The sequence below is a fragment of the Pseudomonas sp. FYR_2 genome, from assembly GCF_043106425.1.
Taxonomy (GTDB): Bacteria; Pseudomonadota; Gammaproteobacteria; order Pseudomonadales; family Pseudomonadaceae; genus Aquipseudomonas; species Aquipseudomonas monteilii.
Genome location: NZ_JBICMM010000037.1, coordinates 170,259 through 220,874 on the forward strand (window position 1 = coordinate 170,259; position 50,616 = coordinate 220,874).

The 50,616-nt window shown below is 61.7% G+C and carries 53 protein-coding genes, 6 tRNA genes and 1 pseudogene (1 of these 60 cut by a window edge); 26 read left to right on the forward strand and 34 right to left on the reverse strand.

Features of this window, described 5'->3' with window-relative positions; translation table 11 throughout:
* Positions 1-674, reverse strand: partial view of a homocysteine S-methyltransferase family protein gene (locus tag ACF8R4_RS15645; RefSeq protein ID WP_182408706.1) — the 5' portion only. Its footprint begins 211 nt before the window's first position; 674 of the gene's 885 nt are visible here — the first part of the coding sequence; it begins with the start codon at positions 672-674; its stop codon lies beyond the left edge, outside the window.
* A 118-nt stretch (positions 675-792) separates the two neighbouring features.
* Between ACF8R4_RS15645 and ACF8R4_RS15650 the strand changes: the two genes are divergently transcribed.
* On the forward strand, positions 793-1,614 hold the full coding sequence (locus ACF8R4_RS15650; protein WP_060500275.1) for an ABC transporter substrate-binding protein: 822 nt from the start codon (positions 793-795) through the stop codon (positions 1,612-1,614).
* Complete coding sequence (locus tag ACF8R4_RS15655) at positions 1,611-2,432, forward strand: amino acid ABC transporter permease (RefSeq protein WP_060500277.1); 822 nt, start codon at positions 1,611-1,613, stop codon at positions 2,430-2,432. Before ACF8R4_RS15650 ends, ACF8R4_RS15655 begins: the two co-directional genes overlap by 4 nt.
* Positions 2,433-2,485: 53 nt before the next feature.
* Here the strand turns inward: ACF8R4_RS15655 and ACF8R4_RS15660 are convergent, their stop codons facing one another.
* From ACF8R4_RS15660 to ACF8R4_RS15675, 4 genes are all read right to left on the reverse strand, one after another.
* Positions 2,486-2,632 carry a TonB-dependent receptor gene (locus ACF8R4_RS15660; protein ID WP_125474411.1) on the reverse strand — a complete coding sequence of 49 codons (147 nt, stop codon included), beginning with the start codon at positions 2,630-2,632 and terminating at the stop codon, positions 2,486-2,488.
* A gap of 193 nt (positions 2,633-2,825) precedes the next feature.
* Positions 2,826-5,246: a TonB-dependent receptor gene (locus tag ACF8R4_RS15665; protein WP_156342182.1), complete on the reverse strand. Its 2,421-nt coding sequence runs from the start codon at positions 5,244-5,246 to the stop codon at positions 2,826-2,828.
* Positions 5,247-5,337: 91 nt separating this feature from the next.
* Entirely contained in the window at positions 5,338-6,303 is a 966-nt protein-coding gene (locus ACF8R4_RS15670; RefSeq protein WP_392492862.1) for a FecR domain-containing protein, read from the reverse strand.
* Positions 6,300-6,836, reverse strand: a complete 537-nt coding sequence (locus tag ACF8R4_RS15675) for a sigma-70 family RNA polymerase sigma factor (protein WP_104833497.1) — start codon at positions 6,834-6,836, stop codon at positions 6,300-6,302. The genes ACF8R4_RS15670 and ACF8R4_RS15675 overlap by 4 nt, the downstream gene beginning before the upstream one ends.
* A gap of 324 nt (positions 6,837-7,160) precedes the next feature.
* On the opposite strand from ACF8R4_RS15675, the gene ACF8R4_RS15680 reads away from it, so the two are divergent.
* Entirely contained in the window at positions 7,161-7,346 is a 186-nt protein-coding gene (locus ACF8R4_RS15680) for a hypothetical protein (RefSeq protein WP_177337122.1), read from the forward strand.
* An 88-nt stretch (positions 7,347-7,434) separates the two neighbouring features.
* Here the strand turns inward: ACF8R4_RS15680 and ACF8R4_RS15685 are convergent, their stop codons facing one another.
* Entirely contained in the window at positions 7,435-8,364 is a 930-nt protein-coding gene (locus ACF8R4_RS15685; RefSeq protein ID WP_104833498.1) for a malate dehydrogenase, read from the reverse strand.
* A 388-nt stretch (positions 8,365-8,752) separates the two neighbouring features.
* Here ACF8R4_RS15685 and ACF8R4_RS15690 point away from each other — a divergent pair, with 388 nt between their 5' ends.
* Positions 8,753-10,138: a GntP family permease gene (locus ACF8R4_RS15690; RefSeq protein ID WP_060500286.1), complete on the forward strand. Its 1,386-nt coding sequence runs from the start codon at positions 8,753-8,755 to the stop codon at positions 10,136-10,138.
* Positions 10,139-10,280: 142 nt separating this feature from the next.
* Here ACF8R4_RS15690 and ACF8R4_RS15695 read toward each other — a convergent pair whose 3' ends face one another.
* Positions 10,281-10,829, reverse strand: coding sequence for a hypothetical protein (locus ACF8R4_RS15695; protein ID WP_060500288.1), 549 nt, complete (start codon positions 10,827-10,829; stop codon positions 10,281-10,283).
* 46 nt (positions 10,830-10,875) lie between these two features.
* A complete protein-coding gene (locus ACF8R4_RS15700) occupies positions 10,876-11,244 on the reverse strand; it encodes a hypothetical protein (protein ID WP_060500297.1) in 369 nt (122 codons plus the stop codon).
* 218 nt (positions 11,245-11,462) lie between these two features.
* On the opposite strand from ACF8R4_RS15700, the pseudogene ACF8R4_RS15705 reads away from it, so the two are divergent.
* Together ACF8R4_RS15705 and ACF8R4_RS15710 are read left to right on the forward strand one after the other, a co-directional pair.
* A pseudogene (locus ACF8R4_RS15705) lies at positions 11,463-11,600 on the forward strand (helix-turn-helix domain-containing protein); the annotation flags it as partial.
* Positions 11,600-11,869 (forward strand): hypothetical protein, encoded by a 270-nt coding sequence (locus ACF8R4_RS15710; RefSeq protein WP_223623680.1) that lies wholly within the window; start codon positions 11,600-11,602, stop codon positions 11,867-11,869. The pseudogene ACF8R4_RS15705 and the gene ACF8R4_RS15710, both read left to right, overlap by 1 nt.
* 49 nt (positions 11,870-11,918) lie before the next feature.
* Here the strand turns inward: ACF8R4_RS15710 and ACF8R4_RS15715 are convergent, their stop codons facing one another.
* From ACF8R4_RS15715 to ACF8R4_RS15725, 3 genes are all read right to left on the reverse strand, one after another.
* Positions 11,919-12,563 carry a hypothetical protein gene (locus tag ACF8R4_RS15715; RefSeq protein WP_104833501.1) on the reverse strand — a complete coding sequence of 215 codons (645 nt, stop codon included), beginning with the start codon at positions 12,561-12,563 and terminating at the stop codon, positions 11,919-11,921.
* A 141-nt stretch (positions 12,564-12,704) separates the two neighbouring features.
* Positions 12,705-12,780, reverse strand: a tRNA-Thr gene (locus tag ACF8R4_RS15720).
* Positions 12,781-12,851: 71 nt separating this feature from the next.
* The gene (locus ACF8R4_RS15725; protein ID WP_200929066.1) at positions 12,852-13,262 is read right to left on the reverse strand and encodes a pilin; all 411 of its coding nucleotides are present in this window, start codon (positions 13,260-13,262) and stop codon (positions 12,852-12,854) included.
* A 216-nt stretch (positions 13,263-13,478) separates the two neighbouring features.
* Here ACF8R4_RS15725 and ACF8R4_RS15730 point away from each other — a divergent pair, with 216 nt between their 5' ends.
* From ACF8R4_RS15730 to yacG, 4 genes are read left to right on the forward strand one after another with little or no spacing between them, the layout of a single operon-like run.
* Entirely contained in the window at positions 13,479-14,687 is a 1,209-nt protein-coding gene (locus ACF8R4_RS15730; protein ID WP_200929065.1) for a type II secretion system F family protein, read from the forward strand.
* Between the two features lie 2 nt (positions 14,688-14,689).
* Complete coding sequence (locus tag ACF8R4_RS15735; RefSeq protein ID WP_392492865.1) at positions 14,690-15,556, forward strand: prepilin peptidase; 867 nt, start codon at positions 14,690-14,692, stop codon at positions 15,554-15,556.
* Positions 15,556-16,179, forward strand: a complete 624-nt coding sequence (gene coaE, locus ACF8R4_RS15740) for a dephospho-CoA kinase (RefSeq protein ID WP_016713386.1) — start codon at positions 15,556-15,558, stop codon at positions 16,177-16,179. Before ACF8R4_RS15735 ends, coaE begins: the two co-directional genes overlap by 1 nt.
* Entirely contained in the window at positions 16,176-16,376 is a 201-nt protein-coding gene (gene yacG / locus ACF8R4_RS15745) for a DNA gyrase inhibitor YacG (RefSeq protein WP_016484797.1), read from the forward strand. Before coaE ends, yacG begins: the two co-directional genes overlap by 4 nt.
* A gap of 123 nt (positions 16,377-16,499) precedes the next feature.
* Here the strand turns inward: yacG and ACF8R4_RS15750 are convergent, their stop codons facing one another.
* The gene (locus ACF8R4_RS15750) at positions 16,500-17,207 is read right to left on the reverse strand and encodes an energy-coupling factor ABC transporter permease (protein ID WP_060500122.1); all 708 of its coding nucleotides are present in this window, start codon (positions 17,205-17,207) and stop codon (positions 16,500-16,502) included.
* 86 nt (positions 17,208-17,293) lie between these two features.
* Here ACF8R4_RS15750 and ACF8R4_RS15755 point away from each other — a divergent pair, with 86 nt between their 5' ends.
* The 4 genes from ACF8R4_RS15755 to ACF8R4_RS15770 all read left to right on the forward strand — a co-directional run bounded on the left by ACF8R4_RS15755 (position 17,294) and on the right by ACF8R4_RS15770 (position 20,096).
* Positions 17,294-17,725 carry a hypothetical protein gene (locus ACF8R4_RS15755; RefSeq protein ID WP_392492866.1) on the forward strand — a complete coding sequence of 144 codons (432 nt, stop codon included), beginning with the start codon at positions 17,294-17,296 and terminating at the stop codon, positions 17,723-17,725.
* A 55-nt stretch (positions 17,726-17,780) separates the two neighbouring features.
* Complete coding sequence (locus ACF8R4_RS15760) at positions 17,781-18,410, forward strand: DUF1780 domain-containing protein (RefSeq protein ID WP_013970766.1); 630 nt, start codon at positions 17,781-17,783, stop codon at positions 18,408-18,410.
* A gap of 132 nt (positions 18,411-18,542) precedes the next feature.
* Complete coding sequence (locus tag ACF8R4_RS15765; RefSeq protein ID WP_013970765.1) at positions 18,543-18,716, forward strand: DUF3094 family protein; 174 nt, start codon at positions 18,543-18,545, stop codon at positions 18,714-18,716.
* A gap of 84 nt (positions 18,717-18,800) precedes the next feature.
* Positions 18,801-20,096 carry an NAD(P)/FAD-dependent oxidoreductase gene (locus tag ACF8R4_RS15770; RefSeq protein WP_060500123.1) on the forward strand — a complete coding sequence of 432 codons (1,296 nt, stop codon included), beginning with the start codon at positions 18,801-18,803 and terminating at the stop codon, positions 20,094-20,096.
* Between the two features lie 116 nt (positions 20,097-20,212).
* Here the strand turns inward: ACF8R4_RS15770 and ACF8R4_RS15775 are convergent.
* From ACF8R4_RS15775 to rluD, 8 genes are all read right to left on the reverse strand, one after another.
* Positions 20,213-20,288 (reverse strand) — tRNA-Lys (locus ACF8R4_RS15775).
* A 5-nt stretch (positions 20,289-20,293) separates the two neighbouring features.
* Positions 20,294-20,370 (reverse strand) — tRNA-Pro (locus ACF8R4_RS15780).
* A 46-nt stretch (positions 20,371-20,416) separates the two neighbouring features.
* Positions 20,417-20,492, reverse strand: a tRNA-Lys gene (locus ACF8R4_RS15785).
* A gap of 6 nt (positions 20,493-20,498) precedes the next feature.
* Positions 20,499-20,575 (reverse strand) — tRNA-Pro (locus tag ACF8R4_RS15790).
* A gap of 4 nt (positions 20,576-20,579) precedes the next feature.
* A tRNA-Asn gene (locus ACF8R4_RS15795) sits at positions 20,580-20,655 on the reverse strand.
* A gap of 374 nt (positions 20,656-21,029) precedes the next feature.
* Positions 21,030-23,594, reverse strand: a complete 2,565-nt coding sequence (clpB, locus tag ACF8R4_RS15800; RefSeq protein ID WP_025754954.1) for an ATP-dependent chaperone ClpB — start codon at positions 23,592-23,594, stop codon at positions 21,030-21,032.
* A 188-nt stretch (positions 23,595-23,782) separates the two neighbouring features.
* A complete protein-coding gene (pgeF, locus tag ACF8R4_RS15805) occupies positions 23,783-24,523 on the reverse strand; it encodes a peptidoglycan editing factor PgeF (protein ID WP_060501399.1) in 741 nt (246 codons plus the stop codon).
* The gene (gene rluD, locus ACF8R4_RS15810) at positions 24,520-25,482 is read right to left on the reverse strand and encodes a 23S rRNA pseudouridine(1911/1915/1917) synthase RluD (RefSeq protein WP_026020366.1); all 963 of its coding nucleotides are present in this window, start codon (positions 25,480-25,482) and stop codon (positions 24,520-24,522) included. Before rluD ends, pgeF begins: the two co-directional genes overlap by 4 nt.
* Before the next feature lie 147 nt (positions 25,483-25,629).
* On the opposite strand from rluD, the gene ACF8R4_RS15815 reads away from it, so the two are divergent.
* The 10 genes from ACF8R4_RS15815 to ACF8R4_RS15860 all read left to right on the forward strand — a co-directional run bounded on the left by ACF8R4_RS15815 (position 25,630) and on the right by ACF8R4_RS15860 (position 35,302).
* Positions 25,630-26,649 (forward strand): outer membrane protein assembly factor BamD, encoded by a 1,020-nt coding sequence (locus ACF8R4_RS15815; RefSeq protein ID WP_016713393.1) that lies wholly within the window; start codon positions 25,630-25,632, stop codon positions 26,647-26,649.
* Between the two features lie 94 nt (positions 26,650-26,743).
* A complete protein-coding gene (locus ACF8R4_RS15820) occupies positions 26,744-26,974 on the forward strand; it encodes a PP0621 family protein (RefSeq protein ID WP_016713394.1) in 231 nt (76 codons plus the stop codon).
* 180 nt (positions 26,975-27,154) lie between these two features.
* A complete protein-coding gene (locus ACF8R4_RS15825; RefSeq protein ID WP_003247561.1) occupies positions 27,155-27,919 on the forward strand; it encodes a FadR/GntR family transcriptional regulator in 765 nt (254 codons plus the stop codon).
* Positions 27,920-28,009: 90 nt separating this feature from the next.
* The gene (locus tag ACF8R4_RS15830) at positions 28,010-29,212 is read left to right on the forward strand and encodes an ABC transporter substrate-binding protein (protein WP_392492868.1); all 1,203 of its coding nucleotides are present in this window, start codon (positions 28,010-28,012) and stop codon (positions 29,210-29,212) included.
* A 65-nt stretch (positions 29,213-29,277) separates the two neighbouring features.
* Complete coding sequence (locus ACF8R4_RS15835; RefSeq protein ID WP_016713397.1) at positions 29,278-30,138, forward strand: branched-chain amino acid ABC transporter permease; 861 nt, start codon at positions 29,278-29,280, stop codon at positions 30,136-30,138.
* 1 nt (position 30,139) lies between these two features.
* Entirely contained in the window at positions 30,140-31,159 is a 1,020-nt protein-coding gene (locus ACF8R4_RS15840) for a branched-chain amino acid ABC transporter permease (protein ID WP_025754951.1), read from the forward strand.
* Positions 31,159-31,911, forward strand: coding sequence for an ABC transporter ATP-binding protein (locus ACF8R4_RS15845; protein WP_060501394.1), 753 nt, complete (start codon positions 31,159-31,161; stop codon positions 31,909-31,911). Before ACF8R4_RS15840 ends, ACF8R4_RS15845 begins: the two co-directional genes overlap by 1 nt.
* Complete coding sequence (locus tag ACF8R4_RS15850) at positions 31,911-32,606, forward strand: ABC transporter ATP-binding protein (protein ID WP_016713401.1); 696 nt, start codon at positions 31,911-31,913, stop codon at positions 32,604-32,606. Before ACF8R4_RS15845 ends, ACF8R4_RS15850 begins: the two co-directional genes overlap by 1 nt.
* A gap of 13 nt (positions 32,607-32,619) precedes the next feature.
* Positions 32,620-33,897 (forward strand): Zn-dependent hydrolase, encoded by a 1,278-nt coding sequence (locus ACF8R4_RS15855; protein WP_263298226.1) that lies wholly within the window; start codon positions 32,620-32,622, stop codon positions 33,895-33,897.
* A gap of 1 nt (position 33,898) precedes the next feature.
* Positions 33,899-35,302: an amidase gene (locus ACF8R4_RS15860; protein WP_156868211.1), complete on the forward strand. Its 1,404-nt coding sequence runs from the start codon at positions 33,899-33,901 to the stop codon at positions 35,300-35,302.
* 32 nt (positions 35,303-35,334) lie between these two features.
* Here ACF8R4_RS15860 and thiO read toward each other — a convergent pair whose 3' ends face one another.
* From thiO to ACF8R4_RS15885, 5 genes are read right to left on the reverse strand one after another with little or no spacing between them, the layout of a single operon-like run.
* Complete coding sequence (gene thiO, locus ACF8R4_RS15865; RefSeq protein ID WP_060501387.1) at positions 35,335-36,432, reverse strand: glycine oxidase ThiO; 1,098 nt, start codon at positions 36,430-36,432, stop codon at positions 35,335-35,337.
* Between the two features lie 54 nt (positions 36,433-36,486).
* Positions 36,487-36,876 (reverse strand): type IV pilin protein, encoded by a 390-nt coding sequence (locus ACF8R4_RS15870; RefSeq protein WP_060501385.1) that lies wholly within the window; start codon positions 36,874-36,876, stop codon positions 36,487-36,489.
* 1 nt (position 36,877) lies between these two features.
* Positions 36,878-37,342: a hypothetical protein gene (locus ACF8R4_RS15875; protein WP_060501382.1), complete on the reverse strand. Its 465-nt coding sequence runs from the start codon at positions 37,340-37,342 to the stop codon at positions 36,878-36,880.
* On the reverse strand, positions 37,339-37,980 hold the full coding sequence (locus ACF8R4_RS15880) for a PilW family protein (RefSeq protein WP_392492870.1): 642 nt from the start codon (positions 37,978-37,980) through the stop codon (positions 37,339-37,341). Before ACF8R4_RS15880 ends, ACF8R4_RS15875 begins: the two co-directional genes overlap by 4 nt.
* On the reverse strand, positions 37,977-38,159 hold the full coding sequence (locus ACF8R4_RS15885) for a prepilin-type N-terminal cleavage/methylation domain-containing protein (protein WP_060501379.1): 183 nt from the start codon (positions 38,157-38,159) through the stop codon (positions 37,977-37,979). The genes ACF8R4_RS15880 and ACF8R4_RS15885 overlap by 4 nt, the downstream gene beginning before the upstream one ends.
* Before the next feature lie 109 nt (positions 38,160-38,268).
* Here ACF8R4_RS15885 and ACF8R4_RS15890 point away from each other — a divergent pair, with 109 nt between their 5' ends.
* Entirely contained in the window at positions 38,269-38,754 is a 486-nt protein-coding gene (locus ACF8R4_RS15890; protein WP_392492871.1) for a GspH/FimT family pseudopilin, read from the forward strand.
* Here ACF8R4_RS15890 and ispH read toward each other — a convergent pair whose 3' ends face one another.
* From ispH to murJ, 6 genes are all read right to left on the reverse strand, one after another.
* Positions 38,755-39,702, reverse strand: coding sequence for a 4-hydroxy-3-methylbut-2-enyl diphosphate reductase (ispH, locus tag ACF8R4_RS15895; RefSeq protein ID WP_060501374.1), 948 nt, complete (start codon positions 39,700-39,702; stop codon positions 38,755-38,757). It abuts the gene before it with no gap.
* 14 nt (positions 39,703-39,716) lie between these two features.
* The gene (gene fkpB, locus ACF8R4_RS15900) at positions 39,717-40,154 is read right to left on the reverse strand and encodes an FKBP-type peptidyl-prolyl cis-trans isomerase (protein ID WP_003247607.1); all 438 of its coding nucleotides are present in this window, start codon (positions 40,152-40,154) and stop codon (positions 39,717-39,719) included.
* Positions 40,147-40,662, reverse strand: a complete 516-nt coding sequence (lspA, locus tag ACF8R4_RS15905) for a signal peptidase II (protein ID WP_016713412.1) — start codon at positions 40,660-40,662, stop codon at positions 40,147-40,149. The genes fkpB and lspA overlap by 8 nt, the downstream gene beginning before the upstream one ends.
* The gene (gene ileS, locus ACF8R4_RS15910) at positions 40,655-43,486 is read right to left on the reverse strand and encodes an isoleucine--tRNA ligase (protein ID WP_156868209.1); all 2,832 of its coding nucleotides are present in this window, start codon (positions 43,484-43,486) and stop codon (positions 40,655-40,657) included. Before ileS ends, lspA begins: the two co-directional genes overlap by 8 nt.
* The gene (gene ribF, locus ACF8R4_RS15915; protein ID WP_060501367.1) at positions 43,483-44,433 is read right to left on the reverse strand and encodes a bifunctional riboflavin kinase/FAD synthetase; all 951 of its coding nucleotides are present in this window, start codon (positions 44,431-44,433) and stop codon (positions 43,483-43,485) included. The genes ileS and ribF overlap by 4 nt, the downstream gene beginning before the upstream one ends.
* A gap of 118 nt (positions 44,434-44,551) precedes the next feature.
* Entirely contained in the window at positions 44,552-46,090 is a 1,539-nt protein-coding gene (gene murJ, locus ACF8R4_RS15920) for a murein biosynthesis integral membrane protein MurJ (protein ID WP_060501365.1), read from the reverse strand.
* 250 nt (positions 46,091-46,340) lie between these two features.
* Between murJ and rpsT the strand changes: the two genes are divergently transcribed.
* Positions 46,341-46,619 carry a 30S ribosomal protein S20 gene (rpsT, locus tag ACF8R4_RS15925; RefSeq protein WP_003247625.1) on the forward strand — a complete coding sequence of 93 codons (279 nt, stop codon included), beginning with the start codon at positions 46,341-46,343 and terminating at the stop codon, positions 46,617-46,619.
* A gap of 207 nt (positions 46,620-46,826) precedes the next feature.
* Here rpsT and ACF8R4_RS15930 read toward each other — a convergent pair whose 3' ends face one another.
* The 3 genes from ACF8R4_RS15930 to ACF8R4_RS15940 are packed head-to-tail and all read right to left on the reverse strand — an operon-like array spanning position 46,827 to position 50,389.
* Positions 46,827-49,127: a PqiB family protein gene (locus ACF8R4_RS15930; RefSeq protein WP_025754944.1), complete on the reverse strand. Its 2,301-nt coding sequence runs from the start codon at positions 49,125-49,127 to the stop codon at positions 46,827-46,829.
* Complete coding sequence (locus ACF8R4_RS15935) at positions 49,120-49,743, reverse strand: paraquat-inducible protein A (RefSeq protein ID WP_156868207.1); 624 nt, start codon at positions 49,741-49,743, stop codon at positions 49,120-49,122. Before ACF8R4_RS15935 ends, ACF8R4_RS15930 begins: the two co-directional genes overlap by 8 nt.
* Positions 49,730-50,389 carry a paraquat-inducible protein A gene (locus ACF8R4_RS15940; protein WP_060501360.1) on the reverse strand — a complete coding sequence of 220 codons (660 nt, stop codon included), beginning with the start codon at positions 50,387-50,389 and terminating at the stop codon, positions 49,730-49,732. The genes ACF8R4_RS15935 and ACF8R4_RS15940 overlap by 14 nt, the downstream gene beginning before the upstream one ends.
* Between the last annotated feature and the right edge of the window lie 227 nt (positions 50,390-50,616).

Consider the following 50,616-nt stretch of genomic DNA (forward strand, 5'->3'; position numbering starts at 1 on the left):
TCGGCGTTGCGTTGCTCGATCACCACGCGCGCCACATCGATCGCAGCACCAATGACCTCGGGCTGGCTGCAGTTGAACAGCACCGCGGCGGCGCCCAGATCGACCACGGCGGCAATGGCATCTGCCACCGGCTCACCGGAACGCAGACGCGGGACTTCATCAGCGTCTTCGTCCTGCAGGGTGAACGACACCCAGAACGGCTTGCCGTCTGCCGGCAAGTGGGCGTGAATGGCCTGCACCTCGGCCACCGAACTCTGGGTTTCTGCCAGCCACAGGTCGACATGTGGCGCCAGGCCCTGCAGCAGCGGCGACAGCACCTCTGCCACGCGTTCGGGCTGGAACAGGTCTGGGCGATAGGAGCCGAACAGCGGCGGCAGCGACCCCGCTACACGGACCGGGTGCGGACCGGCATCTGCCGCGTGGCGTGCGAGTTGGCCTGCGGTATTGGCCAGTTGCCGGCCTTCTTTGGCAAAGCGCTCTTCGCCGATGTGGAACGGCACCACCGCATAGCTGTTGCTGGTGATGACTTGCGCTCCGGCGGCGATGAACGCTGCGTGCACCCCAACCACCGCCTCGGGCGCCTCGCTCAGCGCCAGTGCCGACCATTCGGGCTGGCGAAACGGCGCCCCACTGCGCTGCAGCTCACGGCCCATGCCGCCGTCGAGAATCACCATCGCTCGCTGTTTCATATAACTTCTCTGAAGGTTCTTATGAATTAAATTCATTAGTTAATGGACGTTTATAACTATTAAATACCCTATCACTCCTTAGCCCAACATATCAGGTATGTACATGCGATTTTCTACCCTGCTCGGTGCAGGCCTCGTGCTGCTCGCCACTGCTTCCCAGGCCTTTGCCGGCGCCACACTCGAGCGGGTTGAATCGCGCAAGGAACTGGTCAACGTGCTGATGGAAAGCTACCCGCCGTTTTCTTTCCTCAACGACCAGAACCAGCTGGACGGTTTTGACGTGGACGTCGCCAAGGCCGTGGCAGACAAACTCGGCGTCAAGCTGCGCCTCGAAACCCCTTCCTGGGACGTGATCGCGGCGGGCCGCTGGAGCGGGCGCTACGACATCTGCATCTGCTCGATGACCCCGAGCAAGGCACGCAGCGAAGTGTTCGACTTCCCGGTGGAGTACTACGCCTCACCTGCCGTGATCGTGGTCAATGCCAAGGACGAGCGCATCCACACCGCCAAGGACCTGGATGGCCTCAAGGTGGGCCTGACCAGCGCCTCAAGCTACGAAAGTTACCTGAACAAGAACCTGGTCATCGAAGGCGACGAAGACAAGAAGATCGAATACCCCTTCGACTTCGTGCAGATTGCGCCATACGACACCGACAACGTCGCCTTCCAGGACCTGGGCCTGGGCGCCGGCGTGCGCCTGGACGCCATTCTCACCAACCTGGTGACCGCGCAACCGCGTCTGGACCAGGACAAGCGCTTCAAGCTGGCCGGCGCCCCGCTGTATGAAGAGCCGAACTCGGTGGCCATCGAAAAGGGCGACGCCGAGTGGGATGCCAAAGTGCGCCAGGTGTTTGCCGAGCTGAAGGCTGATGGCACCCTGGCCAAGCTCTCGCAGAAATGGATTGGCGCCGATATCAGCAAATGAGCACCTTCCCCCCCTCCCCCAAGCCCGTGGTCAAGCCCACGGGCGCCGGCCTGTTCGGCTTTCGCACCCGGTTACTGCTGACCTGGCTGGCACTGTTCGGTCTGTTCGTTGCGTTTTTCCTCAGCTTCGATCTGAAGTTTTCGATCATTCTGGAGAAGTTTCCGAACCTTGCCGGCTTCCGGCTGGGGCCTAACGGCTTTCTGCAAGGTGCAGCGCTGACTCTGTTTCTGTGCCTGTGCTCGATGGTGGTATCGGTACTGTTCGGCTTTGCCGCTGCACTGGCGCGGTTGTCGAACAGCGCGGTGCTGGTGGGCATCGCCAGCTTCTACACCTCGTTCTTCCGCGGCACCCCACTGCTTATCCAGATTTTGCTGATCTACCTGGGGTTGCCCCAACTTGGCCTGGTACCTGGCGCCATCAGTGCCGGCATCATTGCGCTGTCGCTGAACTATGGCGCCTACCTGAGCGAGATCTTCCGCGCCGGCATCCTGGGCGTAGCGCGGGGCCAACGTGAAGCGGCACTGGCCCTGGGCATGCGCACGCCACAGATCTTCTGGCACATCACCCTGCCCCAGGCCATGCGGGTGATCATTCCGCCTACGGCCAACCAGTTCATCTCGATGCTGAAGGATTCATCGCTGATTTCGGTCATGGGGGTGTGGGAGGTGATGTTCCTTGCGCAATCGTATGGGCGATCGAGCTATCGCTATCTGGAGATGCTGACGACGGCGGCAGTTATCTACTGGGTGCTGTCGATCCTGCTGGAGCTGGTGCAGGCGCGGCTGGAGCGGCATTTTGGCAAGGCCTATCAGCGGTAGCCGGCAGGCACACGGCCAGCGATGGGGCGTGATGCGCCCCATCGTTTCCCCTGTCAGAACCGGTATTCCATGCTGGTCATGAAATTGCGCGGTTCGCCATACACCACCCAGCTGTCGGCATAGCCGTAGTACGTCTTGTCGAACACGTTGTTGAGGTTGAGCTTCACGCTCAGGTCGCGGGTAACGTCATACCGCGTCATCAGGTTCACCCCTGCGTAACTGCCTTGGGTGAAAGCTGGCCGCCAGCACGGCACTGGCCAATGGGCGGCGGTTGAAAACAGAATCGCGTGGGTGCTGGGTTGGCTGGAGCGGCGATGCTAGCGTTGTTGAGAATTGATCTCAAGCACGAAACAGCCGACGCTCCTAGACGATAGCCATGTTCGCCAGGTTTTCTCAGAAGTCAGGGGTGTAACGCACAGTCAGCATCAGGTTACGCGGATCACCAAAGCTGTTGGCCCCCCAGCTGTTGCTGATGTTCTGATAATAACGTTTGTCAAAGGCATTGTTAAGATTGGCCTGCACCTGCCATTCCGGCGTTGCTCTGTAGGCAAGCATGAAGTCGGTGATGCTGTACCCGCCTTGCTTCACCCCGAAGCTGGTGTAAGCACTGCTCTGTGTGCGCCAGCCACCGCCTACCGTCCAGCGCTCCAGCTCACCGGGCAAGCGATAAGTTGTGAAGGCCTTGAACAGGTTGTAGGGCGTGTCGCTGTCGAAACGCTCACCCTTCTCTGCCGAGGAAGTGGACTTGGTGTATTGCGCTCCAGCGTAAGTGTAACCGGCAGACACCTGCCAACCTGGCGCCAGCTCTCCGCCCACTTCCAGCTCCACACCGCGGGTTCGCACTTCACCGCTGGCCTCATAGCAGGCGCTGACGCCGGGGGAACACTGAGCTGCCGGCAGTGACTTGGCGAGGTTTTCCTGTACCAGCTGGAATAACGCCGCACTGGCATTGAGCGCACCACCGAAGTACTCACCTTTGATACCCGCCTCGTAGTTGGTGCCAGTCACCGGGTCCAGCAAGCTTCCGCTGGCGCTTTGAGCGGCCTGTGGCTTGAAGATTCGCGTCCAGCTTGCGTATACCGAATAGGTGTCGTTCAGATCGTAGATAACGCCGGCGTAGGGGGTGAATTCCCGGGTGGCCTTGTAGTCGTCACCGAAACTGTATTCACCCGAATGAGTAAGCTGTTCGTATTCGTACCAATCCAGACGCGAGCCGAGAATCAGCCTTAGATCTTCACGCAGATTGAAGCGCACCGTGGCATAGGCACTCGATTGTTCCTCATGACCCGAGCGCGACCAGTTGTTGTCGATGGCCGGCTTGGGGTAGGCACCAGGCTCAAAGTGCTGCGGGTCGATGATCACATCCGAACCAATGCCGGGGCCGCCAGGGCCATCGTTGGTTTCATCGCGCCGCCAGCTGGCGCCAACGACCAACTCGTGGGTAGCACCAAGCAGGCTGAAAGGACCAGATGCATAGGTGTCGAAGCTCTTCTGGGTATGCTGGTAGGTATAGCGGCCAATGTTCAAATGGTAGGCGTTATGCTCGTCGGTGTAGACGCTACCGCCGAGCATGTCCATATCGCCGCGCAACCAGGTGGTGTTCAAGCGCAGCTTCCAATCATTGTCGAAGCGGTGTTCAACCTCGGCGAATGCGCTGCGGTTCTTCTTGTTCCAATAAGTCCAGTCAGGCGCCGTACGCGTCGAACGCGAAAAGTCGAAAAAGCTACCATCGGGATGAGTAGGCAGCCCGTTCCAGTCAGCCCCAGGGTTGTCTTCACGGTTGTACCAGGCGCCAAGCGTGAGCGTGGTGGCGGGGTCCAGATCATATTCGGTGATGCCATAAGACAGCTGCCGCGTATTGCCGTAGGCGTCGACGAAACTGTTGCGATCCTGGTAGGCACCGACGAAGCGGCCACGCACGCTGCCGCTGTCGTTCAACTTGCCGCTAACATCGACCTCACCCCGATAGTCGTCCCAACGCCCCGCGCTGCCGGTGAGCGACAACTGTGGCGCCAGCGTCGGGCGCTTGCGTATCAGGTTAAGGGTGCCAGAGGGGTTACCAGCACCGACCATCAAGCCCGAAGCACCACGTACCACTTCCACGTGGTCGTACATGGCCAGCGTCGAGGTGCCTAGGGTATCGCTGTCGTAGGCCACGGGCAGGCCGTCGATCATGATGTTGTCAATGGCCGAACCGCGCGAATAGAACTCCGGACGCTCTCCACCGGTCTTGCGCAAGGACAAACCCGGTGTGTAAGTGGCAATATCTTCGAGCTTCTGCAGGTTCTGGTCATCCATACGCTGGCGGGTAACCACAGTCACCGACTGCGGCGTTTCACGCAGGGACATTGCCAACTTGGTGGCAGTGGAAACTCGACCCGTTGTATAGGCCCCGGTGCCTTCTGTCACATCCCCCAAGCCCTGACCGGAGATAGTGGTGCTCCCCAGGGTCACTGCGCCTGCAGCCGCTTCGGCCTGGCGCACCAGCTGGAACTCCCGCTCGCCCGTGCGCACGGCTTCCACACCGCTGCCAGCCAGCATCTGCGCCAGCGCCAGTTCCACACTGGTCGCATGAACCGCTTGGCTCTGCTTGTTGGCCGTGAGCGTGGCATCACCGCCAATCAACAGCCCGGCCTGGCTGGCCAGCAGGTTCAGTTGCCGCGCCAGGGGCCCGGCCGGGATGTCGAACACCATGCCTTGCGCCGCTGCGCCGGTGTTGTCGGCCTGGGCAGCGGCAACATGGCCACCAAGGGCAAGGAAAATGGCAAGGGCCAGTGGATGACGGCGCAGGGAAGCAGAGTCGCGAAGCAGCATGAAAGGGGTCCTTCCGGAAGCAGGATGAAGTAGCGTCATCCCACCAAGCGCATGAGCACCTCAAAACCAGAAAAAGAATTTTGAAAATTTTTCAGCGTGCTTCGAGCGAGACCCACCAAGGCAAGGTGCGCACTACCCGAATGGGCAACCCACGTTCGAGCATGACCAGGGTGCGGTCGGTGTCCTGCAACGGGAAAGTACCCACGGCGCGCAAGCTGTTCAGCGCGGGATCAATGCCAAGGTGGCCACGGCGGTAGTCGCGCAGCACATCGACCACCTGGCACAGCGGCATGTCTTCCGCCACCAGCACGCCACGGCTCCAGTCCTGGCGCAAGGCTTGTGCAGCCGCCGACTCGCCGGCCTGCTGCGCGTCGAACACCAGCATGTGCCCGGCGCCCAGCGTGGTTTGCACACCACTGTCGGAACAGGTGGCCTGCACGGCGCCTTCGAACACACTCAAGGTGGTTGTCAGCCCTTGGTCCCGAACGCTGAACCGCGTGCCGAGCGGTTGCATGCGCCCTGCCCGCGTCACGACGGCCAGGGGACGAGGGTCTTTGCCGGTTTCTATCAGGATTTCGCCACGATACAGGCGCAGTTGCCGTACATTTTCATCGAACTGCGCATCCAGCGCCGTGCCGCCGTTCAGCCACAGCCGGCTGCCATCCGCCAACGAGAGCGGCCGCACCTCGCCCAGGCCGGTGCTGTAGGTAGCAAACCAGACGCGCGGCGAGTCCACCCAACCCCGCTGCCAGCCGCCCCACCCCAACACCCCTGCCGCACCCGCCACACACAGGCTGCCAAGCACGGCCCGGCGCGATTGCTGGCCACGGCGAACGCTGTCGAACACTTGCCGGGCCTGCTCTGCCTGGCCGTCGAGGTTGCCAAAACGCTGGTTGATGTTTTCCACAAAGGACCAGGCCAGCCGATGGCGCGCATCTTCGTTCAGCCAGGCATGCCATTGTGCGTTGGCGGCGGGGTCGTTCTGCGCTGCGTGCAACCGCGCGAACCAGCCAGCAGCCGCTTGCAGCACGGCATGGTCGAGTGACGCCCGGCTCATGTCAGCGCGTCGTCCAGGTCCACTTCCAGTAGCAGGCACTGGTACATCGCCTGGGCCAGGTAGGTGTTCACGCTGCGCTCGCTCACGCCCAGTTGCTCGGCGATCTCGCGTTGCTTCATGCCCTGTAGCTGCGCCATGAAGAACGCCTCGGCCACCCGCTTGGGCATGCGCTCGAACATCGCCTGCAATTGCTCCAGTGTTTCGAGGATCACGGCCTGGTGCTCAAGCGACGGCACCAGGTGCTCGGGCTGGGCGGCCAACACTTCCAAATAGGCCTGCTCTACCCGCCGCCGCCGCCAGAAGTCCACACAGGCATTGCGCGACATACGCCCGAGGTAGGCGCGCGCGTGCTCCTGGTCATTGAAGGCGCGGGGTTTGGTGAGCAGCCGCACGAACACATCCTGCGCCAGCTCCGCCGCATCATGGGCATTGCCAAGCTTGCGCTGCAGCCACTGGCGGATCCAGCCGTGGTGGGCACGGTAGAGGGTCTCCAGTTCGAGGCCCGGGGCAGGAGCACTGGGAGGGGCATTCATGGGGGACGCCGTTGTGCTAATAGGAATTATTAGCAATAGTAGCTTGGATGAATGGGGTGGGCAATTGGGATGCTATCCAGTTCGAGCTCGGCAAAACCAAGGCATACATACCGAAATGGGTTCGGTGGATCCCGCTACACCTACTCGAACACCCTTTGCCCAACTGAATCAAGATTGTAGGAAACGTCTGGGATTAGCTCATCAATAGAGCCAAAACTCGCACTTCGTGATATGAAAACACCTGATTGCAAGTGTTTGTCTCAATCGCTCCGAGTTACGAACTCAGCGAGATGGGCACCGCATTAGTCATTAAGGTGGAATGAAATGCACGACATCAAAATTGAACGTGTTGCCAAGGCTATTGAGCTCAACGCAGGCCAACATCTATCTGACCTACGACAAGCACTCAAAGAAGCCAAGATGGGCAACGGTAAGGTAACCACGCCAGAGCAAATTTTGAGCCGCCAGGCCGGCTCGCAAGCTAAAGAGCCAACTCCTCATTGCCCATGAGCTTTCACAGTGACTGGCCAAGATTTGATCACTGTTTCCAACGGTTCTATCGTCGACCACCTCATCGGCGATAGAACCATCCCCTCGTTCACAACGCCTTCATCTCAGCAATATCCCGCGCCACCTGATCGGCAGAATGATCAAACATCGCCTGCTCCTGCGCATCCAGCGGCAACTCGATCACCCTCTTAAGCCCCGCCTCTGCAAGTACACAGGGCACACCCATGGCAATGTCCTTGCGCCCGTACTCCCCTTCCAGAATGGCCACTGCCGGCAAAATGCGGTTTCGCCCATTGGCGATGGCATCCACCATCTGCGCAATGGCCACGCCTGGTGCATCGCAGGCGCTGCCCATTTTTTTCAAACCCAGAATCTCGCCGCCGCCCTTACGCGTGCGCTCCACAATTTGCTCGATCTGCTCATTGGACAGGAAGTGGGAAAGCGGCACCGAGCCGATCTGGCAGTAGCGCATCAGCGGCACCATGCTGTCGCCATGCCCGCCCAGCACCAACGCCGTGATATCCCGTGCCGAGAAACCGGTTTGCTCAGCGATGAAACACTTCATGCGCGCGGTATCCAGCACCCCCGCCTGCCCGAACACCTTGTCGCGCCCCAGGCCGCTGAGGCTCCAGGCACGATAGGTGAGCACATCGACCGGGTTGGACACCACCAGCACCGTTGCCGCCGGCGCATGCTGTTTGATGTCCGCCATGATGCCATCCAGTATCGGCAGGTTGATGCTCAGCACATCCTGGCGCGACTGGCCGGGCTTGCGCGGCACGCCTGCCGTAATCACCACCAGCTCGGAGCCCTCCAGCATTTCAGCCTTGGCCCCGCCGCACACACGGGTATCGGAGCCGGACTCCATTGCGGCCTGCCACACATCCAGCGCCTTGCCCTGCGCCAGCTCACCCTGCACGTCCATCAACACCAGCTCACGGCACAACTCATCCCGGGCGATGATCTGCGCCGCCGCCTCGCCGACCAGGCCGGCACCCACGATTGAAAGTTTGTTCACCAGACACCTCCCAGCGGCGCGCGCCACCAGGAACACGCCTGCGTATAGAGAGAAGTATTGCCCGCCGGGGCTAAAAGGCCACTCAAATGTGATGCCTGACAACAGAGCGCCCCTTAGGCCGCCCCCACAGGAATGGCCCTGTGCATTTCTCTAGAGACGACCACCTGCGCTTGACAGTGTCCGGTCACAACCGAAATACTTTGAAACGATTCATATAGATGACCAAATAACAAGGTGAATCGCTCCATGAATACCCCACCCAACAATGCTCATTTGCCGTGGGCGGAACCTCCATGCGTAGGCCTCAGTGCCATTCCTCTCGACGTCGAATCGTCCGCCTTCAAATCCTGAGTGCCACCAAAGCGCCTGCCCAACCGAGATTCCTTGCATGACTCCTTTAGATATACAGCTGTTGCTGACTGCCTTGGTCAGTGTCCTGGTGCTGGTGGCACTCATCGTGTCGCGCCTGAAGATGCACCCCCTCCTGGCCTTGCTGGTGGTGTCCATCGGCGTGGGTTTTGCTACCCACATGGAGCCAGGCAGCATCGTCTCCCACCTGCTCACAGGCGCCGGCAAGACCCTGGGCGCAGTCGGCGTGGTGATCGCGCTTGGTGCGATGCTTGGCAAAATCCTGGCTGATGCGGGCGTCACCGAGCAGGTCGCTGATGTGATCCTCAAACGCACACCGGACCGCTTGATCCCCTGGGCCATGATGCTGGTTGCCTTTGTTATCGGCATCCCGATGTTCTTCGAAGTGGGCCTGGTGATCATGCTGCCGCTGATTTTCAGCGTGGCGCGCAAGCTGGAAGGCAAGGCGCGCTTCAAAGGCTCGGCGTACGTGTACGTTGGCGTGCCGGTGATTTCGGCGCTGGCCGCCATGCACGGCATGGTCCCCCCGCACCCAGGCCCCTTGACCGCCATTGCCGTACTCAAGACCTCGGTGGGGCCGACCATGCTCTATGGCTTCCTGGCGGCTATTCCGGCAATGATTCTGGGCGGCCCGCTGTATGGCATGTTCATCTCAAAGCGTATGAGCACCCGGCCTGATCAGGCATTGCTGGACCAGTTCACCCTGACGGAAAAAGCCGACAACCAGCCCCGCCCCGGCGTATTCATCGGCATGCTGGCTGCGCTCCTGCCAGCAATCCTGATGCTGGTGCATGCCGTTGCCGAAATGCTGCTGCCCAAGGGCAATGCGCTGCTGGAAATGGCCAGCTTCCTGGGCAACCCGCTGATCGCCATGCTGCTGGGCGTGCTGTTCGCCGGCACCAGCCTGGTACTGGCGCGTGGCGGCAACGCCGAACAGCTGCGTGATGCGCTGGGCAAAAGCCTCAAGCCTATCGCCTCCATCATCATGATCATCGCCGGCGGCGGCGCCTTTCAGGAGATGCTGACCAGCGCCAAGGTGGGTGATGCCATTGTGCACCTGACCCAGCAATCGGCGTTCCCGCCCTTGATCCTGGGCTGGCTGATCGCGATGTTGCTCTCGGTGTCTACCGGTTCCGCCACGGTGGGTATCGTCGGGGCTGCCGGCTTGCTGGCACCGCTTGCGGGGGCAGACCCTAGCCTCAACCTGCCGTTGCTGGCCTTGTCCATCGGCTGCGGGTCGCTGTTCTTCAACTATGCCAACCATGCAGGGTTCTGGATGGTGAAGGAGTCGTTCGGCATGACCATGGGTGAGGCTACCAAGACCATCTCGGTGGTGCAGTCCATCGTGGCTTTGGTCGGGTTGATGGTGGTGTTGGTGTTGAATGCGGCGATTACGGTGAGCTGAGCCAGGTACAAAATGGCCTGACCGCGACAAGAAGACAGTTGCCTCCACAGGCTATACAGACCGCCCGCGCAAACACATACCTCAGCACTTGCGCGGGCCCTGTAGATACCGTCTTGATCCCTACCCAGCCCAGATCAACCCGTCAGCCGCGCATCTGCCAAAGAATGAAGTCAACTTTCTTCAAATCGGTCAGCTTGCCGTGTTCGGGTACCCGTTCGTTGAATTGCCCTATCCAACATGCGCATTCAGTGGACGCCAGAAAGGCCTGGTACCAATCCTCCATGTACGCATAACACTCCTTGGCGTCCTCGATCTTTTTCCTGGATTGGTAGGAAGGTGCCTTGCGGTTGATGTTGCGCAGTACATGCGTATCCCAAACCGGCTTTTGCGGGTTCAACGTAGCAACCAGCTTGCTGGAGAACGACGGTTCATAACGTCCGGTAGCCTGGTGCATATGATCGAGAACCTCGGCAAACGTGGGCTTCGATCCCTTCAACTGCTCCATGAGCTGGTAGTAGGCGCCATACCAGGAACGCTCACGCCGCTGCACACGATAGAAGCCGTTATACGCACGCTGAAACAGTGCGTCAGTCGAGACGTTTACCGTTTCCACCTGGCTCATCAAAGCCAGATACTTCTGGATACCCGGCTTGGCGTTGACAATGGCAGACGTCACATCACTGGTTACCATGGTGTTTACTTCCTCAGATGGCTGACAAATGCCCGGTAGCAGGCGCTTACTTGGTATCGGTTCGGCGAGATCTTGCTTGAGCGAGCATGTCATCAAGCATCTGGATCATGTCGTCTACATCGATTTCTACAAACTCATCGCACGAAGCGGCGAGGATGCGTTCCGCGAATTGCGGGCTGTATTCCTGGGCTGCATTTGCAGCGTCGTTGTTGTCGAAGCGGGTGTACCGCCATTGGCCTTCCACCTCTTGGCCGATCAGGCGACCCTCTTCCTGCAATGCCAACAGGATCGTCTGAACCTCAGCCTCACCTAGGCTCACATCCGCCTGCATCAACCGCCGGTGCAGCTCAACAGCGTCGATGCCGTCGGCTGCGCTTTCAATAATCAGTGCTTTGACGCTCTCGATGTCGCTCATCGCAATGCCCTCTGTTCTCCGCCACACCCTCTGCGATGGAGGTGTGAGTGGCATGATCAAGGTCTTTCCCTTGCCAACGAGAAGCATGTTGCACTCCAATAGGGACACTTCTTGTCCGAATTGAAACTAAATGATCAATCGAGCTCATCGCCGTGACTATCTGCGGCAGATCCTTCATGCAGCGGGTAAGCCACTGACCACCGCGAAAGTGCAATCTGGGGCGCCCGGTGGATGAGGAGCTGCACAAGCGGGTCAAGGAACTACTGGGCGCCGGCTTGGGTATCAGGGCAACGGCCAGGCACGCCAACTGCTCCACAACCACAGTGCTTCGCATCCGGGAAAGCATCGCCCCCTGATGCATCATATTGCTATCATTGCGGCCCTTTTCAAGGATCAAGGACAGGCGATGGCTAAGCATGAAGTTAACTTAACGCTGCACACGAAGCTGGTTCAGCGTAAAGACGTAGAGATAGAAATCAGGAAGGACGATGCGAAGCTTGGTGAGCTGTTAATCAGCCAAGGGTCGATCGACTGGAAGCCGAGAGGTGCTCAGCACAAGCTCAAGCTGTCATGGACCCAATTTGCCGAACTAATGGCGGAAAAAGGGAAGCGAGTCAACGACTGATCGAGACAAGTCTGGAGGCCGGCAGCCTCACGGAACACTATGCGGAACACTATGCGTCGTAGGTTTCTTTGAGAGCTCGGAGCTTTCTAGTCATGATAGAGCTTTCCTCTTTGAATCCAGCATGAGCCTTTTGCAACGCATCGGTTCGTGGGGCCATGGCTTTGACAAACTCTAAGCCGGAACTCGCTGGCGGACTGTCCCGATACTCAACCAGATAGTGAATCACGTGCGAGCGGAGCAGCTCGGCGTGATTGACCCACTCCCACTCATTGTCGGCCACAATTTTATCCATCCAAACGCATTGATCCTCAAGCTCCTTGAGATAGCCCCCTAACGCCCTTTCGTTCAAATAGGTCAGGACCTCGAAATCGACAGGCGTGCCTGACACCAGTAGTTCGGTAGCCACGCGCTGAAAGCTAACGTCAACCCTGTGAAGCGCCGCCATCGCAGTCCAAATCACGTTCATCCCTTTTTCGTATCTGACTTGGCGCTTCCACATTGTGAAACCCAGCATTGCGAAAATGACTAGAGCGAGCGACGTAATAGCTTGTGCAGCGGTGGACCAGGCGGCTACGGCAGCGATTATGTCCTTCATCTCGGCGGCGCTAATCGCGGCTGAGGCTAACATCGCTGTGGTGAGCAGCACGAGCGCAACTGCGAGGCACCAAAAGCCAAAGGCATAAGGGTTTCTCATGTCGGAACAGCCCTAAATTCATTAAGGATAATCATAAAAAAAGCCCCACCAGTAGAAACTGCGTGAGGCTTTTTTGCTGTCAGGCTGCTGTCATGGCGGGATTCATGACGGAAATAAATTCTCTGCAGTGACCGAATTTACTGGTGCCGGAGACAGGAATCGAACCTGCGACCTTCGCGTTACGAGTGCGCTGCTCTACCGACTGAGCTACACCGGCGTGTAGCGCAACGTACCACTGCTCACACCCGCAACGCAAACCCCTGTTTCCGCTAGTTTAATCCCCTACCCTCAAGCCCCCTTGCAACCCTTGGGCGCCAGGTCTTCCTCGATGTCAGTAGTGCACACCCACCCACTGGCCGAGCGAGTCAGGGTCAGTGCCTTACCCACCACATTGGCCGGTGCATCCACCAGCGTGCAAGCAATCTTCCCGCTGCCATCCGCCGCCTTGCCTTCGGCGGTGATCGCACAATGCGTCGTGGCAGATCGGCCACCCAGCTCGGCCACGCCCCCCACTTCTTTCCCGTCATTCAGGCGCAGGTCCATCGCTGTCTTCAGCGCGCTGATTTCCAGCAACCCGGCCGCCGCCTTGGAGCGTGCCTGGTGGTTGGTGTACATCGGTAAGGCGATGGTCGCCAGAATGCCGATGATCGCGACAACGATCATCAGTTCGATCAGGGTGATACCGCGTTGCCCTTTCATGAACGTATTTCCTTTTTCATTCGCTTACACGTTGAGGTCGGTTGCGCCCCAACCGGCAGCGGCGCAGTAGGCCTGAACAGACACCTTTTGTCACCCCTGCCCGCTTGGGCGTCATCTTCGCTGAACTACTCTAGTGAGCATCACGGACACGCGCCCTTGTATGGACGCGGCAAGCTGTTTCCAGGCTTGTCGCACGGGCAGAAAAAGGACCTTTGCATGACTTCATCTTCCCCCCTCTACCACTGGCATGGCACCGACGCCAACGGGACGCCGGTCAGCGGCCAAACACCCGGGCGCAGTCCGGCTTATGTGCGCGCCGGGCTGATTCGCCAGGGCATCACGGTGGCCAGTTTACGCCCGGCCAGCGGGCTGACGTTCAGTTTGCCGAAGCAGCGCGATAAGGCCGACCCGGCGGGTTTCAGCCGACAGTTGGCGACCTTGCTCAAGGCCGGCGTGCCGCTGCTGCAGGCGTTCGAGGTGATGGGGCGCAGTGGCTGCAATGCGGCGCAGGCGGCGTTGCTGGAGCGATTGAAACAGGATGTGGCCTCGGGCCTGGGGTTGGCGGATGCGTTGCAGCGCCACCCGGCATGGTTCGATGCGCTGTATTGCAACCTGGTGCGGGTGGGCGAGCAGTCTGGCACGCTCGATCGGCAACTGGAGCAGCTGGCGGGCATGCTGGAACAGCGGCGGGCGCTGCACAAGAAGGTGCGCAAGGCGATGATCTACCCGCTGCTGCTGTTGCTGACCGGGCTGGGGGTGTCGGCGATTTTGTTGCTTGAGGTGATTCCGAAATTCGAGAGCCTGTTTGCCGGTGTAGGGGCAGCTTTGCCGGCATTTACCCAGTGGGTGATCGACTTGTCCGCAGGGTTGAGTCGGTTTGCGCCGCTGTTGTTGGTGATGGCTGCGGTGTTAGGTTTTGCCGGGCGTCAGGTTTACCGGCAGCATGCGCCAGCGCGCCTGTGGCTATCTCGGCAGGTGCTGGGTTTACCGGTGTTCGGCAAATTGCTGGGGCAGGCGGCGCTGGCGCGGTTTGCGCGTAGCCTGGCAACGTCCTATAGCGCCGGGGTGCCGTTGCTGGATGCGTTGGGCACGGTGGCCCGGGTAACCGGTGGCGATCTGCACGAGCAGGCGGTGTTGCGGCTGCGCCAGGGCATGGCCAATGGGCAGGGGCTGAACCAGGCGATGGCGGGTGAACCGCTGTTTCCACCGTTGCTGGTGCAGCTGACGGCCATCGGTGAATCCAGCGGCACGCTGGACCAGATGCTGGAGAAGGCCGCCAGCCATTACGAGGAACAGGTCAGCCAGGCGCTGGACCAGTTGACCAGCCTGCTGGAGCCGGCCATCGTGCTGATCCTGGGCCTGCTGGTCGGTGGCCTGGTGGTTGCGATGTACCTGCCGATCTTCCAGTTGGGTAGCTTGATCTGAACATGACTTTATGGACTTTGCTGGCAGAGCAGCCGGCGTACTTCCTCACCCTGGCCACGCTGCTCGGCCTGTTGGTGGGCAGTTTTCTCAATGTGCTGGTGTATCGGCTGCCGATCATGCTGGAGCGGCAATGGCAGCGTGAGGCACAAGAAGTGTTGGGGCTGCCGGTTACGCAATACGAACGGTACGACCTGTGCCTGCCCGCCTCCCGCTGCCCACATTGCGCGCATCAGATTCGCGCGTGGGAGAACATTCCGGTCATCAGTTACCTGGCATTGCGCGGGCGTTGCTCAGCCTGCAAAACCCGTATCAGCCCGCGCTACCCGGTGGTGGAAATCGCCAGCGCGCTGCTGTCGCTGGTGGTGGCGTGGCGCTTTGGCGCTTCGGTAGAGGCGTTGCTGGCACTGCCACTGACCTGGTGCCTGCTGGCCCTGAGCCTGATCGATGCAGAACACCAATTGCTGCCGGATATGCTGGTGCTGCCGATGCTGTGGCTGGGGCTGATCGTCAATGCCTTCAACCTGTATGCCCCGCTTACCGACGCGCTGTGGGGCGCGGTGGCCGGGTACCTCAGCCTGTGGACGGTGTACTGGGTGTTCAAGCTGGTCACCGGCAAGGAAGGTATGGGCTATGGCGACTTCAAGCTGATGGCGCTGATCGGGGCCTGGGGTGGCTGGCAGGTGTTGCCGTTGACGCTGCTGCTGTCGTCGGTGGTGGGGGCGCTGGTTGGCCTGTGCCTGCTGCGTCTGCGCCGGCATGCCATGGGCACGGCGATGCCGTTCGGGCCTTATCTGGCGATTGCGGGGTGGATTGCCGTGCTCTGGGGTGATGAAATAGTCGCCTCTTACATGCAACTGCTTGGATACTGATGGCCACTGCAGCCTTTACCCCCTGGATTCTCGGCCTTACCGGCGGCATTGGTAGCGGCAAGAGCGCCGCTGCCGAGCGCTTCGTCGAGCTTGGCGTGCACCTGGTCGATGCCGATCAGGCGGCGCGCTGGGTGGTTGAACCCGGCCGCCCGGCCCTGGCCAGCATTGTCGAGCGCTTCGGCCCGGGTGTGCTGCAGGCCGACGGCCAGCTGGATCGCGCCGCCCTGCGCCAGCTGATCTTCGCAGACCCGGCGCAGCGCAAATGGCTGGAGCAACTGCTGCACCCGTTGATCGGGCAGGAGATTTTCAGCTACCTGGCCAAAGCCCAGTCGCCGTATGCGGTATATGTCTCGCCGCTGCTGATCGAGTCGGGGCAATACCATAAGACCCAGCGCGTGCTGGTGATCGATGCGCCGCAGGAACTGCAAATAGCCCGTACCCTGGCGCGGGACAACACCAGTGCCGAGCAGGTGCAGGCCATTTTGCAGGCCCAACTGGCCCGTGAGGATCGCCTGCGCCATGCCGATGACGTGGTGGTCAATGACGGCGACCTGGCCGCGCTGCATCAGCAGATTGACCGCCTGCACCACTTTTACCTGACTTTGAAAGGAGGCCAGCCATGAGCCAGCCATTGACCGTCGACTGCCCGACCTGTGGCGCACCTGTGGAATGGAACGAGAAAAGCGCGTTCCGGCCGTTTTGCTCGGACCGTTGCAAGCTGATCGACCTGGGGGCCTGGGCGGCTGAGGAACACAAGATTCCGGGGGCTGAAGAGTCTGAGGATGAGCTGTATTCGGGGGACCTGGAGCCGCGGCACTAAGCGGATTTCAAGGTGGCTGGGCTGGCCTCTTCGCGGGTAAACCCGCTCCCACAGAGAAAGTGCAACGCCAGTACCTGTGGGAGCGGGTTTACCCGCGAAAGCGCCGGCACAGCCACCACACATTTACCGATCATCTTCCTTCCACGGCGCCTGCAAGTACCGCGTGCGGTTGAACGTTTCCAGCCACTCCGGGCAAAACACCACCAGCGCACTGATCACCATGCCGTTGATGAACGCCTCGGGGAACATCATCAGCCACAGGTAGCCCACAAAGTCGCTCAGCCATTCCGGCATGGCGAAACGCCCATCCAGCCACAACACCCCTAGCGCTGCAGGCACGCAAACAAGCACGGTGAGCGCCGCAGGAAAGAACCCCGAACAAAATATATAAACAAACAGGTTTCGCGGCTGAGCGCGCTCGACCACGATCGCGCACACCTCGGTAATCAGCACCGGCAAGCCAATCAGCAACAAGCCATTCACCCCCAGCGCCGCCAAATCCTGCCGCCCCAACGCCAGCAGACCGAGCTGGGCCATGAACCCACCCAGCACCGCCAGGGGCCAGTCCAGCAACAGGGTAACTGCCGTCATGCCGATGAAGTGGTACGACACACCGGTATCGAAATCACGCCTCACCAGCCACAACGCAAACAGGCAAAACACGGTGCCAAACAACAGATGCTGCCGGCGCCGGTCGGTGAACAGTTCTACCCAGCGCACCCGGCTGACCGCCCACACCAGCAACGGTACATAACCCAGCCAGCCAAGGGTAAGGGTGGTACCGGACAACACCTGCGCGCTGATCACCTGAGCAATGCCCCTTGCGGCCATGTGGATAAACCCGAGTCTACACCCATTCTCCGTTTCCTTCGGCTGCGGTAGGCTGGCGCCCTCATTCGATGCAGGAAGCATTGGCCATGCCGGAAGGAATCAACCCCACCCTGCTGCTGGCAGCAGCACTCAACGCCATCATTGGCGTACTTCACCTGGCTGTGATCGCCGTTGGGCCACGCTGGTACCGTTTGTTCGGGGCCGGCGAACGTATGGCGGTTGCCGCCGAAAAGGGCCGCTGGTACCCGGCGCTGATCACCGCCGCGATCGCCTTCGTGTTGCTGGCCTGGTCGGCCTATGCACTGTCGGCTGCCGGGGCAATCGGGCGGCTGCCGTTGCTGCTGCCGGCCATCTGCCTCATCACCCTGGTGTACCTGCTGCGTGGCCTGCTGGGGCCCAGATTGCTGACGGGCACCGGGCGTTCGCAGCGTTTTATCGTGGTCAGTTCACTGATCTGCCTGGGCTTCGGCCTGGTGCACCTGGTCGGGCTGGTGCAGCAGTGGCCGATGTTGCGCTGATTCCCGCGCTTAAACAGCATCTTACCGTCATCGATTAGCGGCTAAGCTTGTCTGCATGGATGACTCAGACTACCTGCGCCTGCTTACCATCCAGGCCGAACAAGCCAATGCCTTTCTCTCCAACGCCCGCAAGTGGGAGCGGGAGCGTTGGGTGTGCCAGCGTCTGTTGCAGGGGTTGAACATTCCCTACCGCAGCGAGGACTTCACCCCGGCCGGCCAGGAGCCGCCAGACGTGCTGTTCCGCGATGCCGCGTTCGAGGTATTTTTCGTGCTCGACGAAGGCCGCCGGCTGAACGATGAATGGCGCGAAGAGCTGCAACGCCGGCGCAGTGCGTTTTCCCTGGCGCAGCTGGTGCGCCGCGAAGCGCGCCCCCGACGCATTAGTGCCACCGAGTTGCTGGGGCGCCTGGCGCCGACCTTGCGCAAGAAGGCGCACAACTATCGGGAACGCGGGCTGGAGCTGAACGAGCTGGACATCATCGCCTTCGCCAGCCTCAAGCGCGAAGTGCTCGACCTCAACACCCACTTCCCGCCGCCTACCGAATACCTGCGCCAGGGCTGGCGCTCGTTGTCGCTGGTGGGGCCGACCTTTGCCCGGGTGCTGTTCGCCCACCCAGACGCGCCAGACTTTTTGCGTGGCAACCTGGGCCGCAGCATCGTGTTCGACGTGGGCATCAGTCTTTGATCCAGTGCAGCGAATGTTTGCGATGGCGTACACTCGGCGCCAGGGATAGAAAGCATTATCATTTGTTTCAAGCGCTTGCGCGAACGCTGTAGCGTTTGCGCAGTCACAAACGTCTACCTGACGAGGCCCACCATGACCAGCCGCCTGAATCCGGAAGATCAGCGTCGTGTCGATGAGTATCTGCGAGCCCCCCAGCACCAAGTCGAGCGCAGGCCTTTCCGGCCGTGGCTGCTCCTTGTGCTGGTGGTGGCCGTGACCATCGGGTTGGGTCTCATCAGCCGCCTGCTCAGTGGACTGGTGCTATGAGCTGCTTCGCGCTCGCCCTCCCCTCGTGCAGTTTGCGGCCGGCCCTCTGGGCCACGAATTCCGTAAACCTTATGAGATATCCCCATGACTCATCGCATCGTGATTGTCGGCGGCGGCGCCGGCGGCCTGGAACTGGCGACCCGCCTGGGTAAAAGCCTGGGCAAGCGCAAGCAGGCCGAAATAACCTTGGTCGACGCCAACCTCACGCACATTTGGAAACCACTGCTGCACGAAGTGGCTGCCGGCTCGCTGAACTCCTCGGAAGACGAACTGAACTACGTGGCCCAGGCCAAGTGGAACCACTTCAACTTCCAACTGGGGCGCATGAGCGGCCTGGACCGTGAAGGCAAACAGATTCAACTGGCCGCCACCCTCGATGAAGAGGGCCGCGAGCTGCTGCCTGCGCGTACCCTGGGCTACGACACCCTGGTCATTGCCGTAGGTTCCAACACCAACGACTTCGGCACCCTGGGCGCGGCGCAGCACTGCCTGTTCCTGGACACCCGCAAGCAGGCCGAGCGCTTCCACCAACAGCTGCTGAACCACTACCTGCGCGCCCATGCCGGCGATGTGGCCAGTGAAAAAATCAGCGTCGCCATCGTCGGCGCGGGTGCCACCGGTGTGGAACTGGCGGCCGAGCTGCACCACGCCGCACACGAACTGGCGGCCTATGGCCTGGACCGCATCCAGCCCAAGGATATGCACATCACCATCATCGAGGCAGGCCCGCGCGTGCTGCCGGCGCTGCCAGAGCGCATCAGCGTGCCGGTGCACAAGACCCTTGAAAAACTGGGCGTGAAGGTGATGACCAACGCTGCGGTCAGTGAAGTGACCGAGGACGGGTTGAAAACCAAGGACGGCGAAGTGATCCAGGCCAGCCTGAAGGTGTGGGCGGCGGGTATCCGTGCGCCGGCCTTCCTGAAAGACATCGACGGGCTGGAAACCAATCGCATCAACCAGCTGGTCGTGCGCCCTACCCTGCAAACCACCCGCGATGACAACATTTTCGCTTTCGGTGACTGCGCCGCTTGCCCGCAACCAGGCAGCGACCGCAGTGTGCCGCCACGGGCACAGGCCGCGCACCAGCAGGCTTCGATGCTGGCGCAAAGCCTTAAGGCGCGCCTGGAGAACAAGGCGCTGCCGACCTACGAGTACAAGGACTACGGCTCGCTGGTGTCGCTGTCGCGCTTCTCGGCGGTAGGCAACCTGATGGGTAACCTGATGGGCAGCGTGAAGCTGGAAGGCTGGCTGGCGCGGATGTTCTACGTGTCGCTGTACCGCATGCACCAGATGGCGTTGTACGGGTTCTTCCGTACAGCGTTGATGATGCTGGGTAGCAAGATTGGCCGGGGTACCGAGCCGCGGCTGAAGCTGCACTGATTGAAAGCCAAGGGTCGCTGATGCGGCCCTTCTTTTTGCTCATCTACCGGCTGTGGGTTCAGCACTTTTTGCAAGGCAAAGAAAAAGGGCATCTCTTTCGAGATGCCCTTTGTTCATGGTGGGTCGTGTAGGATTCGAACCTACGACCAATTGGTTAAAAGCCAACTGCTCTACCAACTGAGCTAACGACCCAAAAATGGTCGGGGTGAGGGGATTCGAACTCCTGACATCCTGCTCCCAAAGCAGGCGCGCTACCGGACTGCGCTACACCCCGGGTCTTTCAAAAAAAAGGGCATCTCTTTGAGATGCCCTTCTTTACATGGTGGGTCGTGTAGGATTCGAACCTACGACCAATTGGTTAAAAGCCAACTGCTCTACCAACTGAGCTAACGACCCGGAAAATGGTCGGGGTGAGGGGATTCGAACTCCTGACATCCTGCTCCCAAAGCAGGCGCGCTACCGGACTGCGCTACACCCCGAGATTGGCTCCGCGACCTGGACTCGAACCAGGGACCCAATGATTAACAGTCATTTGCTCTACCGACTGAGCTATCGCGGAACTGAACTTCGGTACAACTTACCGATTTGCTACTCCGAAGACTGTGTTCGCTTCGGGCTCTTTGGCTTCTTCGCTTTCGCGTTGTCGCTGCTGAGGCCGGCTATTCTACATTCTTCGTTTTGCTTGTCAACCACTTTTTTTCAGTCAACTTACTGATTTGTAAGTTGTTTTGCGGTCACCGATGTCGCTGGTGATTCGCTTAGTGCCTGACAACGCGGCGTATATTAGGGGCACTCGGAAATTGATGCAAGCAAAAATTTCAAAAATTTCAGCAGGTTATCCAGAATATCCGCGAAACCCCGATTTTACTGGGGCCGGTATAGGTTAACGGCCAAAAAAAGCCCCGCAAATGCGGGGCTCATGGTGCAACAGAATCAGCCAAAGACGATTTCGTCGCCTTCCACCTTGGCGGTGATCGCCGTACCCGGCAAGAACTTGCCCGCCAGAATCAGCTGCGCCAGCGGGTTTTCGATCCAGCGCTGGATGGCACGTTTCAGCGGCCGTGCGCCATAAACCGGGTCGTAACCCACGGCAATCAGCTTGTCCAACGCCTCCGGGCTCAGGCTCAGCGACAGTTCGCGTTCCAGCAAGCGGCTGCGCAGGCGGCCCAGCTGGATTTCGGTAATGCCGGCAATCTGCTCGCGGCCCAGTGGTTCGAACACCACAACTTCGTCGATACGGTTGATGAACTCTGGGCGGAAGTGCGAACCCACCGCATCCATCACCGCTGCACGCTGCGCTTCGCGGTCGCCCACCAGTTCCTGGATCTGCGCCGAGCCCAGATTGGAGGTCATCACGATCACGGTGTTGCGGAAGTCCACGGTGCGCCCGTGGCTGTCGGTCAGGCGGCCGTCTTCCAGCACCTGCAACAGCACGTTGAACACATCCGGGTGGGCTTTCTCCACCTCATCCAGCAACACCACCGAGTAAGGCTTGCGCCGTACCGCTTCGGTCAGGTAACCGCCCTCTTCGTAACCGACGTAGCCTGGTGGTGCACCGATCAGGCGAGCCACGGAGTGTTTCTCCATGAACTCGGACATGTCGATACGCACCATGGCCTCTTCGGTGTCGAACAGGAACTCGGCCAGCGCCTTGCACAGCTCGGTCTTGCCCACACCGGTCGGGCCGAGGAACAGGAACGAGCCACTTGGCCGGTTAGGGTCGGACAGCCCGGCACGCGAGCGGCGCACGGCGTTGGCCACAGCAGTTACCGCCTCGCCCTGGCCAATCACGCGCTGGTGCAGCAGTTCTTCCATCTTCAGCAGCTTTTCCCGCTCGCCTTCGAGCATCTTGGCCACCGGAATACCGGTCCACTTCGATACCACTTCGGCAATTTCTTCCTCGGTCACCTTGTTACGCAGCAACTGGTTCTCGGTCTTGCCGTGCTGGTCGACCATCTGCAGGCTGCGCTCCAGGTCCGGGATTACCCCGTACTGCAGTTCGGCCATGCGGCTCAGGTCACCTTTTCGACGGGCGGTTTCCAGCTCTTGGCGGGCCTGCTCGATCTTTTGCTGGATCTGCGCCGAGCCCTGCACTTCGGCCTTTTCCGAAGCCCAGATTTCTTCCAGGTCGGAATACTCACGCTCCAGCCGCTCGATTTCCTCGGTGAGCTTCTCCAGGCGTTTTTTCGCCGCTTCGTCTTCTTCTTTCTTCAGTGCCTGCGATTCCACCTTCAACTGGATCAGGCGGCGATCAAGGCGGTCGAGCACTTCCGGCTTGGAGTCAATCTCCATGCGGATGCGGCTGGCGGCTTCGTCGATCAGGTCGATGGCCTTGTCGGGCAGCTGGCGATCAGTGATGTAGCGGTGGCTGAGCTTGGCCGCAGCGATAATGGCGCCGTCAGTGATGGCCACCTTGTGGTGCACTTCATAACGCTCTTTCAGGCCACGCAGAATGGCGATGGTGTCTTCTTCGCTGGGCTCTTCTACCAGCACCTTCTGGAAGCGGCGCTCCAGCGCAGCGTCCTTCTCGATGAACTGACGGTACTCGTTCAGCGTGGTAGCGCCAACGCAGTGCAGTTCGCCACGGGCCAAGGCTGGCTTGAGCATGTTGCCGGCGTCCATGGCGCCCTCGCCTTTGCCGGCGCCGACCATGGTGTGCAGTTCGTCGATGAACAGGATGATCTGGCCTTCCTGCTTGGACAGCTCGTTCAGCAGGCCTTTCAACCGCTCTTCGAACTCGCCACGGTACTTGGCACCGGCAATCAGCGCGCCCATGTCCAGCGCCAGCAGGCGCTTGCCTTTGAGGCCGTCGGGCACTTCACCGTTGATGATGCGCTGGGCCAGGCCTTCGGCGATGGCGGTTTTACCCACGCCAGGCTCACCGATCAGCACCGGGTTGTTCTTGGTGCGGCGTTGCAGCACCTGCACGGTACGGCGGATTTCATCGTCACGGCCAATCACCGGGTCCAGCTTGCCTTCTTCGGCACGCTTGGTCAGGTCGACGGTGTACTTGTCCAGCGCCTGACGCGACTCTTCGGCGTTGGCATCGTTCACTGCCGCGCCGCCGCGCAGGTTGTTGATGGCATTTTCCAGGGCCTTCTTGGTCACGCCCTGGCTCAGCAGCAGTTTGCCGAGTTTGCTGTTCTCGTCCATGGCGGCCAACAGCACCAGCTCGCTGGAAATGAACTGGTCGCCCTTCTGCTGGGCCAGGCGGTCGGCCTGGTTGAGCAGGCGCGCCAGGTCCTGCGACATGTTCACGTCACCGGTGGGGTTCTGGATCTTCGGCAGCTGGTCGAGCTCTTTCACAAGCCCCTGGCGCAGGCTGTTGATGTCGAAGCCAACCTGCATCAGCAGGGGCTTGATGGAGCCGCCCTGCTGTTCGAGCAGCGCCTGCAGCAGGTGCACGGGCTCGATGGCGGGGTGGTCCATGCCAACGGCCAGGGATTGGGCATCGGATATTGCAAGTTGCAGCTTGCTGGTCAAACGGTCTATTCGCATGGTGTACCTTCCTTTAAAGGGCAGGTCGGAGCGATGGACAGCGCCTGTTTATGAAGAAACCTGCCTGAGATGACCTTATAGATAAGGCTGATTCTGGAAGATTCAAGCGTAGCGGGGTTGACCGGGGTCAACCTGTTGGATTGTCGCTGGGGCATTAGCGGGTAAACCCGCGAAGAGACCGGTACAGGCTAGCGTGGGTCCAGCCAGACCAACGATGCAAACCGCCCACCCTGCGGGGTACGGCGATAAGAGAAGAACCGCGCATCGCTGACCGTGCACAATCCGCCACCATACACAGCGGTCACCCCACGGGCAGCCAGGCGAATACGCGCCAGCTCGTAGATATCCGCCATCAACTTGCCCGGCCGCTCACCCTCGACAAAAGCACGGGCCGCTTCCGGATGCACCGCCGTAAAGGCTTCACGCACTTCCAGCCCTACTTCGAAGGCCTGCGGGCCAATGGCCGGCCCCAACCACACCAGCACCTCTTCTGGCGGCAGCGCCAGGCGGTCCAGCGTGGCTTCCAGCACGCCACCGGCCAACCCGCGCCAGCCCGCATGCGCTGCTGCCACGCGCGTCCCCGCCCGGTCGCAGAACAGCGCAGGCAGGCAATCGGCGGTCATCACGGTACAGGCAACGCCTGGCCGGTCGGTCCAGCTGGCGTCGGCCTCGGCCACCACGGCCGGGTCGGCATCCGCCACTACCAGCCCATGCACCTGCTTGAGCCAGGCCGGCTGGATGGCGAATTCGCCGCTCAGGCGACGGCGGTTCTCGGCGACCGCCGCAGGCTCATCCCCTACGTGGTCGCCAAGGTTGAAGGTTTCGTAGGGCGGCAGGCTGACGCCGCCCTGACGGGTGGTGACACAGGCGCGAACCGAGGCCGGGGCCGGCCAGTCGGGAAACAACAGCGACTGCGTCAGGCCACTCATCCGATAAAGCTCTCGCGGTCTTCGTTCAGCAGCGTCAGCAACCAGAGGAAGTCATCCGGCAGTGGCGACTCCCACTTCATGACTTCACCGGTAATCGGGTGGGCCAAGGCGAGGAAACGCGCATGCAGAGCCTGACGCGGGAAGGTTTTCACCGCCTCAACCATGGTTGGGCTGGCAGCCGGCGGAATGCGGAAGCGCCCACCGTACGTCTGATCGCCCACCAGCGGGAAGCCGACATGGGCCATGTGCACGCGAATCTGGTGAGTACGGCCGGTTTCCAGCTTGACCCGCACATGGGTGTGCGAGCGGAAGCGCTTGAGCACACGGTAGTGGCTGACCGCCGGCTTGCCGCCGTCGGTGACGGCCATGCGCTGACGCATACCGCCGTGGCGGCCGATCGGGGCATCGATCTTGCCACCGGAGGTCACCACGCCAATCACGATGCACTCATAGATGCGGCTGACCTTGCGGGCTTGCATCTGCTCAACCAGCTTGGTCTGCGCTTGCAAGGTCTTGGCCACCACCATCAGGCCCGTGGTGTCCTTGTCCAGGCGATGAACGATACCGGCACGCGGCACGTTGATGATGTCTGGCACGTGGTGCAGCAGCGCATTGAGCAGGGTACCGCTGGCATGGCCGGCGGCCGGGTGCACAACCAGGCCCGCAGGCTTGTTGATCACCAGGATGTGGTCGTCTTCGTAGACGATATCCAGCTCGATGTCTTCTGCGATCCACTCGCCCTGGGCCTCTTGCTCGGCCTCCAGAGCAAGCACGGAGCCACCATAAACGGTATCGCGAGGACGCACGACGGCGCCATCGACCGTCAGGCGGCCTTCTTTGATCCACGTAGTAAGCCGCGAACGCGAGTACTCGGCGAACAATTGGGCGGCGACCTGGTCGAGGCGTTGACCGCCCAGATCGGACGGTACCTCTGCGCTAAGTTGAATGATCTCGGACATGCTCGATTCGGCGGGCGCACAGCCTTTGGTTTCGGCTGCGAGCTTGTGGTTAAATACGGCTTCTTTTGTCCCGGGGTTGGCCGGGGCGCTCATCATAACAGGACGGCACCGCCCAAGACAGCGGCCGTCAAAGGGACGCAAGCCGCCATGCAAGTGAAACACCTGCTGCTGATCGCCATCCTCGGGCTTACCGCGGCCTGTTCCTCCAATAAAGAGGTCATTGACGAGAACCTCAGCGAAGCCGAGCTGTACCAGCAGGCGCAAGCTGACTTGGACAACTCCAGCTACACCAGCGCCGTGAACAAGCTCAAGGCTCTGGAATCGCGCTACCCGTTCGGCCGCTATGCCGACCAGGCGCAGCTCGAGCTGATCTACGCCAACTACAAGAACTCCGAGCCCGAGGCTGCCAAGTCGGCCGCAGAGCGCTTCATCCGCCTGCACCCGCAGCACCCGAACGTGGACTACGCCTACTACCTCAAGGGCCTGACTTCGTTCGACCAGGACCGTGGCCTGCTGGCGCGTTTCCTGCCGCTGGACATGACCAAGCGTGACCCGGGTGCCGCCCGCGACTCGTATAACGAGTTCGCCCAGCTGACCAGCCGCTTCCCCAACAGCCGCTACGCGCCAGACGCCAAGCAGCGCATGATCTACCTGCGCAACCTGCTGGCCTCGTATGAAATCCACGTGGCCGATTACTACCTGAGCCGCCAGGCTTATGTGGCCGCCGCCAACCGTGGCCGCTACGTGGTCGAAAACTTCCAGGAAACCCCCTCGGTCGGTGACGGCCTGGCGGTGATGGTCGAGTCGTACCAGAAGATGCACCTGGACGAGCTGGCCGCCAGCAGCCTGGAAACCCTCAAGCTCAACTACCCGGACCACCCGAGCCTGGTCGATGGCGAGTTCCAGCCCAAGCAGACCGAGTCTGACGGCCGCGGCTGGCTGTCCAAGGCCACCCTGGGCCTGATCGAAACCGACACCCCGCTGCCGCCGGGCGAAACCCGCGCCAACCAGGACGTGGTCAAGCAGTTCCAGGACGCGCGCGACGAGATGCCGCAAGAGCTGCTGCCGAAGGACGAGAACGGCGACCCGATCGTGCCGGAAGGCCCGAAAGAAGCCGAGAAAGACCGCTCCTGGTTCAGCTACATGACTTTTGGTCTGTTTGACTGACACACAGCGGTAAATGAAAGGGAGGCCTTGGGCCTCCCTTTTTTATTGGCCGCGTCCTAGACTGTCGGCTTCTTCAACCGACAAGCTGGACACCATGGTTCGCCTACTTTTCTGGATCGCCCTGATCGCCGCCGCGTTCTGGCTGTGGCGCAAGTTCAAAGTCAGCCAGCAATCGCACCCCGAGGCGAAGCTGGATGCGCCGCTGAAGATGGTGCGCTGTGCCCATTGTGGCGTGCATTTGCCCAACGACCGGGCGCTGCAGCAGGGCAATGAGTGGTATTGCAGCCAGGCACACCTGCAACAAGGCCCTGGCCGCCAAGGCTGAGCCAGTATCACCTGAATCCCTTCGCGGGCATGCCCGCGAAGAGGCCTGTGAACCCAGCATCACTTATCCCTCCCCGACCCTTTCGCACCAATTACGACCCCTTCCCCGCCATCAGCATTGACCCACCCTGGCAAAACTCGCTAAATCCTATTTATCCGCATAAATATGAAAAATAGCGAAATGCTCAAACCCAAACGCAAGCGCCAGAAGCTGTCCGATGTGATCGTCGAATCGGTCAAGCGCTCGATCGTCACCGAAGCGCTGCACCCCGGTGACCGCCTGCCCACCGAGCGTGAGCTGATGGAGCATTTCGAGTGCTCCAAGGGCACCGCCCGCGAAGCGCTCAAGGCACTGGAAGTCGAAGGCCTGGTCAGTACCCGTACCGGCCCGACAGGCGGCGCCTACCTCAATGAAGTAGGTACCGAGCCGGCCAGCCGCGCGCTGCGCAATTACCTGCACTTCCAGCACCTGGACGGCGAGCAGGTTTACCAGCTGCGCAAAGTCATCGAGGTCGAGCTGGCGGTGTCGGTGATGGGCAAGCTGAGCGAAGCCGACTACGCCGCGCTGCAGGCCAACATCGACTTCTGCAGCGCACCGGAAGACAGCGAGGAAGGCCAGCGCGAGCAACGCCTGGCAGAGCTGGAATTCCACACGCTGCTGGCCGACCGTTGCCCGAACCCGTTGCTGCGGTTCATGGCGGTGTTCCTCAACGACCTGCTGCGCGACCTGGTGGTGCTGAAAAAGGCCTACCTGCCCAAGCGCCAGCAGTTCGCCGCCGCCAACATCGACTACCACAAGCAACTGCTGACCGCCCTGCGCGCCAGCGACGAACCCGCTGTACGCCGGCTGATGCATGAGCACATGTGCGACGCCGAGCACCACATGACCGCGCTGGAAGGCGAGGTTGCCCGCAACTTCCTGCTGGAGTTCGACCACCACCACTGATGCGCCTGGAAAGAGGCCTGCACACAGGCCCGGCCGTACCCGCTTTGTCATTGCCACTCCTGCCTAATAACCACAACCAAGGAGTTACTCATGCAAAGACGTACCCTGCTCAAGGCAGGCCTTGCCCTGGGTGCCTTAGGTAGCCTCCCCTTGGGAGCGCACCGGGCATTCGCCGACCAACCGCTGACCTTGTATGGGCTCAAGTCCATGTCGGGCGCCTTCGCCAGTTACGGCAAGTACGCCGACATGGGGTCGCGCCTGGCCATCGCCGAGTACCCGCAGCTGCTCGGCCACCCGCTCAAGTACAAGGTCATCGACACCGAAGGCAACGCCGGCAAGGCGGTGCGCAAGGTACAGGAAGCCATCGGCCAGGATGGCGCACGCTTCTTCCAGGGCTGCACACTGTCGTCTTCGGCACTGGCGGTGTCGAAGGAAATCCACAAGGCCGGCGGCGTGTTCATGACGCCTGTGGGCGCCGACGAAATCACCGGTAAAGACTGCAACGCCTCGACCTTTCGCTGGTCGGTGCCCACCTACGGCGCCATCCGCGAAACCCTGGTGCCCATGAGCCGCCAGCTGCCCGAGGCCAAACGCTGGTACACCATCACCCCGCAATACGTGTTCGGCGACGCCCTGCTGGACAACGCCCGCAAGGTGTTTGCCGAGCTTGGCGTGGAACACATCGGCAACAGCTACCACTCGCTGCAGGAGCAGGAGTTCTCCGGCTACCTGACCAACGCCATCGCCGCCAAACCCGATGTGCTGGTGCTGCTCAACTTCGGCAGCCAGGCCTCCAATGCCCTGCGCCAAGCCGTCAACTTCGGCATCAAGGACCGCATGAAAGTACTGATGGTGTGGTCTGCCGGCCTCGACCAGTTCCAGGAGCTGGGCAGCGACGTGCTCGAAGGCGTGTACCTGGGTGCCCAGTACTGGCACCAGGTCGATACCCCGCTGAACAAGCAACTGGTTGCCGCCACCCGCAAGGCCTATGGCATCAACCCCAACTACCCGCTGGCTGCCGACTATATCGGCACCAAGGTCATGCTTGAGGCCATCATCAAAGCTGGCAGCCTGGAGGGTGCCGCCGTGTCTGCGGCATTGCAGGGCATGCGCTTCCAGGGCCCGACCGGCGAAGAACTGATCCGCCCTGGCGACCATCAGGTACTCAAGGATTACTACCTGCTGCGCGGCAAGCCTCAGGGGCAGATGCGCGACGAAGACGACCTGGCCGAAGTCATCAGCTCGGGCCGTTCGTTCGTCGAGGTCGACCACACCGGTTGCGCTCTGGCCTGAAGCCACGGCGTTAGTCACACACACTCGTACAGGCAGCCGCACCGCGCGCTGTCGAGGGCACGCTCATGCTCGATTTGTACCTGTTCCAACTGCTCAACGGCCTGGGCCTGGGGATGATCTACTTCCTCATCGCCGTGGGCCTGACGATCATTTTCGGCCTGCTCAACTTCGTCAACTTCGCCCACGGCGCGTTCTTCTTGCTGGGCGCCTACCTGTGCTACACCGCCGTGGCCATCACCGGCAACTTCTGGCTGGCACTGCTGATTGCACCGCTCGTGGTGGCCGCCCTGGCCTGGGCGGTCGAGCGCCTGTTGATCAAGCGCATCTACCACCTGCCGCACACCTTCCAGATCCTCGTCACCCTCGGCATCGCGCTGATCATCCAGGAAGCCTCGGTGCTGATCTGGGGCCCGGTGGGCAAGAACATTGCGGTACCGCCCGAGCTGCGCGGGGTGCTGATCCTCGGTGACTTCATCTACCCCTACTACCGCCTGTTCCTGATCGGTTTCGCCGCGCTGATCGGCCTTGGCCTGTGGCTGCTGCTGGAGCGCACCCGCTTCGGCGCACTGGTGCGGGCAGGTAGCGAAAGCACCGAAACCGTGTCGCTGCTGGGCACAAATATTTTCCGCCTGTTTTCCCTGACCTTCGCCCTGGGCGTGGGCCTGGCCGGCGTGGCGGGTGTGCTGTTCGCCCCGCTACGGGGTGCGCAACCCTTCGTCGGTCCGGAAATTCTCGGCATTGCCTTCGTGGTGGTGGTGATCGGCGGCATGGGCTCGTTCGGCGGTGCGCTGGTTGGCGGCCTGCTGGTAGGTGTGGTGCAAAGCATGATGACCAGCCTCTGGCCGCAAGGTGCAAGCCTGATGATCTACGGCGCCATGGCCGCCGTGATTCTGGTCCGTCCCTATGGCCTGTTCGGGAGAGCCTGAGATGAGCGAGAAAAATCCATTGCCAGTCGCTAAGGGCCGCGCCCCGGCGCTACTGTTGCTGGTGGTTGCCAGTCTGGTGGCGCTGCCACTGCTGCTGCCGTCGGCCACCCTGGCCACCGAGATACTGATCTTTGCCCTGGCCGCGCTGGCCTGCAACCTGCTGCTGGGCTACACCGGCCTGTTGTCGTTCGGCCAGGGCATCTTCTTTGGCGTGGGCGCCTATGGCGCGGCGCTGCTGATGATCCACCTGCAGTGGGGCATGTTCGCCGCGCTGCTGGGGGCTGCCGTGTTTGGCGCCTTCCTGGCATTGCTGGTGGGCGCACTGGCGATTCGCCGCACCGGCATCTACTTCGTCATGCTGACCCTGGCCTTCAGCCAGATGGCCTACTTCCTGGCCTACACCCTCAGCGGCTGGACCGGCGGTGACAACGGCCTGCTCGATGTGCCCCGGCCGAACATCGAAATCGCCGGCCATGTGCTGGTCGACCTGGCCGACCCGCGGCACTTCTATGTGTTTGTGGCGGTGCTGTTCCTGCTGATCTTCGCCGCAGCCCTGCGGGTCATCCGCTCGCCGTTCGGCAGCACCCTGCTGGCCATCCGCGAGAACGAAACCCGCGCCGCCGCCATCGGCTACGACACCCGCCACTTCAAGATCCTGGTGTTCATGCTGTCGGGCGCCATCACCGGTATCGCCGGAGCGCTGTACGCCATGCTGCTGCACTTTGCACCGCTGTCGAACATCGACCTGATGATGAGCGAGAACATCCTGATCATGACCATCGTCGGCGGCACCGGCTCGCTGTTCGGCTCGCTGCTGGGGGCCGGCGCCATCGTGCTGCTGGGCGACGTGCTGTCGGAGCTGTGGCCACGCTGGCTGATGCTGCTGGGGGTCATCCTGATCCTCGTCGTGGTGTTCATGCGTGGCGGCCTGTGGGGTGGCCTGGCCGAACTGGGCAAACGCCTGCTGGCCACCCGCAACGCCAACGACAAACCCCAGGCCAAGACCAAGGAGACCCTGTGATGAGCGACTACCTCCTGGAAACCCGCCAGCTGGAGCTGGCCTACGGGCCGTTCAAGGCGGTTGCGGGCGTTGACCTGAAAGTGCGCGCCGGCACCATCCACACCATCATCGGCCCCAACGGCGCCGGCAAGACCAGCCTGTTCCACTGCCTGACCGGCGAGCGCCAGGCCACCGCTGGCAAGATCCTGTTCAACGGCCAGGACATCATCCGCAAGCCATCCCACGGGCGGGTGGCACTGGGTATGGCCCGTTCGTTCCAGCTCACCAGCCTGTTCCAGAACCTGTCCGTGCGCGAAAACCTGCGCCTGGCCGCCCAAGGCCGTGATGGCCTGGGCGCGCTCAACTTCTGGCGCAGTGTCGAGCACAAGCGCAGCCACTGGAACACCGCCGACCAGGTGCTGGAGCGCCTGAAACTGAGCGCCCGCGCCGAAACCCTGGCCGGTGAGCTGTCGCACGGCCAGCAACGGGTACTGGAAGTGGGCATGTCGATCTGCGCCAGGCCCACCCTGCTGATGCTCGACGAGCCCACCTCGGGCATGGGTATCGACGATATCCCGGTAATGACCGACCTGATCAGCGACCTTGGCCGCGACCATACCGTGCTGCTGATCGAGCACAACATGAGCATCGTCATGTCGATCAGCCAGCGCATCACGGTGATGAGCCACGGTCAGATTCTGGTCGAGGGTACCCCTGAACAGGTGCGCAACGACGAGCGCGTTCGCACCGCTTACCTTGGAGAGGCCGCCTGATGCTCAACGTCGATTCGATCCACGCCTACTACGACAAGAGCCATGTGCTCGAAGGGGTTTCGCTCAAGGTCGAGGCCGGTGAACTGGTAACCCTGCTTGGGCGCAACGGTGCGGGCAAGACCACCACCTTGCGCAGCATCCTCGGCATCGTCCGCCCACGGCAGGGGCAGATCAGCTTCAACGGCCAGCCACTGGTGGGCCGCGAAATTTTCGATATCGCCCGGCTCGGCATTGCCCTGGTGCCCGAACACCGCGGCATATTCCGCCAGCTCAGCGTCGAGGAGAACCTGAAAATTGCCGTGCGCAAAACCAGCCGCTGGCAGCTGGAAGACGTTTACAGCATGTTCCCACGGCTCAAGGAGCGGCGCCGCAATGGTGGTTTCGCGCTGTCCGGTGGCGAGCAGCAGATGCTGGCCATCGCCCGCGCCCTGCTCAACGGCCCCAAGCTGCTGATCCTCGATGAACCCACCGAAGGCCTGGCCCCGGTGATTGTCGACGAGCTGGTGAAGATCCTGCGGCGCATCAAGGACGAGGGCCTATCAATCCTGCTGGTGGAACAGAACCTGATGGTCTGCGATGCCCTTGCCGACCGCCATTACGTGCTGGAGCAGGGCCGGGTCGCCTACCAGGGCAGCGCGGCGCAGTTCCGTGAGGACCCGAGCATCAAAAACCGTTACCTGGCCCTGAGCGCCTGAAAGGAGAACGCCTATGAACACCCGCATCGATCCCTCACAGCACGTGCTCGGCCAAGGTTCGCAGGTCAACCGCGAGCGCCTGTGGCAATCGCTGATGGACCTGGCCCTGCTCGGCGCCACCGCCAAGGGTGGCGTATGCCGCCTGGCGCTGACCGACCTCGACCGCCAGGCCCGCGACCTGTTCGTGCGCTGGTGCGAAGAAGCCGGCTGCACCGTCAGCATCGACGCCATCGGCAACATCTTCGCCCGCCGCCCCGGCCGCAACCCTGCCCTGCCCCCCGTGATGACCGGTAGCCACATCGACACCCAACCCACCGGTGGCAAGTTCGATGGCTGCTATGGCGTCATGGCTGGCCTCGAAGTGATCCGCACCCTGAACGATCTCGACCTGACCACCGAAGCGCCCTTGGAAGTGGTGGTGTGGACCAACGAAGAAGGCTCACGCTTCCCGCCCTGCATGATGGGCTCGGGTGTGTTCGCCGGTAAGTTCGGCCTGCAGGAAACCCTCGAAAAGGTCGACGACCAGGGCCTGTCGGTCGGCGCCGAGCTGCAGCGCATTGGTTACGCCGGCCCGCGTGTGCCCACCGGGCATGCCGTCGGTGCCTACTTCGAAGCACATATAGAGCAGGGCCCGGTGCTGGAGGATCAGCGCACTACCATCGGTGTTGTCCAAGGCTGCCTGGGCCAGAAATGGTTCGATCTGGTGCTGACCGGTGTCGAGGCCCATGCCGGCCCCACCCCGATGCACCTGCGCAAGGACGCCCTGGTTGGTGCGGCCGAGGTGGTGGCTGCGGTCAACCGCGTGGCCCACGCCCACCAGCCACATGCCTGCGGCACAGTCGGCTGCCTGACCCTGCACCCGGGCTCGCGCAACGTCATCCCCGGCCAGGTACACATGACCATCGACTTGCGCCACCTCGACCCCGGGCAGCTCGCTGCCATGGTGAACGAAGTACGCACGGCCATCGAAAGCAGCACGGCCAGGCACGGGCTGAGCTATCAGCTGACCCCGACCGCCGACTTCCCGCCCCTGTACTTCGCCGAGCAGTGCGTGGACGCCGTGCGCCAGGGCGCACGCACGCTGGGCCTGAGCCATATGGATATCGTCAGTGGCGCCGGCCACGATGCCATCTTCCTCGCCGAGCTGGGCCCGGCCGGGATGATCTTCGTGCCATGCGAGGGTGGCATCAGCCACAACGAAATCGAAAATGCCGCGCCGCAAGACCTGGCCGACGGCTGTGACGTCCTGCTGCGTGCCATGTTCCAGGCCGCCAACCCGGGAGCCCGTTGAGATGACCCAGAAAACCGCGTTGGGTGAGTTCACCGCCGTCGAATTGCTCGAACTGTACCAGCGTCGTCAGCTGTCGCCGGTCGAGGTGGTCGACGACGTGCTGACGCGCATCGACCTGCACAATCCGGCAGTCAACGCCTTCTGCCATGTCGACGGTGAAGGTGCTCGCGCCGCCGCCCGCGCCAGCGAGCAGCGCTGGCAACGGGGCGAGCCCTGTGGCCGGCTGGATGGCGTACCCGCCTCGATCAAAGACCTGACCCTGACCCGTGGCATGCCCACCCGCAAAGGGTCCCGCACCACCTCCGGCGCTGGGCCGTGGGACGTCGATGCCCCCTTCACCGCGTTCATGCGTGAAGCCGGCGCAGTGCTGGTGGGCAAGACCACCACGCCGGAGTTCGGCTGGAAGGGGGTGACGGACAACCCGCTGTACGGCATCACCCGCAACCCCTGGGATACCAGGCTGACTGCCGGAGGCTCGTCCGGGGGGGCTGCGGCCGCCGCTGCACTAAACCTGGGGGTGCTGCACCAGGGTAGCGATGCCGGCGGCTCGATTCGTATCCCGTGTGCTTTTACCGGCACCTTCGGCATCAAACCGACCTTCGGCTATGTGCCGCAATGGCCGGCCAGCGCCATGACCGTGCTGTCGCACCTGGGGCCGATGACGCGTACCGTAGACGACGCGGTACTGATGCTCGACTGCGTCGCCCGCCCCGATGCCCGCGACGGGCTGGCCGGCGCACCACGGCAGGCGCCGTGGATGGGCCAGCAACAAGACCTGAGCGGCCTGCGCATCGCCTACAGTGCCAACTTCGGTTACGTGCAGGTCGACCCGCAAATCCAGGCACTGGTAGCGCAAGCAGTGCAGCGCCTGGCACGGCTGGGCGCGCAGGTGGAAGAGGTGGACCCGGGGTTCAGCGACCCGCTGGAAACCTTCAATACCCTGTGGTTTGCCGGCGCGGCGCGGTTGGCCAGTGCCTTGAGCGATGAACAGCGAGCATTGCTTGACCCCGGGCTACGCTGGATTGCCGAGCAAGGCGCCAGGATCGGCCTTGGCGAATACACCCAGGCGCTGGAAGCACGGGCGGCGCTGATTGCGCAGATGAATGCCTTCCACCAGCGCTATGACGTGCTGGTATCGCCGATGCTGCCGCTGGTGGCATTCGAAGCCGGGCACAACGTGCCGCCTGGGTCGGGGATGGCGCAGTGGATGGAGTGGACGCCGTTCAGCTATCCCTTCAATCTGACCCAGCAGCCGGCGGCTTCGGTGCCTTGTGGGTTTACCCACGAAGGATTACCGGTGGGGCTGCAGGTGGTAGCCGGGCGCTTTGCCGATGAGCAGGTGCTGCGGGTGTGCAAGGTGTATGAGCAGCATTACCCCAACAGGCACCTGCAGGCACCGCGTTGACTTCTTGGGGCTGCTTTGCAGCCCCGGCGATTTCAGCCCAAACGCCCTTCTGGCGCATACGGCGCCGGGTCGATGATAGGCTCGGCCCCGGTCAACAGGTCGGTGAACAACTGGCACGAAGCCGGCGCCAGCACGAGCCCGTTGCGGTAATGGCCGCAGTTCAGCCACAACCCCGCATACCCCGGCACCGGCCCGATATAAGGAATACCTTCCGGCGACCCCGGCCGCAGTCCCGCCCAGTGCCCAACCACGGTGGCCCCCTCAAGCTCAGGCAACAACTCCACCGCCGACGCCTTCAGGCTTTCCAGCGCATCCCCGGTCGGGGTTTTGTCATACCCGGCATGTTCCAGCGTACTGCCGACCAGAATGTGCCCATCGCGACGCGGGATTGCATAGCGCCCCTTGGCCAGCACCATGCTCGGCAAGAAGTCTTCGGCACACTTGAACAAAATCATCTGACCCTTCACCGGCTCCACCGGCAGCTCAAGGCCAAGGGTACGCAAGAGGTCGCCACTCCAGGCGCCCGCACTGAGCACCACCTCATCCGCCGCCAGCACGCCATCAGCCGTCTGCACACCGGCGACACGCCCGTCTTGCTGAACGAAGCCGGTGATCTGACAGTGTTCGCGCAGGGTTACGTTCGGCAGCGCCAGCAACGCCGCCTTCAGCGACTTGACCAGGCGCGGGTTGCGCACATTGGCCACGCCAGCCATGTAAATGGCGCGCTTGAAGCCCGGGCCCAGCACCGGCACCGCATCATACGCCGCCGAGATATCCACGGCACTCAGCGGCCGCTGTTCGCGCTCGGCCCAGGCCAGCGCTTCGGCCTCGTCGTCCAGGTCCAGCCAGTACAGGCCGGTGGTGTGCACTTCGGGGTCGACACCGGTGCTGGCGAACAAACGCTCGCCCAGCTGTGGATAAAAATCCTGCGACCAGTGCGCCAGGGCGGTCACCGCCGGGCTGTAGCGCCACGGGTACAGCGGCGAAACAATGCCACCACCGGCCCATGACGACTCACGGCCGACCTCGCCCTGGTCACACACCACCACCTGCCCGACCTTCGCCGCCAGGTTGAACGCCGTCAGCAGGCCGATCACCCCGCCACCGACCACCACTACTTGCTTGCTCATCTGTCGATCCAACACCTGAAGTAAAACCGCGATGCACGGGGCATCATTCAACCTTCAGCTTCCCCAGCAGTGGGCGCCGTGTTCAACAGCACCCGGATTGCGCTGCACGCCGGCCTGGTCAAGCTGGAAGTCGCCACAGCCGTCCTGCGCCATCAGCCCATGCGGCAGCCGCCGGGCGCGCAGCGTGAAGGTGTCGCTGTCGCGCTGGGCCTGCAGGCTGTAATAGCGGGTGCCGTCGGGCAAGGCCGGGTCGCCTTCGGCGTATTGGCCGGTGCGCACGCGGTGGCGCTCCAGGCGCATGGCGGCATCGTGCAGCAGGCCAACCACTTCGCTGCGCGCGGCTCGCCGAAGCTGGTCGCTGTAACTGGGGTAGGCAATGGCTGCCAGAATGCCGGTCACGGCCAGCACAATCAACAACTCGATCAGGCTCAAGCCTTGCTGCATGTCAGTCTCCTCTCAGTCTTTGGCGCCAGGTGATGCGCTGGATTGTGTCGCCGGCCACGGCGTAGACGGCTTCCAGAACCTGCCGGGCTTGTGCTTGCCGGCTGACGGCGGTTACCCGGTACAAAGCAACTTGCGGCCCTTCCGGCATGTGCGCAGCGCGCTCGCTCATGCCTAGATGCTGGATCTGGAAGTAGCCGCTTTTGCTGCCCTGCCACTGCCCAGTCAAATCGTGCGGGTGGGGCGGGGGCAGGCACATCTGGCATTGGCCTGGAGGTGCCCGCAGCAGTTCATCTGCACCGGCCTGCAATGTGGCCTCTGCCTCTTCGAACGCCAGCAGGCCATCGCGCAGGTAGCCGGCCATGCGCGTCTCCACCAAGGCATCACGCAAGGCAGAGGCTGTGAGCAAGCCGAGCAGCAGGCTCAGTACCAACGCCAACAGCAGCACGACACCGCGTTGTCGCTTCATGAACTCGGCACCGGGTTACGCAGCGCCACACTCAACTCATGGCGCTGTTCGAGCTTGAGCGCGGGCTCGTATAACGTCAGCGCGATATCTACCCTTTCGCCCTGCAGCGTTTGCACGAGTTTGAAACTCGCCTCTTTGACATTCTCAACCAACGGCTGAAAGCTCTTTCTTCGCTTGAATTTCAGCTGATTGCCTTGGAGCTGGTAGACGTACCTGCTGATTGGGAACGCCAGTGGATAGCCCTCTTCTGGGTTCTCATCCACGCTGACTTTCTCGATGCAGTCAGTGTGCAAAAACCATTCAGACTTACCTGCATGTCCGGGAAGCTCCGCCACAACCAGGCTGAGAGTCGTGGAATCGACTTCCAACGGGCGGGCGAAAGCCTGCTGCGAGCCCGGGGCCTTGAAGTCTCGTGGCTGAATCCGCAGGCAGCCGAACATGCCTGCCATGCGGATATCCTGTGCCATACGCAACAACGCCTGACGTGCTTCATCCTGCATACGCACCGCCGTACTTTGCAGGCGCCAGGTCTGGTGTGCCGAGGCAAAGAGCTGGCTGGCCGCCGCCAGCAGCATTAGCCCAATGGCCAGCGCCATCACCACCTCAAGCAGACCGAACCCACTCTGACGGTGGCTCATCGCCGCCTCCGCTCAAGCTCACTGTGCGCCGCCATAGCCGCCTGCCCATCACGGCGCGCGCCGTCCGCAGCCTGCAATGCCTGCAACTGCATCGCTGCTGTTGCGAACATGCCCACGGCCACAACCACCACTGCCAACAGCACCTCCAGAAGCGTCATGCCCCGTTGCCTTGCGTGCATCCCTGCGCCTCCTGCGACTTTTCCCGCGATAGCCTTGAACCTGGCCGACTAGACCGCTTGGGCAGCGGACGTGAAGCTATAGCCAAGCACTTCCAGGGAGGAATGCACGGTGAAGCAACGTGGCGTAACACTGATTCAAATGTTGTCGGCCTTAGCTGTGGCCGTCTTGCTGACACAGCTCGGTATACCGGCCTACGCAACGATGAGCGATGACCTACACCGGGCGGCAGCGGCCCGCGATTTGGCGCAAGCACTGCGCAGTGCGCGCAGCCATGCCATGCTGCAAACCCAACCGGTGCTGGTGCAGGCGTTGGACGGTAATTGGGGGAATGGTTGGCGGGTAGTGCTGGAGCATAACCAGCAAGTACTGCGTGAACATCGGCTTTCTCGACTAATGAAAATCACAGCGAATACTGGCGGAGAAGTGAAGTTCAGTGCTTTGGGTGTTCCGATGCAGCCAAACAACGCCCAGATGAGCGGCAGGCTTGTAGTCTGCGATAAACCCACCAGTCCCTATCGTGTGTTTATGGCAAGCACCGGCAGAATAGACCTGCGCACAGACAATCCCAATGATCCTCTGTGCGCAGGTTCCTGATCAGATCAGCGAACGAACCCGCAGCTCTTTAGGCATCGAGAACGTGATGTTCTCTTCCCGCCCATCCAGCTCTTCAGCGCCAGTGGCGCCCCAGGCCTTGAGCTGCTCGATCACGCCACGCACCAGCACTTCTGGGGCAGAAGCACCGGCGGTGATGCCGATTCGAGCGACCTGGTCGAACCAACCTTGTTGCAGGTCTTCGGCACCGTCGATCAGGTAAGCCGGGGTGCCCATACGCTCGGCCAGCTCGCGCAGGCGGTTGGAGTTGGAGCTGTTCGGGCTGCCCACCACCAGCACCACATCGCATTCACCGGCCAGCTGCTTCACGGCATCCTGGCGGTTCTGGGTGGCGTAGCAGATGTCGTCCTTGCGCGGGCCACCGATGTTCGGGAAGCGTGCACGCAGGGCGTCGATGACGCGGCTGGTGTCGTCCATCGACAACGTGGTCTGGGTCACGAAGGCCAGGTGATCCGGGTCGCGCACCTGCAACCTGGCCACATCCTCTTCGTCTTCGACGAGGTAGATGGAACCGCCGTTGCTGGCGTCGTACTGGCCCATGGTGCCTTCGACTTCCGGGTGCCCTTCGTGGCCGATGAGAATGCACTCACGGCCGTCGCGGCTGTACTTGGCCACCTCGATATGCACCTTGGTCACCAGCGGGCAGGTGGCATCGAACACTTTCAGGCCACGGCCAGCCGCTTCCTGGCGCACAGCCTGGGAAACACCATGGGCACTGAAGATGACGATGACATCGTCCGGCACCTGGTCCAGCTCTTCGACGAAGATGGCACCGCGGTTGCGCAGGTCTTCCACCACGAACTTGTTGTGCACCACTTCGTGTCGCACATAGATCGGCGGGCCGAAAACCTCCAGCGCGCGGTTGACGATCTCGATCGCCCGGTCGACCCCCGCGCAGAAGCCGCGAGGGTTGGCGAGTTTGATTTGCATGCTCGGCTCCAGGCTTACAGGGCCTTCACCTCGAGGATCTCCACCTCGAAGGTCAGGGTCTTGCCAGCCAGTGGGTGATTGAAGTCGATGGTCACCTGGTCGTCATCGAACGCTTTGACCACACCCGGCAGCTCGGTGTTGGCGGCGTCGTTGAAGATGATCAGCAGCCCCTCGGACAGCTCCATGCCTTCGAAGTTGGACCGCGGCATGACTTGCACGTTTTGCGGGTTGGGCTGGCCGAAGGCGTTCTCCGGGGCCACCACCACAGTACGCTTGTCACCGGCCTTGAAGCCGAACAGCGCGTTTTCGAAACCTGGCAGCAGGTTGCCGTCGCCCACCTTGAAGGTGGCCGGGGCCTTGTCGAACGTGCTGTCGACGGTGTCGCCGTTTTCCAGGTGCAGCGCGAAGTGCAGGGTGACTTCGGTGTTCTGGCCGATACGGGTGTCAGTCATGGACCGGATCCTCGGACTTCTTGCTCTTGAACATATCCAGCGCCAGCATCACCGCACCAACGGTAATGGCACTGTCGGCCAGGTTGAAGGCCGGGAAGTAATGGCGGTTCTGCCAGTGCACCAGGATGAAGTCGACCACATGGCCCAGCACGACGCGGTCGTACAGGTTACCGATCGCGCCCCCCAGCACCAGCGACAGCGCCACAGCCAGCCAGGTCTCGTTACGCCCCAGGCGCTTGAGCCACACCACCAGCACGGCACTGACCACCACGGCGATCAGGGCGAACAGCCAGCGCTGCCAGCCCGAGCTTTCCGCCAGGAAGCTGAAGGCAGCACCGGTGTTGTAGGCCAGGGTCCAGCTGAAGTAGTCCGGGATGACGACAATCTGCTGGTACATGGTCAAGGCGTTGTTGAAATACAGCTTGGTGGCCTGGTCGAGGACCAGGACCAGCAAGCTCAGCCAAAGCCATGCAAGGCGCCCGAAGCGCCCCGCTGCAGGGTTAGGCATAGTGACGCACCTCGCCCGAACCGCTCAGGTTGTCGACGCAACGGCTGCAGATTTCCGGGTGCTCCGGGTGGCTGCCGACGTCGGCTCGGAAGTGCCAGCAACGGCCGCACTTGGCGTGACCCGACTTGACCACTTTCAGCTTGAGGCCTTCGACTTCGGTGGCCACAGCATCCGCTGGCGCCTGCACGAACGACACCACGCTGGCGGCCGACGTGATCAGCACGAAGCGCAATTCGTCGCCCAGCTTGCCCAGGTCGGCGCTCAGGCCTTCGTCGGCGTACAGGGTGACTTCGGCCTGCAGGTTGCCGCCGATGACCTTGGCGGTACGCTGGTTTTCCAGCTCCTTGTTGACCGAGGCCTTCACCGCCATCACGCGGTCCCAGTAGGCGCGGTCCAGCTCGGTGCCTTCGGGCAGCTCGCTCAGGCCCTGGTACCAGCCGTTGAGCATCACCGACTCGTTACGCTCGCCCGGCAGGTACTGCCAGATTTCATCGGCGGTGAAGGCCAGGATCGGCGCGATCCAGCGCACCAGCGCTTCGCTGATGTGGTACAGCGCAGTCTGGCAGGAACGGCGGGCGACACTGTTGGCGCCGGTGGTGTACTGGCGGTCCTTGATGATGTCGAGGTAGAAGCCGCCCAGCTCCTGCACGCAGAAGTTGTGCACCTTGGAGTAGACGTTCCAGAAACGGTACTCGCTGTAGTGCTCTTCCAGCTCGCGTTGCAGCAACAGGGTGCGGTCCACGGCCCAGCGGTCCAGTGCCAGCATGTCTTCCGGGGCCAGCAGGTCGCGGGCCGGGTCGAAGCCGGACAGGTTGGACAGCAGGAAGCGTGCGGTATTGCGGATACGCCGGTAGGCGTCGGCGCTGCGCTGCAGGATCTGCTCGGAAACCGCCATTTCACCGGAGTAGTCGGTAGCGGAAACCCACAGGCGCAGGATGTCGGCACCCAGGGTGTTGTTGACCTTCTCCGGCTCGATGGTGTTGCCCAGCGACTTGGACATCTTGCGGCCGTTCTCGTCCACGGTGAAGCCGTGGGTCAGCAGCTCGCGGTAAGGCGCATGGTTGTCGATGGCGCAACCGGTCAGCAAGGAAGAGTGGAACCAGCCGCGGTGCTGGTCGGAACCTTCCAGGTACAGGTCGGCGCGCGGGCCGGTAGCATGGCCGATGTCGTGCGAGCCACGCAGTACGTGCCAGTGGGTGGTGCCCGAGTCGAACCACACGTCGAGGGTGTCGGCGATCTTGTCGTACTGGTCGGCTTCAGCGCCCAGCAGCTCAGCAGCGTCCAGCTTGAACCAGGCTTCGATGCCTTCCAGTTCGACGCGCTTGGCCACGGCTTCCATCAGCTCGACGGTGCGCGGGTGCAGCTCGCCGGTTTGCTTGTGCAGGAAGAACGGGATCGGTACGCCCCAGTTGCGCTGACGGGAGATGCACCAGTCCGGGCGGTTGGCGATCATCGAATGCAGACGCGCCTGACCCCAGGCCGGTACGAACTTGGTCTCTTCGATGGCCTTCAGGGCGCGCTCACGCAGCGGCTCGCCAGTAGACGGCTGCTTGTCCATGCCCACGAACCACTGCGCGGTGGCGCGGTAGATCAGCGGGGTTTTATGACGCCAGCAGTGCATGTAGCTGTGGCTGATGGTTTCGGTGTGCATCAGCGCACCGACTTCGCTCAGTTTCTCGACGATGGCCGGATTGGCCTTCCAGATGAACTGGCCGCCGAAGAACTCCAGCGACTCGACATACACACCGTTGCTCTGCACCGGGGTGAGGATGTCGTCATTGACCATGCCGTAGCGCTTGCAGGTGACGAAGTCGTCTTCACCGTAGGCTGGCGAGGAGTGCACCACGCCGGTACCGGCGCCCAGCTCGACGTAGTCAGCTAGGTAGATCGGCGACAGGCGGTCGTAGAACGGGTGGCGGAAGTTGATCAGTTCCAGCGCCGAACCTTGCGCGGTAGCGATGACCGAGCCTTCTAGGTTGTAGCGCTTGAGGCACGACTCGACCAGCTCTTCAGCCAGCACCAGCAGGCGCTCACCGGTATCGACCAAGGCGTATTTGAACTCCGGGTGGATGTTCAGCGCCTGGTTGGCCGGGATGGTCCACGGGGTGGTAGTCCAGATCACGATGGCGGCTGGCTTGGCCAGCGCATCCAGGCCGAAAGCGGCGGCCAGCTTGGCCTCGTCGGCAACCGGGAAGGCCACGTCGATGGTCTGGGATTTCTTGTCGGCGTACTCGACCTCGGCCTCGGCCAGCGCCGAACCGCAATCGAAGCACCAGTTCACTGGCTTGAGGCCCTTGAACACGAAGCCTTGCTTGACCATTTCGGCCAGGGCGCGGATTTCGCCGGCTTCGTTGGCGAAGTTCATGGTCTTGTACGGGTTGTCCCAGTCACCCAGCACACCCAGGCGAATGAACTCGGTCTTCTGCCCTTCGATCTGCTCGGCAGCATACTCGCGGCACAGCTCGCGGGTGCGGTCGGCAGACAGGTGCTTGCCGTGGGTTACCTCAACCTTGTGCTCGATCGGCAGGCCATGGCAGTCCCAGCCTGGCACGTACGGCGCATCGAAGCCGGCCAGGGTCTTGGAACGGACGATCATGTCCTTGAGGATCTTGTTCAGCGCATGACCGATGTGAATCTTGCCGTTGGCATAGGGCGGGCCGTCGTGTAGGACGAACTTGGGACGATCCTTGCCAATTTCGCGCAGCTTCTGGTACAGGCCAATGCTGTCCCAGCGCTGCAGGATCTGCGGTTCGCGCTGAGGCAGGCCGGCCTTCATGGGGAAGGCGGTGTCCGGAAGGTTAAGCGTGGCTTTGTAGTCGGTCATTTCAGGCTCTTCGTTAGCGGTTGAGCGTGCCAATGTGCACGTGCGGCGGCGATATCCGCATCGATCGCCGACTTCAGCGCCTCCAGGGAGGCGAATCGCTGCTCTTCACGCAGCTTGTGGTGGAACTCCACCGTCAGGCGCCGGCCGTAAAGGTCGCCGGCATAATCCAGCAGATGAATCTCCAGGTGCGGGCGCCCATCACCGGCAACGGTGGGGCGCACGCCGATATTGCCGACACCCGGCCAGGCCTTGCCGTCGATCTCGATGCTGGCCAGGTAGACCCCGGACAGCGGCACGCGGCGGCGCTTTAACTGGATGTTGGCGGTAGGTGTGCCGAGCTGGCGAGCCAGCTTCTGGCCATGCAGCACGCGGCCGGTGATGCTGTACGGGCGGCCCAGCAGGTGCTCGGCCAGCTCGAAGTTACCTTCGCTGAGGGCCTTGCGCACTTCGGTGCTGCTGACCCGCAGGCCGTCCTGGATCACCGTATTAGCGGCCTCGACGGTGAAGCCGTACTGCTTGCCGGCCTCGACCAGAAAGGCGAAGTCACCGGCGCGGTCACAGCCAAAGCGGAAGTCATCACCCACTTCAAGGTGACGCACACCCAGGCCGTCAACCAGGATGGCCTTGACGAAGGCATCGGCGCTGAGCTTGCTCAGTCGCTGGTTGAACGCCAGGCACAGCACCCGGTCGATACCTTCGGCGGCCAGTAGCTCGACCTTGTCGCGCAGGCGTGCCAGGCGCGCCGGTGCGGTATCGGGGGCGAAATACTCGCGCGGTTGCGGTTCGAAGATCACCACACAGGTCGGCAGGCCCAACGCCTGGCCGCGCTCGCGCAGGCGCGCCAGGATTGCCTGGTGGCCGCGGTGAACCCCGTCGAAGTTGCCAATGGTGGCGACACAGCCCCGGTGCTCGGGGCGCAGGTTGTGAAGACCTCGAACCAGCTGCATAACGCGCTTCTTGCTCATAAAGTGGCCGATTATAACCACACCCGGGCGCTGGTGACAGGCAGCAGCGCCCAAGGGCGGCGTGGAATGTGAAAAACCGACGCCTGACCCGTCCGAAGCCTCAGTGCAGGGCCTTGCGGGCGAAATGCCGGGGCCGGAAGCCGCACAGGTACAGGCAGCCGAAATACGTCATGACACCGGCCAGGATCAACGCCCCCAGCCGCAGGAAACGCTCCAGCATGATGCCCTGCTCCCAGGCCGGCATATAGTGCATGCCTGCCAGCAGTACAGCCGACATCAGCGTCACTGCCAAAACCAGCTTGAGCAGGAACACTGCCCAGCCTGGCTGCGGCTGGAACAACTGCTGACTGCGCAGCTTCCAGAACAGCAAGCCGGCATTCAGGCAGGCACCCAGGCTGATCGCCAATGCCAGGCCGGCATGCGCAAGCGGGCCGACCAGCGCAAGGTTGAACAACTGGGTACAGACCAGGGTGAAAATCGCGATCTTCACTGGCGTGCGGATATTCTGCTGCGCATAGAAGCCGGGTGCCAGTACCTTGACCAGAATGATCGCCAGCAAGCCTACGGAATACGCCATCAGCGCCCGCTGCGTCATGGCTGCATCAAACGCACTGAACTTGCCATATTGAAAGAGCGCAACAGTCAGTGGCTCGGCAAGAATGGCCAATGCCAGGGTGCAGGGCAGCACCAGCAGGAAGCATAGGCGAAGGCCCCAGTCGAGAATCCTCGAGTACTCCTCGCGGTCCTTGTTGGCGTAGGTCTTGGCCAGGGTCGGCAGCAAGATGGTGCCCAAGGCCACGCCCAACACGCCCGAGGGCAGCTCCATGAGGCGGTCGGCGTAGTACATCCACGACACCGAGCCGGCCACCAGGAAGGAGGCGAATATGGTGTTGATGATCAGCGAAATCTGGCTTACCGAAACCCCGAGAATCGCCGGCAGCATCTGCTTCAGCACCCGCCATACCCCCGCGTCCTTGAGGTTCAGGCGCGGCAGCACGAGCATGCCGATCTTTTTCAGCGCCGGCAGCTGGTACAGCAGCTGCGCCAGGCCACCGGCCAGCACACCCCAGGCCAAAGCCATGATCGGTGGGTCGAAGTACGGCGTCAGCAGCACGGCGAAGGCGATCATCGCCACGTTCAGCAAGGTCGGCGTGAAGGCGGGTACCGAAAAACGGTTCCAAGTATTGAGGATCGCCCCGGCCAGGGAAGACAGCGAGATCAGCAATATATAAGGAAAAGTCACCCGCAACAGCGCAGTGGTCAGCTCGTATTTTTCCGCGCTGTCGACAAAGCCCGGGGCTGTGGCCCACACCACCCACGGTGCCGCGAGGATGCCGATGGCAGTCACCAAGGCCAGGACCAAGGTCAAAAGACCGCTGACATAAGCGATAAAGGTGCGCGTCGCTTCCTCGCCTTGCTGGGTCTTGTATTCGGCCAGGATCGGCACGAAGGCCTGGGAGAAGGCCCCTTCGGCGAAGATGCGCCGCAGCAGGTTGGGCAGCTTGAACGCGATGAAGAAGGCATCGGTGGCGACACCTGCACCAAAGATGCGTGCCAGGATGGTGTCGCGAACAAAGCCCAGCACCCGCGAAATCATGGTGATCGAGCTTACTGCAGCCAGGGATTTGAGCAGGTTCATCGAAAAGATTCACGCCAATGACAGAGGACGCTGCCAGACAGCGTCCGAATGTGCGATACTCCCGCGCCTTCGCAGGGGAGCCAAAAATTCCCGAGTGTACAGGTCGCGCAGCAGAAAGGAATCTTTCCCGCTTGTTGGCGCACCGCTCGGCGGAACCTTGCAGGTGGCCTTGACATCCGGTCGACTGATCGGCATGATTCGCGGCCTATTTTGTTTGCTATTTACCTAAAGTCTTTCGAGGAGCTCGACGGTGGCCAACACACCTTCCGCCAAGAAACGTGCAAAACAGGCTGAGAAGCGTCGCAGCCACAACGCCAGCCTGCGTTCCATGGTCCGCACCTACATCAAGAATGTAGTTAAAGCCATCGACGCAAAAGACGCCGAAAAAGCGCAAGCCGCTTACGTTCTGGCTGTACCTGTAATCGACCGTATGGCCGACAAAGGTATCATCCACAAGAACAAGGCTGCTCGTCACAAAGGCCGTCTGAATGGCCACATCAAGGCGCTGAAAGAAGCTGCAGCTGCCTAAGCGACGTGCTAGTCGAAAAGCCGACCCTAGGGTCGGCTTTTTGTTGCCTGCAATTTATTGGAATCATTCGACTCGAACATTGATAGTCAATTGACACAATAATACTCATCAATTGACGCTTGTAGGAACGGATTCACCCGCGAACACCGGCAGAGCCGATGTCATGCATCGCAAGATTCCTCGCAGGTAAACCCGCTCCAACAATTCTTACTTGGCGATCTGAATCTTCGGCGCCCACTGCAGCCATTCATCCTCGGCCTTGTCGAACAAGGCGAAGGTCTGCTGTGGCCGAGCCGGGTTACCCATTTGCTCGCCATCTGGCGTAGCGAACGCGATACCACCGTCGATCAGGGTTTCCACCGACTCGGTACGCACCGTAGCCCCCTTGAACAGCCCCCAGTCGAAACCGAAGCCACTGCTGTTCCAGAAGCGGCTACCACTGCGCACCAAAGCCGCATAGCGTGGTTCGATAAGGATATGGATCAGCACGCGGTCGGCATTCTGGCCCAGCTCGAAGCCTGTTACCTTCCCCACCGCCACCTCACGGTAGGTCACCGGCACACCGGGCTTGATCGAGCCTCGGCGTGGCGCACTGAGCGTCAATGGCAAACCGACTTCTGGCCCCGCCACCTGCGGCGCATCAGCCAGGGCGATGAAATCGCGCTGCGGGCCACGGTCCTTGGCCGCCGGCTGCACTTCCAGGTACTGCCCGCCCACAAGGGTGTCGAGGTTTTCGGTGCGTACCAGGCCCAAAGCAGGCTTGACCACCCAGAACTGCGTCCCGACACGGGCGATACGGTCGGCCGACTCGGTAATGCGAGCGCGCAGAAGCACCGCCTGCAGGTCATCGGTAAGGTCGACGCTTTCGATACTGCCCACATCCAGGCCACGGAAGCGGATCGCAGTGCCCGGCTTCAGTCCATCTGCCCGGTCAACGCGGATGGTAATCAAGGTACCCGCGCGGTTTACCGCCTCTTGGCTATCATGCAGGCGGAAACGCGGAATATGGCGCTTGAGCGCTACATCGGGCCGCGGCGTGTCGAAGGCGATACCACCGGCCATCAGCGTTTGCAGCGACTCACTCTTGATCTTGATGCCCGACAGGCCGCCCGTCAGGGTGATACCACTGACGTTCCAGAAGCGCGACGAACCGTTGACCAGCTTCTCGTACTCTTTCTCGATATGCACGCCGATCAGAATGCGGTTGCTGTTACGGGCAAACTGGTAGCTCTGCACGCTGCCCACCTTCACCTGGCGGTACATCACCGGACTGCCGATTTCCAGTGAACCCAGGGTGTCGGCGAACAACACCATGTGCAGGCCCGGCGCCTTGAGGTCGAGCGGCGGCGCCTTGGCGCGGGCCTCGAACTCACGCTCGGGCCGTGCGCCCTTCTCGCCCGGGCGAATGGCGATGTAGTTACCTTTGACCAATGCCTCTAGGCCGGTGATACCCGCCAGGGAAATCGACGGTTTGACCACCCAGAACTGCGTGCCTTCGACCAGGTAGTCCTCGGTCAGCGGGTCCAGCGTCAGCTCCGCTGATGCACTGGCCAGGTTGTCTTCCATCTTCAGGGCTTTCAGCGAGCCCACCTGGATGCCCTTGTACATGACTGGCGTGCGACCTGCCTGCAGGCCTTCATAGTCACTCAGCTTCACTTTGACGCGGATGCCGGCCTGGGCTGCATCGAAGTCTTCATACAGACGGAACGGCAGGCTCGGATCGGTGGGCGGGCTGTCCTTGCGGTATTCCGGCGTGGCAAAAGCGATACCACCGGCCACAATGCTCGACAGCGACTCGCTGCGCACCTTAACACCCGAAAGCGAAGCATCGATGCTGACGCCGCTGGCGTTCCAGAAGCGCGTGTGCTTGCGCACCAGGCTGGCGTAGGCTGGCTCGATGAAGACTTTGACCTCTACAGTGCTCTGGTCCTCGGACAAGCGGTAGCTTTTTACGCGACCAACCTGGATCTGCTTGTAGAACACAGGGCTGTCACGGTTGAGCGAGCCCAGCCTGTCAGCCTTGAGCGTCAAATGCAGGCCCGGCTCCGTGTCCGAGAGCGGTGGTGCCACCTTCAATGCGGTGAAGCGCTTTGTGCGCTCCCCCTCCCCCGGGCTAACGGCGATGTAGTTACCCGATACCAACGTTTCAAGACCGGAAATACCCGCCAGGCTGACACTCGGCTTCACCAGCCAGAAGCGCGTGCCTTTGGTCAGGTGAGGCTCGGCGGCCTTGTTCATCTCGATGGTAGCGATCACACCCTGGTTGTCGCCCTTGGCGTCGAGCACCAGGCTCACCACCTTGCCAACCGGCATGCCCTTGTAGATCACCTCAGTCTTATTGGCGACGATGCCCTCGCCTGACTCGAAACGGACTTCAATTTGCACACCGGCATCACGGTAGGCTTGCCATGCGAGCCAGCCACCGATCATCAAGGCGATCAAAGGCAGGATCCAGATGGCCGACCAGTTCGAGGCTGGGCGGGTTTTAGCCGTTGGCAGGTCACTCATGGTCGTCATCCGACTCCGTGTTATCCCAAATCAGTCGGGGATCGAAAGTTAAAGCGGCAAGCATTGTCAGGATCACCACAGTTGCGAAGGCGACAGCGCCCAGGTTGGCTTCGACACTGGCTATTCGACCGAAATTCACCACCGCCACCAAAATGGCAATGACGAAGATATCCAGCATGGACCAGCGCCCAATGAATTCGATAAAGCGGTACATCAAAATCCGTTGTCGGGCAGACAGCGGTTGCCGGCGCTGAACGGAGTACAGCAGCAAGCCGATTCCCACCAGCTTGAACGTGGGCACCAGGATACTGGCAATGAACACCACAGCCGCGATGGGCACCATGCCGTGCTTGAGCAGCGTGATGACGCCGGACATGATCGTGTCGGGGCTGCCCTGACCGAGCGTACTCACGGTCATGATCGGCAGCATGTTGGCCGGGATGTACAGGATTGATGCAGCAATCAGTAATGCCCAGGTACGCACGATGCTGTTCGGCCGGCGCGCATGCACGATGGCCCCGCAACGCGTACAGGTCTGTGAAATGCTGTCGGGCTCTTGCCGGTTCAGCTCGTGACATTCATTGCAGACAAGAATGCCCGCATCAATCGCCCGCATGCAGGTCCTCCCCCGATAGTGCACTCCAGATCTGGTGAGGTGACATCACCACTTCGAGCCACACCTGAATCAATAGCAGGCTGATGAAGCAGAACAGCCCCAGGCCCACCGTCAATTCGGCCAGGTCCACCAACTTGACGATGGCCACAAGCACACCCATGAAATAAACCTCGAGCATGCCCCAATCACGCAGGTGGTGATAGATGCGGTAGAACAGCAGGCCGAAGTTACGCCCCATATTCAAGCGAATGCTCAGCAGCACTGCCAACTGGCAAAGCAGTTTTGCCAGGGGGATGGCCATGCTGCACAAGAAAACCACCACGGCTACGCCGCGCATTCCTGAGTTGTACAGGCCCAGCACACCACTCCAGACGGTGTCGTCCGAAGTCTGGCCAAGCAGATGCAGCTGCATGATTGGCAGGAAATTGGCTGGCACGAAAAGCAACAGGGCGGTCAGTACCAACGCCAGACTGCGGTTGACCACATTGTGCCGATGAGCGTAGAGCTCGTAGCCACAGCGCGGGCATTGGGCTTTTTCGTCGTGCTGGAGCACGGGCTTGCGCAGCAGCAGGTCGCACTCGTGGCAAGCGACAAGCTCGTCCAGCGGCAACTGGGCCAGGGTTTCAGGTTCGACAGGGTTTGGCATATAGCGCTTCTGAATAGGTGCGTGGGGCTATTCTAGTGTTCTGGCTCGAATTGTGGGAGGGAGACCTGTGGCAGCGGCTTTAGCCGCGAAGCAAGCGACGCGGAGGATGGCACCGGCTTTGCCGGTGTTCGGGGCTAAAGCCGGTCCTACAGGGATCTGGGCAAGGCCAAGACTTGCGTGAGAGCTTGGCTTTTTCGGGCCATAAAGACAAAACCCCTACCTGCATG

Excerpts from the sequence above, each read along its gene's own strand:
- ACF8R4_RS15650 (WP_060500275.1), top strand. The coding sequence starts at position 793 with ATGCGATTTTCTACCCTGCTCGGTGCAGGCCTCGTGCTGCTCGCCACT.
- ACF8R4_RS15655 (WP_060500277.1), top strand. The coding sequence starts at position 1,611 with ATGAGCACCTTCCCCCCCTCCCCCAAGCCCGTGGTCAAGCCCACGGGC.
- ACF8R4_RS15660 (WP_125474411.1), bottom strand. The coding sequence starts at position 2,632 with ATGACGCGGTATGACGTTACCCGCGACCTGAGCGTGAAGCTCAACCTC.
- ACF8R4_RS15665 (WP_156342182.1), bottom strand. The coding sequence starts at position 5,246 with ATGCTGCTTCGCGACTCTGCTTCCCTGCGCCGTCATCCACTGGCCCTT.
- ACF8R4_RS15670 (WP_392492862.1), bottom strand. The coding sequence starts at position 6,303 with ATGAGCCGGGCGTCACTCGACCATGCCGTGCTGCAAGCGGCTGCTGGC.
- ACF8R4_RS15675 (WP_104833497.1), bottom strand. The coding sequence starts at position 6,836 with ATGAATGCCCCTCCCAGTGCTCCTGCCCCGGGCCTCGAACTGGAGACC.
- ACF8R4_RS15680 (WP_177337122.1), top strand. The coding sequence starts at position 7,161 with ATGCACGACATCAAAATTGAACGTGTTGCCAAGGCTATTGAGCTCAAC.
- ACF8R4_RS15690 (WP_060500286.1), top strand. The coding sequence starts at position 8,753 with ATGACTCCTTTAGATATACAGCTGTTGCTGACTGCCTTGGTCAGTGTC.
- ACF8R4_RS15695 (WP_060500288.1), bottom strand. The coding sequence starts at position 10,829 with ATGGTAACCAGTGATGTGACGTCTGCCATTGTCAACGCCAAGCCGGGT.
- ACF8R4_RS15700 (WP_060500297.1), bottom strand. The coding sequence starts at position 11,244 with ATGAGCGACATCGAGAGCGTCAAAGCACTGATTATTGAAAGCGCAGCC.
- ACF8R4_RS15710 (WP_223623680.1), top strand. The coding sequence starts at position 11,600 with ATGCATCATATTGCTATCATTGCGGCCCTTTTCAAGGATCAAGGACAG.
- ACF8R4_RS15715 (WP_104833501.1), bottom strand. The coding sequence starts at position 12,563 with ATGAGAAACCCTTATGCCTTTGGCTTTTGGTGCCTCGCAGTTGCGCTC.
- ACF8R4_RS15725 (WP_200929066.1), bottom strand. The coding sequence starts at position 13,262 with ATGAAAGGGCAACGCGGTATCACCCTGATCGAACTGATGATCGTTGTC.
- ACF8R4_RS15730 (WP_200929065.1), top strand. The coding sequence starts at position 13,479 with ATGACTTCATCTTCCCCCCTCTACCACTGGCATGGCACCGACGCCAAC.
- ACF8R4_RS15735 (WP_392492865.1), top strand. The coding sequence starts at position 14,690 with ATGACTTTATGGACTTTGCTGGCAGAGCAGCCGGCGTACTTCCTCACC.
- coaE (WP_016713386.1), top strand. The coding sequence starts at position 15,556 with ATGGCCACTGCAGCCTTTACCCCCTGGATTCTCGGCCTTACCGGCGGC.
- yacG (WP_016484797.1), top strand. The coding sequence starts at position 16,176 with ATGAGCCAGCCATTGACCGTCGACTGCCCGACCTGTGGCGCACCTGTG.
- ACF8R4_RS15750 (WP_060500122.1), bottom strand. The coding sequence starts at position 17,207 with ATGGCCGCAAGGGGCATTGCTCAGGTGATCAGCGCGCAGGTGTTGTCC.
- ACF8R4_RS15755 (WP_392492866.1), top strand. The coding sequence starts at position 17,294 with ATGCCGGAAGGAATCAACCCCACCCTGCTGCTGGCAGCAGCACTCAAC.
- ACF8R4_RS15760 (WP_013970766.1), top strand. The coding sequence starts at position 17,781 with ATGGATGACTCAGACTACCTGCGCCTGCTTACCATCCAGGCCGAACAA.
- ACF8R4_RS15765 (WP_013970765.1), top strand. The coding sequence starts at position 18,543 with ATGACCAGCCGCCTGAATCCGGAAGATCAGCGTCGTGTCGATGAGTAT.
- ACF8R4_RS15770 (WP_060500123.1), top strand. The coding sequence starts at position 18,801 with ATGACTCATCGCATCGTGATTGTCGGCGGCGGCGCCGGCGGCCTGGAA.
- clpB (WP_025754954.1), bottom strand. The coding sequence starts at position 23,594 with ATGCGAATAGACCGTTTGACCAGCAAGCTGCAACTTGCAATATCCGAT.
- pgeF (WP_060501399.1), bottom strand. The coding sequence starts at position 24,523 with ATGAGTGGCCTGACGCAGTCGCTGTTGTTTCCCGACTGGCCGGCCCCG.
- rluD (WP_026020366.1), bottom strand. The coding sequence starts at position 25,482 with ATGTCCGAGATCATTCAACTTAGCGCAGAGGTACCGTCCGATCTGGGC.
- ACF8R4_RS15815 (WP_016713393.1), top strand. The coding sequence starts at position 25,630 with ATGCAAGTGAAACACCTGCTGCTGATCGCCATCCTCGGGCTTACCGCG.
- ACF8R4_RS15820 (WP_016713394.1), top strand. The coding sequence starts at position 26,744 with ATGGTTCGCCTACTTTTCTGGATCGCCCTGATCGCCGCCGCGTTCTGG.
- ACF8R4_RS15825 (WP_003247561.1), top strand. The coding sequence starts at position 27,155 with ATGCTCAAACCCAAACGCAAGCGCCAGAAGCTGTCCGATGTGATCGTC.
- ACF8R4_RS15830 (WP_392492868.1), top strand. The coding sequence starts at position 28,010 with ATGCAAAGACGTACCCTGCTCAAGGCAGGCCTTGCCCTGGGTGCCTTA.
- ACF8R4_RS15835 (WP_016713397.1), top strand. The coding sequence starts at position 29,278 with ATGCTCGATTTGTACCTGTTCCAACTGCTCAACGGCCTGGGCCTGGGG.
- ACF8R4_RS15840 (WP_025754951.1), top strand. The coding sequence starts at position 30,140 with ATGAGCGAGAAAAATCCATTGCCAGTCGCTAAGGGCCGCGCCCCGGCG.
- ACF8R4_RS15845 (WP_060501394.1), top strand. The coding sequence starts at position 31,159 with ATGAGCGACTACCTCCTGGAAACCCGCCAGCTGGAGCTGGCCTACGGG.
- ACF8R4_RS15850 (WP_016713401.1), top strand. The coding sequence starts at position 31,911 with ATGCTCAACGTCGATTCGATCCACGCCTACTACGACAAGAGCCATGTG.
- ACF8R4_RS15855 (WP_263298226.1), top strand. The coding sequence starts at position 32,620 with ATGAACACCCGCATCGATCCCTCACAGCACGTGCTCGGCCAAGGTTCG.
- ACF8R4_RS15860 (WP_156868211.1), top strand. The coding sequence starts at position 33,899 with ATGACCCAGAAAACCGCGTTGGGTGAGTTCACCGCCGTCGAATTGCTC.
- thiO (WP_060501387.1), bottom strand. The coding sequence starts at position 36,432 with ATGAGCAAGCAAGTAGTGGTGGTCGGTGGCGGGGTGATCGGCCTGCTG.
- ACF8R4_RS15870 (WP_060501385.1), bottom strand. The coding sequence starts at position 36,876 with ATGCAGCAAGGCTTGAGCCTGATCGAGTTGTTGATTGTGCTGGCCGTG.
- ACF8R4_RS15875 (WP_060501382.1), bottom strand. The coding sequence starts at position 37,342 with ATGAAGCGACAACGCGGTGTCGTGCTGCTGTTGGCGTTGGTACTGAGC.
- ACF8R4_RS15880 (WP_392492870.1), bottom strand. The coding sequence starts at position 37,980 with ATGAGCCACCGTCAGAGTGGGTTCGGTCTGCTTGAGGTGGTGATGGCG.
- ACF8R4_RS15885 (WP_060501379.1), bottom strand. The coding sequence starts at position 38,159 with ATGCACGCAAGGCAACGGGGCATGACGCTTCTGGAGGTGCTGTTGGCA.
- ispH (WP_060501374.1), bottom strand. The coding sequence starts at position 39,702 with ATGCAAATCAAACTCGCCAACCCTCGCGGCTTCTGCGCGGGGGTCGAC.
- fkpB (WP_003247607.1), bottom strand. The coding sequence starts at position 40,154 with ATGACTGACACCCGTATCGGCCAGAACACCGAAGTCACCCTGCACTTC.
- lspA (WP_016713412.1), bottom strand. The coding sequence starts at position 40,662 with ATGCCTAACCCTGCAGCGGGGCGCTTCGGGCGCCTTGCATGGCTTTGG.
- ileS (WP_156868209.1), bottom strand. The coding sequence starts at position 43,486 with ATGACCGACTACAAAGCCACGCTTAACCTTCCGGACACCGCCTTCCCC.
- ribF (WP_060501367.1), bottom strand. The coding sequence starts at position 44,433 with ATGCAGCTGGTTCGAGGTCTTCACAACCTGCGCCCCGAGCACCGGGGC.
- murJ (WP_060501365.1), bottom strand. The coding sequence starts at position 46,090 with ATGAACCTGCTCAAATCCCTGGCTGCAGTAAGCTCGATCACCATGATT.
- ACF8R4_RS15930 (WP_025754944.1), bottom strand. The coding sequence starts at position 49,127 with ATGAGTGACCTGCCAACGGCTAAAACCCGCCCAGCCTCGAACTGGTCG.
- ACF8R4_RS15935 (WP_156868207.1), bottom strand. The coding sequence starts at position 49,743 with ATGCGGGCGATTGATGCGGGCATTCTTGTCTGCAATGAATGTCACGAG.
- ACF8R4_RS15940 (WP_060501360.1), bottom strand. The coding sequence starts at position 50,389 with ATGCCAAACCCTGTCGAACCTGAAACCCTGGCCCAGTTGCCGCTGGAC.